60 protein-coding genes, 7 pseudogenes and 1 riboswitch are annotated in these 55,749 nt (G+C 34.6%); of the genes and pseudogenes, 46 read left to right on the top strand and 21 right to left on the bottom strand.

The genetic code is table 11. The features are described 5' to 3' along the window. A partial coding sequence (locus SB775_RS20015) for a transposase (RefSeq protein WP_410862949.1) occupies positions 1-973 on the top strand: 973 nt, incomplete at its 5' end. A 129-nt stretch (positions 974-1,102) separates the two neighbouring features. Here SB775_RS20015 and SB775_RS20010 read toward each other — a convergent pair. After that, positions 1,103-1,258 carry a hypothetical protein gene (locus SB775_RS20010; RefSeq protein ID WP_170974108.1) on the bottom strand — a complete coding sequence of 52 codons (156 nt, stop codon included), beginning with the start codon at positions 1,256-1,258 and terminating at the stop codon, positions 1,103-1,105. A gap of 259 nt (positions 1,259-1,517) precedes the next feature. On the opposite strand from SB775_RS20010, the gene SB775_RS20005 reads away from it, so the two are divergent. The 6 genes from SB775_RS20005 to SB775_RS19980 all read left to right on the top strand — a co-directional run bounded on the left by SB775_RS20005 (position 1,518) and on the right by SB775_RS19980 (position 5,987). After that, a complete protein-coding gene (locus SB775_RS20005; protein WP_410862947.1) occupies positions 1,518-2,057 on the top strand; it encodes a sigma-70 family RNA polymerase sigma factor in 540 nt (179 codons plus the stop codon). Then, complete coding sequence (locus tag SB775_RS20000) at positions 2,050-3,456, top strand: DUF4179 domain-containing protein (RefSeq protein ID WP_410862945.1); 1,407 nt, start codon at positions 2,050-2,052, stop codon at positions 3,454-3,456. The genes SB775_RS20005 and SB775_RS20000 overlap by 8 nt, the downstream gene beginning before the upstream one ends. A gap of 294 nt (positions 3,457-3,750) precedes the next feature. Beyond that, entirely contained in the window at positions 3,751-3,918 is a 168-nt protein-coding gene (locus SB775_RS19995; RefSeq protein ID WP_410862944.1) for a hypothetical protein, read from the top strand. A gap of 183 nt (positions 3,919-4,101) precedes the next feature. Beyond that, positions 4,102-4,509: a hypothetical protein gene (locus tag SB775_RS19990; RefSeq protein ID WP_410862942.1), complete on the top strand. Its 408-nt coding sequence runs from the start codon at positions 4,102-4,104 to the stop codon at positions 4,507-4,509. 205 nt (positions 4,510-4,714) lie between these two features. Beyond that, positions 4,715-5,095 (top strand): hypothetical protein, encoded by a 381-nt coding sequence (locus SB775_RS19985; RefSeq protein ID WP_410862940.1) that lies wholly within the window; start codon positions 4,715-4,717, stop codon positions 5,093-5,095. Positions 5,096-5,315: 220 nt separating this feature from the next. After that, entirely contained in the window at positions 5,316-5,987 is a 672-nt protein-coding gene (locus tag SB775_RS19980) for an LbetaH domain-containing protein (RefSeq protein WP_289319564.1), read from the top strand. Positions 5,988-6,275: 288 nt separating this feature from the next. Here SB775_RS19980 and SB775_RS19975 read toward each other — a convergent pair whose 3' ends face one another. Next, positions 6,276-7,511 carry an NAD(P)/FAD-dependent oxidoreductase gene (locus tag SB775_RS19975; RefSeq protein WP_410862939.1) on the bottom strand — a complete coding sequence of 412 codons (1,236 nt, stop codon included), beginning with the start codon at positions 7,509-7,511 and terminating at the stop codon, positions 6,276-6,278. A 405-nt stretch (positions 7,512-7,916) separates the two neighbouring features. Here SB775_RS19975 and SB775_RS19970 point away from each other — a divergent pair, with 405 nt between their 5' ends. The 9 genes and pseudogenes from SB775_RS19970 to SB775_RS19930 form a co-directional block, all read left to right on the top strand. Then, positions 7,917-8,132 carry a hypothetical protein gene (locus tag SB775_RS19970; RefSeq protein WP_410862937.1) on the top strand — a complete coding sequence of 72 codons (216 nt, stop codon included), beginning with the start codon at positions 7,917-7,919 and terminating at the stop codon, positions 8,130-8,132. Positions 8,133-8,381: 249 nt separating this feature from the next. Beyond that, on the top strand, positions 8,382-8,591 hold the full coding sequence (locus SB775_RS19965; protein WP_061465106.1) for a hypothetical protein: 210 nt from the start codon (positions 8,382-8,384) through the stop codon (positions 8,589-8,591). A 532-nt stretch (positions 8,592-9,123) separates the two neighbouring features. Next, positions 9,124-9,624: a DinB family protein gene (locus SB775_RS19960; protein WP_410862935.1), complete on the top strand. Its 501-nt coding sequence runs from the start codon at positions 9,124-9,126 to the stop codon at positions 9,622-9,624. A gap of 497 nt (positions 9,625-10,121) precedes the next feature. Beyond that, positions 10,122-10,862 carry a type I methionyl aminopeptidase gene (map, locus tag SB775_RS19955; protein ID WP_061465100.1) on the top strand — a complete coding sequence of 247 codons (741 nt, stop codon included), beginning with the start codon at positions 10,122-10,124 and terminating at the stop codon, positions 10,860-10,862. 192 nt (positions 10,863-11,054) lie between these two features. Further along, a complete protein-coding gene (locus SB775_RS19950) occupies positions 11,055-11,303 on the top strand; it encodes a hypothetical protein (RefSeq protein ID WP_410862933.1) in 249 nt (82 codons plus the stop codon). Between the two features lie 160 nt (positions 11,304-11,463). Then, a pseudogene (locus SB775_RS19945) lies at positions 11,464-12,030 on the top strand (phosphatase PAP2 family protein). Positions 12,031-12,916: 886 nt separating this feature from the next. Then, complete coding sequence (locus SB775_RS19940; RefSeq protein ID WP_410862931.1) at positions 12,917-13,384, top strand: hypothetical protein; 468 nt, start codon at positions 12,917-12,919, stop codon at positions 13,382-13,384. A gap of 171 nt (positions 13,385-13,555) precedes the next feature. Then, on the top strand, positions 13,556-13,660 hold the full coding sequence (locus SB775_RS19935; protein ID WP_410862929.1) for an LPXTG cell wall anchor domain-containing protein: 105 nt from the start codon (positions 13,556-13,558) through the stop codon (positions 13,658-13,660). A 190-nt stretch (positions 13,661-13,850) separates the two neighbouring features. Further along, a pseudogene (locus SB775_RS19930) lies at positions 13,851-13,992 on the top strand (IS110 family transposase); the annotation flags it as partial. 235 nt (positions 13,993-14,227) lie between these two features. On the opposite strand, the gene SB775_RS19925 reads toward SB775_RS19930, so the two are convergent. Next, positions 14,228-14,788: a GNAT family N-acetyltransferase gene (locus tag SB775_RS19925; protein ID WP_410862927.1), complete on the bottom strand. Its 561-nt coding sequence runs from the start codon at positions 14,786-14,788 to the stop codon at positions 14,228-14,230. A gap of 214 nt (positions 14,789-15,002) precedes the next feature. After that, the gene (locus SB775_RS19920) at positions 15,003-15,233 is read right to left on the bottom strand and encodes a hypothetical protein (RefSeq protein ID WP_289337017.1); all 231 of its coding nucleotides are present in this window, start codon (positions 15,231-15,233) and stop codon (positions 15,003-15,005) included. A 341-nt stretch (positions 15,234-15,574) separates the two neighbouring features. Here SB775_RS19920 and SB775_RS19915 point away from each other — a divergent pair. Then, a pseudogene (locus tag SB775_RS19915) lies at positions 15,575-16,672 on the top strand (ATP-binding protein); the annotation flags it as partial. Positions 16,673-17,115: 443 nt separating this feature from the next. Here SB775_RS19915 and SB775_RS19910 read toward each other — a convergent pair. From SB775_RS19910 to SB775_RS19895, 4 genes and pseudogenes are all read right to left on the bottom strand, one after another. Continuing rightward, positions 17,116-17,955: a MetQ/NlpA family ABC transporter substrate-binding protein gene (locus SB775_RS19910; protein WP_410862926.1), complete on the bottom strand. Its 840-nt coding sequence runs from the start codon at positions 17,953-17,955 to the stop codon at positions 17,116-17,118. A gap of 77 nt (positions 17,956-18,032) precedes the next feature. Next, positions 18,033-18,162: pseudogene (locus SB775_RS19905) on the bottom strand (ABC transporter permease); the annotation flags it as partial. A 92-nt stretch (positions 18,163-18,254) separates the two neighbouring features. Continuing rightward, positions 18,255-18,365, bottom strand: a riboswitch (SAM riboswitch). 380 nt (positions 18,366-18,745) lie between these two features. Next, entirely contained in the window at positions 18,746-19,126 is a 381-nt protein-coding gene (blaI, locus tag SB775_RS19900) for a penicillinase repressor BlaI (RefSeq protein WP_061465085.1), read from the bottom strand. After that, positions 19,107-20,918, bottom strand: coding sequence for a BlaR1 family beta-lactam sensor/signal transducer (locus SB775_RS19895; protein WP_410862960.1), 1,812 nt, complete (start codon positions 20,916-20,918; stop codon positions 19,107-19,109). The genes blaI and SB775_RS19895 overlap by 20 nt, the downstream gene beginning before the upstream one ends. A gap of 282 nt (positions 20,919-21,200) precedes the next feature. On the opposite strand from SB775_RS19895, the gene bla reads away from it, so the two are divergent. After that, positions 21,201-22,094: a class A beta-lactamase gene (gene bla, locus SB775_RS19890; RefSeq protein WP_486360702.1), complete on the top strand. Its 894-nt coding sequence runs from the start codon at positions 21,201-21,203 to the stop codon at positions 22,092-22,094. A gap of 201 nt (positions 22,095-22,295) precedes the next feature. Here bla and SB775_RS19885 read toward each other — a convergent pair. The 3 genes and pseudogenes from SB775_RS19885 to SB775_RS19875 form a co-directional block, all read right to left on the bottom strand. Then, positions 22,296-22,830, bottom strand: a pseudogene (locus SB775_RS19885) (LuxR C-terminal-related transcriptional regulator); the annotation flags it as partial. 334 nt (positions 22,831-23,164) lie between these two features. After that, positions 23,165-23,383, bottom strand: coding sequence for a helix-turn-helix domain-containing protein (locus SB775_RS19880; RefSeq protein WP_061465081.1), 219 nt, complete (start codon positions 23,381-23,383; stop codon positions 23,165-23,167). 10 nt (positions 23,384-23,393) lie between these two features. After that, a complete protein-coding gene (locus SB775_RS19875) occupies positions 23,394-23,882 on the bottom strand; it encodes a DUF2975 domain-containing protein (RefSeq protein WP_410862922.1) in 489 nt (162 codons plus the stop codon). 707 nt (positions 23,883-24,589) lie between these two features. On the opposite strand from SB775_RS19875, the gene SB775_RS19870 reads away from it, so the two are divergent. From SB775_RS19870 to SB775_RS19845, 6 genes are all read left to right on the top strand, one after another. After that, positions 24,590-24,823: a hypothetical protein gene (locus tag SB775_RS19870; protein WP_410862920.1), complete on the top strand. Its 234-nt coding sequence runs from the start codon at positions 24,590-24,592 to the stop codon at positions 24,821-24,823. A 235-nt stretch (positions 24,824-25,058) separates the two neighbouring features. Next, the gene (locus SB775_RS19865; protein ID WP_089364834.1) at positions 25,059-26,138 is read left to right on the top strand and encodes a DUF3626 domain-containing protein; all 1,080 of its coding nucleotides are present in this window, start codon (positions 25,059-25,061) and stop codon (positions 26,136-26,138) included. A 266-nt stretch (positions 26,139-26,404) separates the two neighbouring features. Continuing rightward, a complete protein-coding gene (locus SB775_RS19860) occupies positions 26,405-26,755 on the top strand; it encodes a DUF4181 domain-containing protein (RefSeq protein WP_410862959.1) in 351 nt (116 codons plus the stop codon). A gap of 129 nt (positions 26,756-26,884) precedes the next feature. Next, a complete protein-coding gene (locus SB775_RS19855) occupies positions 26,885-27,391 on the top strand; it encodes a hypothetical protein (RefSeq protein WP_317778196.1) in 507 nt (168 codons plus the stop codon). Between the two features lie 197 nt (positions 27,392-27,588). After that, positions 27,589-28,398: a class I SAM-dependent methyltransferase gene (locus SB775_RS19850; RefSeq protein WP_230163057.1), complete on the top strand. Its 810-nt coding sequence runs from the start codon at positions 27,589-27,591 to the stop codon at positions 28,396-28,398. Positions 28,399-28,673: 275 nt separating this feature from the next. Beyond that, entirely contained in the window at positions 28,674-29,333 is a 660-nt protein-coding gene (locus tag SB775_RS19845) for a hypothetical protein (RefSeq protein ID WP_410862917.1), read from the top strand. 240 nt (positions 29,334-29,573) lie between these two features. Here the strand turns inward: SB775_RS19845 and SB775_RS19840 are convergent, their stop codons facing one another. After that, positions 29,574-29,999 (bottom strand): SRPBCC family protein, encoded by a 426-nt coding sequence (locus SB775_RS19840; protein WP_410862915.1) that lies wholly within the window; start codon positions 29,997-29,999, stop codon positions 29,574-29,576. Positions 30,000-30,436: 437 nt separating this feature from the next. On the opposite strand from SB775_RS19840, the gene SB775_RS19835 reads away from it, so the two are divergent. Then, positions 30,437-30,730: a hypothetical protein gene (locus SB775_RS19835; protein ID WP_410862913.1), complete on the top strand. Its 294-nt coding sequence runs from the start codon at positions 30,437-30,439 to the stop codon at positions 30,728-30,730. Between the two features lie 509 nt (positions 30,731-31,239). On the opposite strand, the gene SB775_RS19830 is transcribed toward SB775_RS19835, so the two are convergent. Beyond that, positions 31,240-31,677, bottom strand: coding sequence for an ATP-dependent metallopeptidase FtsH/Yme1/Tma family protein (locus SB775_RS19830; RefSeq protein ID WP_410862912.1), 438 nt, complete (start codon positions 31,675-31,677; stop codon positions 31,240-31,242). A gap of 280 nt (positions 31,678-31,957) precedes the next feature. Here SB775_RS19830 and SB775_RS19825 point away from each other — a divergent pair, with 280 nt between their 5' ends. The 8 genes from SB775_RS19825 (at position 31,958) to SB775_RS19790 (ending at position 36,484) form a co-directional block, all read left to right on the top strand. Next, positions 31,958-32,230 carry a hypothetical protein gene (locus SB775_RS19825; protein ID WP_410862910.1) on the top strand — a complete coding sequence of 91 codons (273 nt, stop codon included), beginning with the start codon at positions 31,958-31,960 and terminating at the stop codon, positions 32,228-32,230. 128 nt (positions 32,231-32,358) lie between these two features. Beyond that, the gene (locus tag SB775_RS19820) at positions 32,359-32,622 is read left to right on the top strand and encodes a CPCC family cysteine-rich protein (protein ID WP_410862908.1); all 264 of its coding nucleotides are present in this window, start codon (positions 32,359-32,361) and stop codon (positions 32,620-32,622) included. Between the two features lie 118 nt (positions 32,623-32,740). Further along, positions 32,741-33,193, top strand: coding sequence for a DUF4279 domain-containing protein (locus SB775_RS19815; RefSeq protein ID WP_410862957.1), 453 nt, complete (start codon positions 32,741-32,743; stop codon positions 33,191-33,193). Between the two features lie 30 nt (positions 33,194-33,223). Continuing rightward, complete coding sequence (locus tag SB775_RS19810) at positions 33,224-33,559, top strand: hypothetical protein (RefSeq protein ID WP_410862907.1); 336 nt, start codon at positions 33,224-33,226, stop codon at positions 33,557-33,559. A 610-nt stretch (positions 33,560-34,169) separates the two neighbouring features. After that, positions 34,170-34,337, top strand: a complete 168-nt coding sequence (locus tag SB775_RS19805) for an anti-repressor SinI family protein (protein WP_410862905.1) — start codon at positions 34,170-34,172, stop codon at positions 34,335-34,337. A 194-nt stretch (positions 34,338-34,531) separates the two neighbouring features. Continuing rightward, positions 34,532-35,005 (top strand): hypothetical protein, encoded by a 474-nt coding sequence (locus SB775_RS19800; protein ID WP_410862904.1) that lies wholly within the window; start codon positions 34,532-34,534, stop codon positions 35,003-35,005. 193 nt (positions 35,006-35,198) lie between these two features. Further along, entirely contained in the window at positions 35,199-35,723 is a 525-nt protein-coding gene (locus tag SB775_RS19795; protein WP_095392373.1) for a sigma-70 family RNA polymerase sigma factor, read from the top strand. Continuing rightward, on the top strand, positions 35,720-36,484 hold the full coding sequence (locus SB775_RS19790; protein WP_410862902.1) for a LolA family protein: 765 nt from the start codon (positions 35,720-35,722) through the stop codon (positions 36,482-36,484). Before SB775_RS19795 ends, SB775_RS19790 begins: the two co-directional genes overlap by 4 nt. A gap of 30 nt (positions 36,485-36,514) precedes the next feature. Here the strand turns inward: SB775_RS19790 and SB775_RS19785 are convergent, their stop codons facing one another. Further along, positions 36,515-36,682, bottom strand: coding sequence for a peptidoglycan-binding domain-containing protein (locus SB775_RS19785; protein ID WP_410862955.1), 168 nt, complete (start codon positions 36,680-36,682; stop codon positions 36,515-36,517). Between the two features lie 217 nt (positions 36,683-36,899). Here SB775_RS19785 and SB775_RS19780 point away from each other — a divergent pair, with 217 nt between their 5' ends. After that, positions 36,900-37,205 carry a VanZ family protein gene (locus tag SB775_RS19780; protein WP_410862900.1) on the top strand — a complete coding sequence of 102 codons (306 nt, stop codon included), beginning with the start codon at positions 36,900-36,902 and terminating at the stop codon, positions 37,203-37,205. 300 nt (positions 37,206-37,505) lie between these two features. Here SB775_RS19780 and SB775_RS19775 read toward each other — a convergent pair whose 3' ends face one another. After that, positions 37,506-38,123 (bottom strand): cell wall hydrolase, encoded by a 618-nt coding sequence (locus SB775_RS19775; protein ID WP_089364839.1) that lies wholly within the window; start codon positions 38,121-38,123, stop codon positions 37,506-37,508. 409 nt (positions 38,124-38,532) lie between these two features. On the opposite strand from SB775_RS19775, the gene SB775_RS19770 reads away from it, so the two are divergent. Together SB775_RS19770 and SB775_RS19765 are read left to right on the top strand one after the other, a co-directional pair. After that, positions 38,533-38,727: a hypothetical protein gene (locus tag SB775_RS19770; protein WP_089364840.1), complete on the top strand. Its 195-nt coding sequence runs from the start codon at positions 38,533-38,535 to the stop codon at positions 38,725-38,727. 252 nt (positions 38,728-38,979) lie between these two features. Continuing rightward, the gene (locus tag SB775_RS19765) at positions 38,980-39,345 is read left to right on the top strand and encodes a cupin domain-containing protein (protein ID WP_410862953.1); all 366 of its coding nucleotides are present in this window, start codon (positions 38,980-38,982) and stop codon (positions 39,343-39,345) included. Between the two features lie 381 nt (positions 39,346-39,726). On the opposite strand, the gene SB775_RS19760 is transcribed toward SB775_RS19765, so the two are convergent. Beyond that, entirely contained in the window at positions 39,727-40,899 is a 1,173-nt protein-coding gene (locus tag SB775_RS19760) for an MFS transporter (RefSeq protein WP_410862951.1), read from the bottom strand. Positions 40,900-41,210: 311 nt separating this feature from the next. Here SB775_RS19760 and SB775_RS19755 point away from each other — a divergent pair, with 311 nt between their 5' ends. The 3 genes from SB775_RS19755 (at position 41,211) to SB775_RS19745 (ending at position 43,106) form a co-directional block, all read left to right on the top strand. Continuing rightward, on the top strand, positions 41,211-41,708 hold the full coding sequence (locus tag SB775_RS19755; protein WP_410862899.1) for an ester cyclase: 498 nt from the start codon (positions 41,211-41,213) through the stop codon (positions 41,706-41,708). Between the two features lie 44 nt (positions 41,709-41,752). Beyond that, entirely contained in the window at positions 41,753-42,334 is a 582-nt protein-coding gene (locus SB775_RS19750; RefSeq protein WP_089364843.1) for a TetR/AcrR family transcriptional regulator, read from the top strand. A gap of 577 nt (positions 42,335-42,911) precedes the next feature. Beyond that, positions 42,912-43,106: a CDGSH iron-sulfur domain-containing protein gene (locus tag SB775_RS19745; protein WP_081109037.1), complete on the top strand. Its 195-nt coding sequence runs from the start codon at positions 42,912-42,914 to the stop codon at positions 43,104-43,106. A gap of 341 nt (positions 43,107-43,447) precedes the next feature. Here SB775_RS19745 and SB775_RS19740 read toward each other — a convergent pair whose 3' ends face one another. The 3 genes from SB775_RS19740 to SB775_RS19730 form a co-directional block, all read right to left on the bottom strand. Beyond that, positions 43,448-44,878 carry an IS4 family transposase gene (locus tag SB775_RS19740; protein WP_410862950.1) on the bottom strand — a complete coding sequence of 477 codons (1,431 nt, stop codon included), beginning with the start codon at positions 44,876-44,878 and terminating at the stop codon, positions 43,448-43,450. Positions 44,879-45,359: 481 nt separating this feature from the next. Next, positions 45,360-46,331: an amidase domain-containing protein gene (locus SB775_RS19735; RefSeq protein WP_410862897.1), complete on the bottom strand. Its 972-nt coding sequence runs from the start codon at positions 46,329-46,331 to the stop codon at positions 45,360-45,362. A 143-nt stretch (positions 46,332-46,474) separates the two neighbouring features. Beyond that, positions 46,475-46,981, bottom strand: a complete 507-nt coding sequence (locus SB775_RS19730; RefSeq protein WP_201221175.1) for a hypothetical protein — start codon at positions 46,979-46,981, stop codon at positions 46,475-46,477. 598 nt (positions 46,982-47,579) lie between these two features. Between SB775_RS19730 and SB775_RS19725 the strand changes: the two genes are divergently transcribed. The 6 genes and pseudogenes from SB775_RS19725 (at position 47,580) to SB775_RS19700 (ending at position 52,118) form a co-directional block, all read left to right on the top strand. Then, the gene (locus SB775_RS19725; protein ID WP_410862895.1) at positions 47,580-47,777 is read left to right on the top strand and encodes an IDEAL domain-containing protein; all 198 of its coding nucleotides are present in this window, start codon (positions 47,580-47,582) and stop codon (positions 47,775-47,777) included. A gap of 356 nt (positions 47,778-48,133) precedes the next feature. After that, positions 48,134-48,568 (top strand): annotated as a pseudogene (locus SB775_RS19720) (recombinase family protein); the annotation flags it as partial. A 434-nt stretch (positions 48,569-49,002) separates the two neighbouring features. Continuing rightward, entirely contained in the window at positions 49,003-49,188 is a 186-nt protein-coding gene (locus SB775_RS19715; protein ID WP_410862893.1) for a hypothetical protein, read from the top strand. Then, the gene (locus tag SB775_RS19710) at positions 49,185-49,496 is read left to right on the top strand and encodes a hypothetical protein (RefSeq protein ID WP_410862891.1); all 312 of its coding nucleotides are present in this window, start codon (positions 49,185-49,187) and stop codon (positions 49,494-49,496) included. The genes SB775_RS19715 and SB775_RS19710 overlap by 4 nt, the downstream gene beginning before the upstream one ends. Positions 49,497-49,701: 205 nt before the next feature. Beyond that, positions 49,702-50,424: pseudogene (locus tag SB775_RS34705) on the top strand (YrvL family regulatory protein). A gap of 440 nt (positions 50,425-50,864) precedes the next feature. Next, positions 50,865-52,118 (top strand): MFS transporter, encoded by a 1,254-nt coding sequence (locus SB775_RS19700; protein ID WP_410862889.1) that lies wholly within the window; start codon positions 50,865-50,867, stop codon positions 52,116-52,118. Between the two features lie 597 nt (positions 52,119-52,715). Here the strand turns inward: SB775_RS19700 and SB775_RS19695 are convergent. Beyond that, positions 52,716-53,597 (bottom strand): ribokinase, encoded by an 882-nt coding sequence (locus tag SB775_RS19695; protein ID WP_410862887.1) that lies wholly within the window; start codon positions 53,595-53,597, stop codon positions 52,716-52,718. Positions 53,598-53,614: 17 nt separating this feature from the next. Next, a complete protein-coding gene (locus SB775_RS19690) occupies positions 53,615-54,568 on the bottom strand; it encodes a nucleoside hydrolase (protein WP_410862886.1) in 954 nt (317 codons plus the stop codon). Positions 54,569-54,634: 66 nt separating this feature from the next. Between SB775_RS19690 and SB775_RS19685 the strand changes: the two genes are divergently transcribed. Then, on the top strand, positions 54,635-55,309 hold the full coding sequence (locus SB775_RS19685) for a Crp/Fnr family transcriptional regulator (RefSeq protein ID WP_410862884.1): 675 nt from the start codon (positions 54,635-54,637) through the stop codon (positions 55,307-55,309). Positions 55,310-55,749 lie beyond the last annotated feature (440 nt).

Raw genomic sequence — 55,749 nt, 5'->3', positions numbered from 1 at the left:
AATATTGATGGACCAATCTAAAAAATTAAGAAAAGTAATCTATTCGATAGATGAAGAGATGAAAAATAAATTCCCGGCCAAAACCACTACTGATGTATTACAGGATGAAATTGCTTATAGCCAGAAGCTCATCGAGGTAGTGGAAACAGAAGAGCGTATCACCCAATATCCAAAGGTAAAAGAGCAGTTAAATCTATTAATAGAAACGGTAGCTGATGATATCGAACAGTTAAGGATCTCCAAAGACCAAGATGCCAAGATTGGCCACAAGAGCGCTGACTCTTCTTTCTTTGGATACAAAACACATATTGCGATGAGTGAGGAGCGAATCATTACAGCTGCGACTATCACTACAGGTGAAAAAACGGACGGTAAAGAATTAAAGGCATTAATTGAAAAGAGCACGGCAGCTGGTATGGTGATTGAGACCGTGATTGGGGATGCAGCTTACTCAGAGAAGGGAAATATTGAATACAGTGAAGAAAATAACATTAAACTAGTCGCAAAATTGAATCCTTCAGTTACACAGGGATTCCGGAAGAAGGAAAAGGAATTTCAATTTAACAAGGATGCAGGAATGTACGTTTGTAAGGCTGGGCATTTGGCTATCAGGAAAGCTCGCCAGGGCAAAAAAGATGTAGGGACGAATCAAACCGATACCTATTACTTTGACGTAGAAAAGTGTAAGATTTGTCCCTTTAAAGAAGGCTGTTATAAAGAAGGAGCGAAAAGCAAGACCTATTCTGTCAGTATTAAATCCAATGAACATATAGAACAGGCTACATTCCAGGAGAGTGAATATTTTAAAGAAAAATCAAAAGAACGTTATAAAATTGAAGCGAAAAACAGTGAATTGAAACACAGGCACGGGTATGATGTTGCAAAATCCTCGGGTCTACTTGGCATGGAATTACAAGGAGCAATGGCTATTTTCACCGTTAACTTGAAAAGAATATTGAAATTAATGGCCTAAAAAAGTGACAAACAGAAGCAAAAAAAGACGATTTCCATTCAAGTACCGAATGAGAATCGTCTTTTTTTAATTTGATTTACCGTACTAGTTAGAAAAACGTGAGTTTTTCAGCAGCCTCAAAGATCGGGGTTATTTTTTATTTACTTGACGTCCACTTTTTTTGGGGCTCTGTGAACTTGTGTTTCCAATTTGAAATTCATTACCTAGTTCAACATCATTTCTTTTATCCTGTTTCTCGATTTGCTTTCTAGTTTGATCCTTGTTTTGCATCCCTTGTTTAGACAATACTTATCCATCTCGCTTTCAATGTTATTGCTTTTAATATGCGCAAGTATAAGGAGAATACTTATTATTTTTTAAAAAATTCTTGTCTTTAGTAACTTATCATTTAGACCTTGTTGAAATATCAGGTGCGTCAGCTTAAGATTGACTGTCTTTTAGATTTTTATTTGCATGTTATGCTTTTTCTAAAAATACTTTAACTTTTTGAAACTTTTTCTGAAGATATATTCCACTAATAGTTGAAAGGAGTTGAGAGAGAGAGATGGAGTTTGAGAATGATAAGATGGTTAAAAAAGCAATTAGGGGCAATAAAAAAGCTTTTGAACATCTCATAAAGCAGCACTATGAACGAATCTACCGGACTGCTTATCTTTATGTACATAACGAAGAGGATGCATTGGATGTCGTTCAAGAGACGACATATCAAGCTTATAAGAGTATTCACTCGTTAAAGCATCCAGATTACTTTATGACTTGGCTTACCAGGATCATTATCCGATGTGCTGGTCATATTCTCAAAAAAAGAAATAATATTGTGCCACTAACAGACGAAGTATTGTCTAATTTATCGGTAACCTATCATTCAGGTCATGACGAAGCAATAGATCTATTAAATGCGATCGGACAGTTAAAAGGGAATTATAGATCCGCCATTATTTTGTTTTACTACTATGATTATTCTATAAAAACTATTAGTGAAATCATGGAGATCCCCGAAGGGACTGTAAAAACTTATTTAAGTAGGGGGAAAGTCGAGTTAAAAAAGTCCTATAAAGATGAGGAGGGCAAATGCAATGGATAACAAAGAAGTAAAAAGTGCTATTGAAAAAATAGTTGTACCAAAAGAAAAAGTGTTTGACGCTATTGATAAAGGCTTAAAAATGTCAGGGCAAGGAAAGAAAAAGAAAGTTCTTGCAGGTTCAGCTGCTGCAGCTGCTCTTCTTGGAATCACCATTGCTTCTGGATTTGTTAATCCTACAATGAATAAAGTATTGGCTAATACCCCTTTAATAGGCGGGATTTTTCATGAATTCAATGATTCAATGGGTGTTGAACTTGCGAATCAAGATGCAGTTACAGAATTAAATCAATCCTTAACTAAAAATGGAGTGACTGTAAAACTCACCAATGCTTATTTTGATGGCAATGTGGTATCAATTACAGGATTTGTAGATGAAGATGTTGAAAAAGGGCATAACGAAAAAGGGGAAGTAAGCTTTGATATGAATTTTGAACACAACAAAGGGGATAATGACCCTTGGTTGAATGGAAAGTCGACAGATATTAGGAAGGTCAAGGGGGGATACAATTTCCAATGGAAAATGGAATATCCATATAAATCATTTAAGGAGAATTCTACTCTCCCCATAACTATTCATAATATTAACGGGATAAAAGGTGAATGGAATTTTGATATCCCAATTCAGCAAGAAAAAAACAGCACACTTGTTATTGATCAGGAGCAAGGATACACGGATGATGAGGTCAAAATCCGTATTAAAGAGATCCTCACCGCAAGGGTGTCATCTTCGCTTATTTATGAGACGGTGGAAAAATACAAAGATGATGAAATTTATATACTAAAAGCAATTGATAATAAAGGAAAAGTATATAGGTTTGGAAACGGAACATCTCTAGAGGGGACAGCACAAGAGGATGGATATCATAGTACTATTCGAACAAAAATGACCAAGATAAAGTCAAATATTAACTCACTTACTTTTTATCCGCAGCTTACTGTGGCGGACCCAAAAGTACAACAGCTATTGGACAAAAAATCGTTTACATTAAAAAGTAAACGATTCAATTTAGGCCTTCAGGTAAATGATATAACTAAAAAGGGCAGTAAACTTGTAATCGATTATCAATTTACAGGGCTCTCCAAGGAATTGAGTAAGCATCAGCTTGAATTGTTTGAAAATAACTTGCAATATGTATTCCTGCTAGTAGATAAAGAATATATTGGTAAAATCAATCCTGAAAATCCAGTACCACCTAAAAATCATAGTGTTCATCTGAATAAAGTGAAAACTATCGATAAAAAAGCAGCGCACTTCCAATCTACATTCGATTTAAATGGGGAAGAAAAACTTATGAACTTTAAGTTGGAAAATACAATTTTACAATTTAATTTTTCAAGCTTTTTCCCCGCTAAGGAATTACAACCATTTACTGTTGTACTTCCAGTGGGGAATGAATAAACAATTAAAGTAGCTCATTTTAGGAACCATATAGTTGACGAGTGGGATTCTACTAGTGCATTGAATAATTAGTAATATCGGGGCGGTGACTTATGTAAGTCACCGTCTTTTTTTTTATTAGTTAGAAGTTTGTGAAATGGTGTACTTAAACTACCGGGTGCGTTAGCTGAAGATCAGAGCTGTCTTTAAGGTAGCTCTTTCTTATAGAATTATCGGGGCAGGATAGTTGAAGAATGAACATGGTTTTTTATGGTAAAATTAACTTAATTATTTTCATTAAGGAGTCTACCTGCTATGAAATTAGATGATAAAAAGAAAAAGGTACAAATGAAATACAGAGAGGAAATAGGGGAAAAGAAAGAAGTCGGAAATCACAGTAAAAAAATGCTTGTTATTGTTACTACAATTATTATTATTCTAGTGGCATACTGGGCAAACTCCATTTTTTTAAAAGCCTTTTAACTGTTTTTAGGTTCTTTTAGAAGTCCGCCAAATGGTGGCCTTCTGATTGTAAAAAAAGAACCCTTAATTAACTATCGGGGCAGTTTAGTTCAAGAAGCGTAATTTATTCGTACTGTGAATTAATTGCAATACATTTTGCTACCACTCTTTATGAAAGTAATATTTAATGCTGAGGTGGTGTTTATGAAAAAAATATATTTGATCCCTATTTCTATACTTCTTGCAGCTCCATTATCATCGTTTCTTAGTGCTTCAATTGATAGTTTAATATCTTTAAATGAAGATCTTCCAAAAGATGAAAATTTCCCTTTTTTAAATGGAGTAATTATTGGCACAATATATGAATTAGCAATATATTGCATTATTGGTATTCCTGTAACTCTAATTATTGATACCATAACTTATTTTTTGGGTTTACATACAAACTTAAAAGTATATCTTTTACAATTTTCTTTGTATACCATTTCTGCAATCACTCTTGCCTACATATTAGACTCTGATAATTTTTGGGCTTATTTAACGGTAGGAATAGCAGTACATACCTATTTTCATATATTGTTTTTTTTGAAAAAAACTAATAGCAAACCTTAAACAGAATCTATGACGAAATATTGGTAAACTCTTCTTATAGAACTAACAGGTGCGTTAGCTGGAGAGCAGAGCTGTCTTTAAGGCAGCTTTTCTTATGGAACTATTGGGGCTGGATAGTTCAACAAGGAATGAGTTACCAATACATAAGTTCTGATATTTTGAGATAATCAAAAGATATCTAGACTTGTAAGGTAAGGGGGAAAAGATGAAGAAATATATTTCGTTAAACTTAATTTTGTTTATTGTATTTTTGGTAGGAACCATACTTACGATATTTATAATATATAAGGATATTGATACTTCGCTTTCTTTTAAATTTATCATAGGATATTTAATTTATCTTCTTCTATATGGTGTGTTCTCCATCTTTTTAGTTATTGCGAATACAAGAAAGTTAAATTGGATTCAAATAAGAAAAAGGCTTTTTACGTTTATTACTTGGTTTATTTCTTTAAGTGCTTTGAACTACCTTCTTTCTTATTTTTTTAAACGTTCGGAAATGGAGGTTTGGGATCTAGGTATTCCTTTGGGTGTATCATTTGGATTGGCTTTTTTTGATTTAATGTCTTGGAAAAAGAAAGACTAAAGCATTGATGTTTTTGCTAAAGAATTCTTTATTGAATAAGGGCTAATGCCTTTTTGTCTTTTACAAACGTGTGCGTTAGCTGAAAATCAGAGCTGTTTTTAAGGAAGCTTTTTCTTTATGCAATTAAAGGGATAATAACCTGATATTATTAGCCCATTCCTTACCCAATCTTCCTGCATAAACTAATTAAACGCCATTAGATTGTGAAGGAGGTGATAACTTGGGAGAAAAAGAAGGATCAAACGCCTCTAATAACCATTCTCACTGTTTTGAACCATTCATAAGCCCGAACCCTGTTACTTCATTTAATCCTGTTCAACGTTTTCCTGAAATTGATAAAACAGCTTTTGTAAGTCAGTTTTCCAGTGTCATAGGGGATGTTACAATTAGAAACAATGTTTTTGTAGCTCCTAATGTAAGCATACGTGCGGATGAAGGAACCCCTTTTTATATAGGTTCTAATACAAATATCCAGGACGGGGTGATTTTACATGGTTTATTAAATAAAAGGATCACATCTGGAAAAAAGAGGTATTCTATCTTCATTGGAAATGAAGTGACCATTGCTCATGGTGCCCTTATACATGGTCCATGTTATATAGCAGACGAAGTATTTGTTGGTTTTAATTCGATTGTTTATACTGCAATTGTAGGGAGAGGCTCATTTATTGCTTATAATGCAGTAGTAACAAATGGCGTTCGAATTCCACCTGGCAGGTTCGTACCACCTGGTGCTAATATTGATTCACAAGAAAAAGCGGATGCACTTTCGCCCGTACCAAAGGATGATAAGGAGTTTGCATATGAAGTTCAACGAGTCAATCAGGAATTCCCCGCATCTTATCATCTGTTATTTGGGAAAAACCGTTGCTCATGCGGATTTGCCTATTGATAATTTACACTTACTTTAAGTGCTATTTTAGACGTATATTATTTTTATTACTTTTTATTTGTTTTGTCGTTTTTTGTCCTCGAAAAAGACGTATAGATGTGTCCGCCCAAAGTTTCGGTATTTTGTAAACAAAGCAAAATCTCAACAAAAAAGGCATTTCCTGGCGTTAGGAAATGCCCTTTTTTATTTCTCTAATTGTCCTAAAGCATCTGCTGAAAAAAGAATCAACTGTAGCTTTAAAGTAAAGATTGATCAAACGATCCTCTTGAATCCCGTAATTTCTAAAAATCATTGCCGGATCGACTGCATAATTCGTGCGAGTTCTTTTTCTAAAACAGCGGGCTCGTTTGCGTAATTGTAAATCCCTAAAAACTTCTCTATTGCCTCTGGATGGGAACTGATTAGTTTGTTGACAGCATCCTGTTGTTCAGATATTTGTTCATTCTTCGAAATTTGGCATCCCATGTGAAACCGAACCATAAACTCATCTTCTATTTCCTTTTGATATTCTTCAGACATTTGATTTGATTGATCGGATTGTCCCTTATATTTTGATAGAATAGTGGATAATATACGTGCTCCACATATAGCATCATGGATACCCTGCGCCATGCCAGGATCTTTAAAACAAACTGCATCTCCAACCAATGCCCATCCTTTTCCCATTCCTTCATACCAGTAATTGTCATATCCGAGGATGCCTTTGACCGGTTCCACTAGTTCGGCATTTTTCAAGCGCGCCCCAATTGTTGTATTCGGAAAGTTATCTGTTAAGAGATTCCGTAGACAGCTTTCCGGATTTAATTTCAACCGTTCTATCAATTCCTTATTTTCTAATGGGAAAATGCCGGTAATAACATATAAGTCATCATTCGTCGGAAAGAGAATGGCTGTGTTTTCTTTTCTTTTGTATACTTCAAATTTAGGGACATTATCGTGGCGAAATCCAGAGAAATACCCGAAGTAAATGCCGACTGTTGCCGGAATGCTTATTTTGAGTTCACTGTTTACCAGCTTGCGAATAATAGAGGATCGGCCGTCTGCCCCGACTACAAGGCGAGCTAAAAATTCTTGTTTCTTGTTGTTGCCGTCTAAACCTTTCACGCCTATTACTGTTTCGTCATCACGGATGACATCCGTCACACGGAACCCTTCTAAAACGGTTACATTCATTTGAGATTTGGCTTGTTCCAGTAGGATATGATCGAGATAAGTTCTTCTAATGCAATAACAACTGTCCTCTCCAGAAACCTCAGGGATGGGACCTTCTATCACGGTATCCTCAAATTGAAATTTAATATCCCGTACCGGTGGTGCTTTTGTTTCCAATAACTTGTCTAGGACCCCTATTTCTCGAAGAAGAGCGACAGTATTATTGAAAAATGTATGGGTTGATAATGTGTCCCTTGGAAAAGTCGATCGGTCCACCAACAACACATGGAAACCTTGCTTAGCAAGGTAAATTGCCAAGGTAGAGCCGGCACATCTAGCACCGGTAATGATGACATCATACGTCTTATTCATCGTATCACTCCATTTTCAAGTACAATTATTAACTTGCTTATTCATTAGCAGAGTTCTGAAGTTAAAGTAATTGATAAGAATATACTACATACATAAAGTATGGAAGTTAAAATGAAATAAGTACAGAAAATTCCCAGTTGATATACAATTAAAAAGAATTTGTGGTGAAAATCGGAATGCTAATTCAGGTTAGTTTCTCGAATTTTAATGGAGGTTTACTGAAGATCAGAGCTGTCTTAAGGCAGCTTTTACTTTAAGGAGCTATCAGGGAAGACTTGTTGAACAATCTATATAGACACTAACTAAACATGTAATGGAAAAAGGAATTTTTGACGGTTATGTGAACAGGTAGGATTAGCAACTAGAAATAAAGAATACCTATTTATCAAAAAGGGGGCTTCTTTAATGGAGAAAGAAATACTGCCTGTAAAATGTTTGTGCTGCAAAAAAGAATTAGACGCAATAGACTTGGTCATCATCAATGAATCACTTCAGCTGACGCATATTCAATGCCCTGATAAAGGAGAAGAAGCAATTATTGATGTAGGATATTTTAATGCTGTATCCCGAAAATACCTGACCTGTACTCCTGAAAAAACCCCTATAGGTAGGGGCATGTAAAGTCCATCGCTGTGCATTTTCGGCAAAAACCTTCTACAACTAAGGTATGTTAGCTTAAGATCTCTTTAAGGCAGCTTTTACTTTATGGAACTAAAGGGGAAGTTTAGTTTATTAAGATACCTTCCATCTGTTTAATTGAGTGCCAGCATGTTATAATGGTTAACTTAGGATAATTACTACTTTTACTTATAATTGAACGGATGCCAAGAAAAGCCTCCGCAAAGCGATAAAATATGGAGGTGTAAGAGAATGAATAAACAATGGACGATTGGTAAAATTAAAGAATTTGTTGAGAAAAATTCGGAAAGTAAGTTGCTATCGACGGAATATCACGGTTTTTCCCAAAAGTTACTATTTAAATGTACATGTGGTAGCAACTTTGAAAAAACATTTACGAAATTTAAAAATAATAAACAACGTAAATGTGACGTGTGCCAACCGCCTAAAGCGACACGATAACGTATAGCGAATAAACGAAGTGCCGATTTCTATTAAAAAGAAATTGGCACTATTTTTATTTTATAGGGGGAATAAAAGTGATTTTCACTAAGGGCAGGTTTAAACAAATATTCCTTCATAAACTAACGGGTGCATTCGTTGAATATTGAGCGATCTTTAAGGTAACTTTTTCTTTATGCAACTGTCGGGGCAGGATATTTGGATTGCCTGCCAAAGAATAGGAGCGGTTTGTATTTATGGCAATAACAAAGAAAAGATTCTTCATTAGTTATGTAGTGGGTTTCATACTCATGTATATTGCAAGCTCTGGTCTGCAATATTTCAGGGGGCAAACGATAAATTGGTTAGGGAATTTAGCATACGCATTCTGTTTCGTAGCATTTCATTCCCTTTTTAGTTGGTTATTTAGAGATTTTGATAAGAAAAAAGTCGATCACTAATACATAGTTTGTGTTAACAAGTAATAATATTTAAAGGAATAATTCATTCTGATAAAGAATATAAAAAAACGTGATGATAAGGAGGCGATTGTATGGCAAATCATGTAGAAAATCTATATAACTATCATGTATGGGCAAATCAACGGATTATTGATCATCTTAAGACACTTTCCCCTGAGAAATATCAAAAGGAAATGAAAAGTGTCTTTTCTTCTATTTCAAAGGTTTTATCTCATCTCTATTTGGTGGAATATGGATGGCTTAATACCCTCGAGGGTCAGAGTATGAATGAAGCAATGCAATCTTCATTTCAAATTCAAGAAAAGATTGAGAAACTGCCAATTGAAGACTTAGAAACGGAATTTCACTCTTTAACATCTCGGTTTAAATCCTTTTTGAACAGACAGGAAGATATGGAACAGAGAATAATGTTGGATAATCCATGGGCAGGATTAAGAGAAACAAGTATATCTGAAATGGTCTTACACGTTGTGAATCATGGAACCTATCATAGAGGGAATATTTCAGCTATGTTACATCAGTTGGGTGATTCTTCAGTTATGACTGATTATGCTTTTTATTGGTATTCTTGAAATATTATTCATTATAAATAGGCAAGAGAAGAGTAATTCATTTTTTCTTCAAAAATGTGACGTTAGTTGAGGATCGAGAGATGTTTACACAGATCTTTCTTTGAGCTAACGAATAACTTTAATCAAACAATTGTTGCTCCAAAGTAATCTCACTCTTCTGCGATATTTAACATTACCAGCAAGAATAAGTTAATTGCCTCCACAATACTGGCTAACGGGTGCGTCCGCTTAAGATCGGAGCTGTTTTTAAGGCAGCTTTTCCCTATGCAACTATCGGAGGTGATTAGTTGCATAGGGGAAAGTGGAAGGTTAATCCAATTAATAGTATAGTCATATGTACTAGATCCTTTTTGTAGTCTATTCCTTGATCGAAGAATAATTCAGGTGAGGGGGATTGTACCAAATATTTTACATTGCTTTTATTTTTCGAGAAAATAAAGGTACAATTAATACTTATATAGCTTATTAATGATAAAAGATAATGAGGTAGGATAAAAATGATTGCAAAAACAGAAGAAGATTTTAATGGTTTGAAGGAAATTGGCAAAATTATTGCTTCCATTAGAGATGAATTGGTACAAAGGACAATTCCTGGCATAACGACCAAAGAACTTGATGATATAGCCGGAGAACTTTTAGAAAAAGCAGGTGCAGTGTCAGCTCCAAAAGGTGTATATGATTTTCCTGGCTATACCTGCATTAGTCTTAATGAAGAAGTGGCACATGGTATTCCGGGTCATCGGGTTATTCATGAAGGGGATCTAGTAAATATAGATGTATCTGCTTCAAAGAACGGTTATTTTGCAGATACAGGAATCTCATTTGTGGTAGGGGAAGGAGAAGAAGTATTAACGAAAATATGCGACGTTGCTAAAAAGGCATTTGAAGCAGGTCTTAAGAAAGCAAAACCCGGTTCCAAAAAAAGCAGAATCGGCAAAGCAGTATTCGAAACAGCGAGACAACATGGATTCACTGTTATCAAAAACCTTACAGGACATGGTGTTGGACGTAGAATACACGAAGCACCTGACCATATTTGCAATTATTATGATCCATGGGATAATGAAATATTAAAGGAAGGGATGGTTATCGCATTCGAACCATTTATCTCAACCTTTGAAGAAGAAGTGCTCCAAAAAGAAGACGGTTGGACCTATGCTACAGAAAAAAGCTATGTAGCTCAATTGGAACATACGATTATCCTTACTAAAGATGGTCCGATTATTGTCACACTTTAATTCAAGCAAGGATTCGATTGGTGTATCCCACATCAACCTACTTAAATAAGGGAGTTGCTTTGGCAGCTCTTTTTCTAATGGAAGCAGGATAGTTGAACAATGACTTGAAGAGAGTAAATCCTTTATAGCTGATTAAGTGATTCTATTATAATGGAGATAATGAAGCTTGAAATCATAAGGTGGGTAAAAAAATTGAAGTGGGAAAATGTTGCATACGGTTTTACAATATTCATTGCATTACTCTTTCTTGAGCCGTATCTTGATAAAATGGGCATCTCCTATTGGCTTAAATTTTTGTATATTATAGTTGTAGTTTTGTGCATTAATTTTACTTTATCTAAAATCAAATTCCTCCAGAAAACGGTAACAAAAAAAGTAGGCTGGTCGACTTTGATTACAGTAATGATTTTCGTAGCTGTTTTGGTTAATTTAATCAACTAAGGATGCTTTACTTCGTTAAGAAAGGTTGCTGCGGCAGCCTTTTTTTTATTGCACCAAAAGGGCAGGTTTAAATTGAAACAATAGGCAATAATTGTTAAAGTTAAATTAGAGAGAATAGGAGAACAGCTAACTAGGCAGGTACATTAAAGGAGATTATGAAATGAGTTTTATGGAAGCAGATTATGAATGGTTTAAATTCATCAATAGTAAAGTCCAACAATATCCATTATTAGATAACATAATGATTTTCTTTGCGGAATATGTTCAATATGCTTTTGTTTTATTAATTTTGATGTTATGGCTACTAAATAGAAGTAATTTCCGTGTGATAGCTTTTCAGGCTATGTTTTCATTTACTTTGGCATATTCAATAAACAGAATTATTGAGTTATTCACTTATAGAGAGTGACCGTTTATATCGCATGAAATTATTCAACTCGTTGAGCATTCTGCTAATTCCTCTTTTCCAAGTGACCATGCTACATCTGCAATAGCAATTGCTGTTACTCTTTGGCTATCATCCCATCATTTTAAATATACATGGTTTATTCTTGCGATAGTAGTAGCTTTCTCAAGAATATGGGTAGGGGTTCACTATCCTTTAGATGTAGTTGCGGGAATTTTAAATGGAGTGATAATAGCATTATTTACACATTTCCTTTTGTTCAAGGTAAAACCCATATCATTACTAATAGAAAGGCCATTTTTCAAGGACAAGGTAGGATGAAAGATTGTTAGTTGCAGATTATATATCATGCTAAACTAACAGGAACATTACTTCCATAAGGGAGTTGCTTTGGCAGCTCTTTTTCTTATTGTAGCTAAAGGTGCAGTTCGATCATTAAGCGCAGCGTAGTAGAATTGTGGATATTGACTATTTTTATAAAAAAAGATAAAATTTGGTTAACGATAATTGGGCGGTGTGTATTTGTTGAGTAATATAGGCATTCCAGGATTAATTCTATCTTCTCTTTTAGTCATATTAGTTTTGTTTCTACTAAGAAAGCTAGTGCAACCGAAGAAAGAACTTCAACAAAAAATAAATAAACTAGAAGAAGAGGTTCGAATATTAAAAAATGACAAATAATGCTTTAACGTTCTAACGGGTGCGTTAGCTGAGATCAGAGCTGTCTTTAAGGTAGCTCTTTCTTTATGCAAATTTAGGCTTTCTCTCGTTTAATTCGTTATAAAAAATGGATAAGAGGTGAGAAACTTTGTTTTTTAAGAATAACTTGACATTTATATTCTTAATGCTTTCAATATTCAGCTTTACTTTAGGAAACGTTTTATATTTACTTTGGGAATACTCTACAATTTACGGGTCGCTTCTAGGATTTATTTTCTTGCTTTTGGCCGCAGTTTTTGCATTCAAAAGATATAAAGAAAGTACAAACAAGTAGGTTTATAATGCACTGTACGAAGAAAGTCCAATAATAGAAGGTGCTTACAACGGGTGCTTTACTTCAATAAGGGGGTTGCTTTGGGAGCACTTTCTCTTACGGAATTAACGGGGCAGTTAGTTCATTAAGAATCCACACCTATTTTGGTAATTATTTTTATAATGAAGTGGCTGATTTCAGTAGGAAGATTGCTGTTCAAGGTGGAGGATAGATATGAAAACTAAAAAGACAGTAGTGATTATTGCTTTCGGTATAATATGTATAGCTATCTTCATAAATCTATTAAAGAAGGATTTATGGGATGTAAACGAAGAGTTATTAAAAGAAGAAGTGTTATCAATTGGACATTCCGTTGAAACAATAAATTTATTAGATGTAACACCATTTGACTGGGATGTCGTATATTCCTTTGGACCATATACCCCGAAAGATGATATATATGAAATGGTAGGTTATAAATGGGATACTATTAGTGAAACTGTAAATGAAGGAATGAATCAAGTTGTATTTTTGAACGATGGAAAAGTGGTCTGCTATTTATATGGTTATCCTGAGAATAATGGATATGGTATATCTTTTGAATCTGAGAATTATAAAGATGCTGGTTATATGATTAATAATAAAGATGATGTAAATTTTCAAGTAGAAAGAAGCGACAGTGTCGTATATTTGAGAAACTAAGGAAGGATAACTACCTGGTGCTTTTTCAATAATGAAGGCTGCTACGGCAACCTTTTTCTTACGGGACTAACTGGTCAGTTTAGTTTAATAAGACTTTTAGAATCAAACTATCAGTTGAAAAACCTTTTTAGAAAAAATCTCGTATATTTATTAGAATAGGAGGAACAGGTTATGTTAGGGGATATTATATATCAAGTTATTGTTTTCGGAGGTATAGCATTAATTTTAGGTGTTTTAGGTTATTTATTTTTTAAGAGAACCAAGAAAGCTGATTAAATTTCTAATTCATGTAACGGGTGCTTTACTTCATTACCAGGAGCTGATCAGCAGCTCCTTTTCTTATAGAACTAAAGGGGCAGCATTCCTGTAATAACTGAAAATGAGGTTTGAATGAAAAAAGACCTCTTGATATGATGAATGTGTCCTAAGCTGGCAAGGACAAGAACATCTATTTGGAGGCCTTACAATGAATTATAACCAAAATCATAAAATCTCTCAAATTACTTCTGAAACCTTAATTGTCGGAGTAGAACATTTCGCCAAGCACAAACATGTCGCTAGAGCACGATTTTAGAGGATTGGAACTGGGTAAAACGTGTTTCTTTGAAAAATCTAGGTGACAATATATTCCAGTGAATTTTAGATGAGATCAAAGGAAGAATCAACGAGGTTGTTAAAGCATAAGCGTCAAATATTCCCCGCCTACATAGCACAACTTAATGTTCCTAGAACAAAAGTATACATTTATGAATTAATGTTCAAATGTGTATAGCCTTATTCATCAGATTCGTACATTAGTTCACAAATTGAATAATATTGTATTTAGAGGTTAACCGATAACGTCTACGCTTCAAGTAAATATGAAAAGTCTGCATATGATAGATCCTTTTGTAAGAGAAATAAAGTGTATTGGTCTTTCGGGATTTCATATAAATCATATACAGCACCATTTTCGTTTAATTGCGCATACATCGATTTTCTTGTTTTATTTGCTTTTATAACATAAGGAAGTTTTTCGGCAGCTTTTATGGAACGGATATTTTCTTCTCGAATCCGCATAAAAACCGTCTCAATACCTAGCTCATTAAAGAGCTCTTTAAAAAAAGCATCTTTAGCAGGTCTATTATATCCTTTTCCGTGATACGGTTTTCCAATCCAAGTACCTAAGAATCCGCAATTATCTTCTATATCGAATAAAGTAATCATACCGATTGGAATTCCCCACTCATCAAGAATAGTTCGAGAAATTAATTCGCCACGCTCTTCGGCCTCAATCGTTTGTTTTGTCATAAATAAGAATTCCTCATATGAACGAACTTTTTGGCGTACAAATGGGAAGACATCTGGATGTGCCATTAGTTCGTACAATACGTGGCTTTCATGAAGATCTCGTTTCTTAAGCATAAAATCCCTCCAATCATAAGCAAACTCAGGTGTGTTTTAGGATTTTTTTTAATAATAAGAGATAGGCAATAAGTGAAAATGCATAGCGGTTTTCACTGAATTAGAATGCTAAAGGGGGCTTTTATAGATTTTAAGATACATTGATTTTTGATAATAAGGTAAAATAAAAATATGTAAGCGACCTTGTCATTCCTATTAGGATACACAAGGTCGCTTAAACTATTTCTTCTTGATTTACCATTACTTTGTAATCTAATCCTTTCATTTTTTTATTTTTTAATACCAGTTTTAGTATTTTTCTAAGAGAAGATCCGTATTTTAAAAAAGGGACAAAGGCTAAGAATTCTTTAGAAAAAACAGAGCTTTCTTGATACTCAATGTGCATTATATTTCTCTTTATTTCATTGGCATCACCTTCTTTTAATTTAGTAAGATTAGCATACAAGAAAAATTTCATGTTGTAAATATAAAAGTCGAAATTTTCTGAAAAATATCGAAAAAAGTAGTTTTATATACTTTTTTTTAGAGAATCGGATCTATTCAGCAATTCCAAATAGTTGAGTCTAGACGGAAAAGATGGGAACTCATACCTGTCCATATGGTTAACAGGATTTATATAGAACCACTTTTTATGCTTCATGGAAAATATGAATAAATTATAAATAAGGATTCTTGCATCAAGCCCCTTTCCAATATATAATATTTAGAATATTTAGAAAATTTGAAGTGAAGGAGTGAAATTATATATCTATTCAACAATTACAAGAAAGTTATATGTCTATTCTACAATTACGAGAAAATGAGATGAAATACCGTACTCTATTTGAACATGCAACTGTTGCAATTTACCTATTAGAATTGAACGAGGATCGATTTCCAATTCGATTTCTCGACGTAAACCAAGTTGCATGTAAAAGATTAGGTTATAGTAAGGAAAAAATTCTTTCCATATCTGTTATGGATTTTCTTCCTGAAAACATTAAAACTATAAACATTATAAAAGATTTCGAAAAGGGAAAACATTACTTCACTTTGCGAGACGAATATGTTTTTAAAATAGAAGAGAAAATAGATACTGAGTTAATCATCGATATCTTTAGATTAGGTGAAAAAGAAGTTGCAATGGTTATTACTCGAGATATCACTGAACGTTTAAAAACGGAAGAGTTACTGCGAAAATCAGGGAAGCTGGATGTGGTAGGAAAATTAGCTACAGCAATAGCTCATGAAAATCCACTTACAACTATTAAAGGATTTATACAACTAATACAATCAATGAAAAATAAAGAAAATCAGTGGTACATAGATGTAATATCATCAGAAATTGAACAAATAGAAGTAATCACAAATAGATTTATGATAGTAGCTAAACCACAAGCAGTAAAGGTTCAACTCAATAATTTGAGCATGTTAGCAGAACAAGTTATAACGCTACTGCAACCTCAAGCAATGATGAAAAATATACAGATCAGAACAGAGCTTAAATCAGAAATTCCCTACATACCTTGTGAAGGAAACCAAATAAAACAAGTGTTTATCAATATCTTAGAAAATGCAATTGAAGCGATGTCAACGGGAGGAGAAATTTTGGTTCAAATCGATACACTTGATAGTCATCAAGTAAGTATTTGTTTTATCGATCAAGGATGTGGGATTCCAAGAGAACGTATCCCATATCTTGGAGAACCTTTTTATAGTATCAAAGAAAAAGGGGTTGGCTTAGGGTTAATGATCTGCTATGAAATTGTGAAAGCACATCAAGGAAAGATAGTTATTGAAAGTGAAATGAATAAAGGAACAACAGTTAATGTTATTCTTCCCATCTATTATCTTTCTTATCAAAGGATTCTTTTAATTTCTTTCATGGGAAAGGCTTTTCGGTGATTACATACGTAGGTGTCGACTAGATATGACTACTTACAAATATTGATTGGTATATCTTATCCAATATTTTATGTAATCTTTATATCACTTTTGGATTGCATATTATCACGATTTTCTTAGTTTCTTTTGACATGGAGAGGATTGACCGTGACGACGGCAATATCCACACAGAATAACTAGATGTTGATCCGTAATTCTCTCAATTAGTAGATTTTGTTTGTTTTGCATTTTAAAATTCATAGTAGGGCTTCCTCCTTAAGACTTTGAGTTTAGTTAAGTATTTATGTTTAAGAAATTTACGCTTTAAGTTTTTGTATCTTCTATTAAGCAGCTTTTTGTAAACGGATTTTTTGCTTTTCTAGTGTATAGACATAGAAGAACCCCGAGTAATGGACCTTTTTCGAAGTGTCCATTATTCGGGGTATAGTTCATGAAAGGGTGTTTTATTTAGATACTGGTATGACTGCACCTTTATATTTTTTAGTAATGAAGTCTTGTATTTCTTTAGAGCGAAGTACTTCTACTAACGCTTTTACTGTCTCTTTATTTTCATCGCCCTTACGTACAGTGATAATGTTTGCATATGGATTATCTTCACCCGATTCAACAGCGATTGGGTCTTTAAGCGGATCTAGCCCTGCATCTAACGCATAGTTCGCATTAATAACAACCGCATCACCTTCGTTGTTATTATAAATTTGAGGTAATAGGCCACCTTCTATATCTGCATTAAAAGTTAAGTTTTTAGGATTTTCTACAATATCATTAATCGTAGCTTCTGTTTTATTGATGCCTTCTTTTAGCTTAATAACGCCTTCTTTTTCAAAAATAGATAGAATACGTCCTTGTTCAGCTACAGCATTACGCATAATAACTGTACCGTTTTTTGGAAGATCTTTTAAGCTATCATACTTTTTAGAGTAAATGCCGATTGGCTCAATATGAATAGCACCCGCATTTACAAAGTCATAGTCTGGATTCTCTTTTAACACTGATTTAAGATATGGAACGTGTTGGAAATAATTTGCATCAATCTCTTTATCAGCTAACGCTGTGTTCGGAATAATATAATCTTGGAATGTTTTAATTTCTAAATCAATTCCCTTTTCCTTTAATAATGGCTTTGCCTGTTCTAAAATTTCAGCATGTGGAATGTTTGATGCACCCACAAGGATTTTCTTTTCTTTGTCTGAAGAATCTGATCCGCTGTTAGTCGTACCGCAAGCTGCTAAACTTAATACTAATGCTGAGGAAACTGCTAAAGTTGATATCCACTTTTTCATAATTCATTTCTCCCTTATCGTTTATCTATTTTTGTTGTACATATATCACCTATAAATTGAATAAAAAACAATGACTAAACATCATTATTATTGAGCTGAAACCCTTCAAGATATAACAAATTACCTAAACCACCTGCACCAACCCCCGCAACCAACTAGAAGGATTGTTGTAACTGTAATACCTGAAATTAATGCTGGCAGCAGCTCTTAGTATGTTAGTCTGTAGGGGAAAGGAAAGTTTTTTCTCCTCAAAAAAACCTTTCTACACATGAGTAGAAAGGTTGGTTAAACAATCCTTTCTCTCATCTTCCAAAGCACATTGCTTTGCAGGAATTGGCACCATATCAGTTAAATAACTGACGGTTGCCGGGCTTCACAGGGCACAGTCCCTCCACCTCTCTTGATAAGAGTCAAACATTATATTCAATTAAACGAAATATTTTAAATTCAGTAAATATAGTATGAGAGTGATCTTATCATGACCGTATGGCAGTGTCAATCAAAAAATTGTTCAATTAATTTGAATTTGCGGATGATTGCGTTAAATGTTTTATTCCTGTAGCCTTTGCGATTGCTTGTTCCAGGCCCTGCAGAAGCCTTCACTATCAAGAAGCGTGATAAAAAACATCTATTGAATTAAATTCATGCATAACTATTATTAAGACGAAAGTTCTGATTTTTTTCGTATCAAACCACACAGATCATTACATGGGAAATATGTCCGCCGTTATTTCGATTTTGACCGAAAAAAGCGATTTGGAAAAATCCCAAATCGCTTTTTTAAATATTATTACTTTTTAGGTTTCTTATTTAAAATAAAGCGCAGTTCATTGATATCATCATCAGATAGGGCATCTTCGTGAATGAATTGGACCAGCATGGATTTCATGGCCCCTCCATAGATACGTTTGATAAATGATTCGGTCTCGGCACGCTGGCACTCCTCCTGTGTATAGAGCGGGTAAAAGGTGTAAACTCTTTGATCTTTATTGACACCTACTACATCTTTTTGAACCAATCGATCGAGAAGGGTACGTATGGTTTTCGGCTTCCAATCGGTACTCTCCTGTAAGGAAACTATGATGTCATTTGCTGTTTGAGGGGCTTTATCCCAAAGCACGTTCATGATTTCCCATTCTGACTCTGATATGCTAGGAATGTTTTTCTCCATTTTTCTCCCCTCCATTTTCTTTATAGATTCCTAAATCTTTTAAAATTGATAAAGTAATTTCTCCCGCCTTGCTTCCAGATGAATCATCTTCATTTTGTATATTGGTAGCAAAGAAATAAGTATTGTTCTTCGTCTCTACGTAACCGATAAACCAACCATTGATGTTTTTTCCATTCACTGTTCCTGTACCTGTTTTTCCTGATAGGCGAGCTTCCTCATTCTTTTCTATGAGCAGTGCTTCCTTAACGGCTTGGATATGCCTTTCCTTATATCCAAATTGATTGTTATAAAAGGCTTGCAGCAGCTGGACTTGCTCGACTGGAGAAATTTTTAATGAGGATTCGTTCCAGAATTCACCCAATTCCCCAGATACATCGGAATTCCCATAGTTTATCGCTTGTAGATTGGATTGAATTGTTTCAAATCCTGTCCTGCGATCTAATTCCTGGAAATACCAGTTTACAGATTTTTGTAAAGCAGATGAGACATCCTGATCCATATTCCAAGCTTCATAGGGCTGCTCAGTCCCATCCCATGAAAGTTTGGATTCTTCGGGTGATATCACATTTGATTCTAGAGCAAATAAGGCACTATAGATTTTGTATGTGGAATCAGGTGATATCCGCAAAGTGCTTTTTTCTTCATTATAAATGCGATATTGCTGTGCGTTTTGATCATATAAAACAAAGCTTCCTTCATACCCTTTAAAGAATTGATGTAAATCCTCATAAACTGCTCCGTCATTTTTAAAATAGTATCGGTCGTTTTCCGTCGCAAATGCGAAAACGATAGGTAATTGGATTGTCAAAATGATAGTGGCCAACACATAAATAAAGACGCTTTTCCTTATTGATTTTTTTGCGGAATGCTTATAGGCAGAAATTTGTTCAATTCGTTTTTTGATTTGAAGCTTCGAACCGTTTAGTTGTGTCACTAACTGTAGATTACTTGACCGTTTTGAAAGATCCAAAAAATTAATGATAGTATTTCCATATTCACTAAAAGAGTTATCATCCAGTAACTGTAAAACAGATGTATCACATGCGATTTCCCGATCCAATCTCATTTCTCTAAAAGCAAGCCAAACAAGGGGATTAAACCAATAAATGATTTGATAGAATAATATCAAGTAATTTGTCAGCAAATCCTTGTTTTTATAGTGATTCAGTTCATGAAGAAAGATATACTCGTAATTTTTCAAGCTAAGCCAGTTTTCATGCTGAGCAGGTATGACGATATATGTTTGAAAAAGTCCGAATATCATTGGAGATTGGACTCTTTTCGAAATAACGATCTCCATTGATTTTTTTATCCGTAGTCTTTTCTTGCATTCTTCGAAAAGCACGAGAACTTCTTGATTGGAAAACGGAGAAGAATAATTCTTTATCCTTCTAATTGTGAGCCATCCACGAACCATAGTAAAGGTAAATAAAAGCATCCCTGATATCCATAAACCCATCACCCCCATATTAAGTAAGGACAGGTTCGGCCGATTGACCGATACAGAAAAGTCTTGTATGAGGTGTAGGCCCTGCATCATATCAGTTCCAGTTTTTTCCGTATTAGAGCTGGCTGCATGAATCTGATTTATATCCCCACTGCTAAAGACAGAATTAAAATTATATAAATCAGTAGGTATGAATGGAAGTGCTAAAGCCATAAAAAGAAACATCCACAAATGATAGTGCCATTTTGCTGTTAATTGTCTTCCAAACCATTTTCGTATAAGTAGGATAACAGTAACGGAAAATGAAGACACCAATAAACCTAATATAAAATGAGTTAAAAACATGTCCTTCAATACCTACTCTCTTGATTTTTAAATTTTAAAAAACAGGTATATAGCATATTTCTAGTAGCTTGATGGTTAAAAAATTAAGAATTGACTTTTCTTGATTACATATGTAATACTATACTACAGATGTAATCAGACTACAAACGTAATCTGTTAAAACTCCTTGCATGAGGTTGTTTTTTCAATTCGTACATAAGAGTCTAATCAAATAATTAGGAGGTTTATATCATGAACAAAAGATGGTTTTATCAAATACTGGCACCAATAGGATTGGTGCTTATGGTTGCAGGCTGCTCAGATGAGAAAAAACAGGTTGTACAACAAGCAGAAACAGAACATACCGGGGGAACTAACCAAACGTCAGAAAATATTACGGCAAAAGAAACCGTAATGGAGAAATTTAAACAACTTGAGAAGGAATATGATGCAAGGCTTGGGGTCTATGCCATTGATACAGGAACGAAAGAAACCGTGGAATTTCGTGAGAACGAACGATTTGCGTATGCATCTACATTCAAAGCCCTAGCCGCAGCTGTATTGTTAAAGCAAAATCCGATATCAGTGCTTGAGAAAATAAGGACATTCACCAATGAAGATATTATTACCTATTCTCCGATTACAGAAGACTTTGTGAACAAAGGAATGAGTCTTGGAAAGATAGCTGAAGCAGCGATGCAGTATAGTGATAATACAGCAGGAAATCTTCTGTTCGAAGAATTAGGCGGACCAGATGGATTTGAAAAGGCGTTACGGGAAAGTGGCGATACTATCACAATGGCTGACCGTATTGAACCAGATTTGAACGAAGCTATTCCTGGGGAATCACGGGATACAAGTACCCCTAAAGCACTTGCAACTACCCTTGAGGTGTTTGGAATCAGTGAGTACCTTCCTGCCGATAAGCAAGAAATTTTCACAAATTGGCTAAAAGGGAATACTACAGGTGATTCCCTCATTCGAGCTGGTGTACCAGAAAGTTGGGTGGTTGGAGATAAGAGCGGAGCCGGTGGCTATGGAACTCGAAATGATATAGCGATTGTGTGGCCGCCAAATCGAGAACCGATTATTATAGCGATCATGTCAAGTCGCAATGATGAGAATGCAAGCTTTAATGATAAACTCATCGCAAAGGCTGCAAAAGTGATTGCTCAGGCGTACTCTAACAACAAATAGATTAAAATAGTAGAGAAGGAGTACGACTCTTTGGGTGACGAACGTTTTTTACTTCAAGAAAGTTTGTGAAATAATATCCTTCAATTAAAGGGTGCAAGAGTTAAAGAGCCGGCTGCTATCCCAGCCGGGTTTTTTTGTTGAAAAACAGTTTAAATTTCTATATGTTAACTTGTTATGGTTGCATGATAAACGATTTGAATATTACGGGGAAGAAGCATTTGAAAAAAACAAGAGAAAAATCGGAAAGTTCTCCAGCGCCTGCACGATATTCTCCGTTCGCGCCATTTCTATTGCTTCTTCGCGGTTTTTGACGTCAAGCTTCGAGCAGTAATTGCGGATCGTTCCCTCCGATAAAAATAGCTTGGCGGCAATCAACTTGTAGCGCAGCCCGTTTGACAGATGCTCCAGAATCTCCATCTCGCGTTTCGTAAGCCCCATGTACTTGCTCTGTCTGCAACAGAATATTACATATGACGAAAGTTCCTTGCCCAGACCCGGAATGAATGGACAGCGTGCCGTGATATGGTTCAAGCCGTTCCTTCATCCCATTGAGCCCAATCCGAATTGGATTTCTTCCATTCCGATGCCGTTATCTTCGATCTGTAACCGGAGCTGATGACTATCGAAATGCAGTTGAACGGATATCAAGATCGCCTTGCCGTGCCGAACCGCGTTGGTTAGACACTCGAAGGCAGCGATACTGACAAAAGTTTATTTTTTGCATAACGAGAGTCTCACCTGATTACGTCTTCAACTATGTATAAAAAATCGCTGAACTTAATGAGTTAGCTTCCAAAATATTTCACGCTTAAGAGGAAAATAAATACATGATACACTTTGGAATATAAGCCTTTTTGTTTTTTATCTTATCTAAATTAACGGGTTCCCTTTTGAGGTGCAAACTATGAAAATCACATCACATTTTTTGTCATTAATATCAATGCAATTCTCAATGGATTTCTTTAATTAAATATCAATAATAAACGCAGAGAAGGGATAGCTTAATAGCTATCCCTTCATCTTAATTTCACTATCTAATCCCGTTGGTTGAAGAAAGTTGTTGTCTGTTTTTATTGAGTGTCTTCGTCGCCCTTGTACTCCAAAATATCACCTGGCTGACAATCCAAAGTCTTACATATGGCTTCTAATGTTGAAAAACGAACCGCTTTTGCTTTTCCATTTTTCAGAATGGAAAGATTCGCCATAGTAATTCCAACCCTCTCCGAAAGTACTGTTACGCTCATTTTCCTTTTTGCCAACATCACATCAATATTGATGATAATCGCCATGATATTCACCTCAGATCGTTAAATCATTGTCTGATTTTATATTAATAGCTTCTTGTAAAAGTCTTTGGAGAACAGCAGCAAAAACGGCGATCACCATTGAGGCGAAAATAATGACCAATCCGATTGGTATGAAACTTGGAGGGTCAACTCTTTTCGCCATGAGATAGTAGAGTGGCATACCTAATAGGTACAAGGTGCTGATCATGATGGCACAGTGTTTTATATTCTTTAAAGACTTTACCGATAATTCCGAGAACGCTTGGTTCTTATCAATATAGCTTAAAAGTTTAAAAGCTTGAAAAAGAGCGAAATAAAAAGGGATCGCTGCCACGTACATATCGATTAAAACGAGAGATTTCATATAAGCAATATCTGGATACAATTCCCCAGCAAAATTCCCGATCTTAGGCACCAAAAATATGCACAATGCAAGAACTGCAATTCCAACCAGGAAAATAATTACCTTTAAGAAAGTGGTTGAACCTCGTTTAACATTCATTTAAAATACCTCACTTATTTAATGACAACATGATTTTATCATATTATTTATCGTTTTACAATAAAATCATATTGTTTCTTATTGTATTATTATTGTTACATGAAGTCCTTCAATATACTTGTTTCTTCGATCATATCCATGAAGGGCATTCAAATATTCTGAGTAAGACTCCGTATCATTCTTTGTTGGTGGTTGAGGAGAGAAAGAGAAGCAAGTCTTGCATTCTTTTGAGCGAAATCATCAAGATCTATATAAGCTGGAGCAAGAGAATAAACAGAATTTGTGGAAGAGTCATCTCTTGCTCTAATATAGACGGCCAGCATTAATATAATAAATGAAGTGGTAATTGAGTAGGTTTGTGAAACATTGTACTTAAACTAACGGGTGCGTGTGCGGCCGAGCCTAGGTCGTATCATATAGCGGGTGGGATTCCGTCGAGTAAGAACTAGCCATTCGCTCGTAGCGAGTTAATAAAGTTCACCTAACAATATTGTAAGATGTGCTAACAATATTGTTAGGTGAACTTCATATGTTTTAAGCCGTACCATTTAGAATAAAGTCTAATCGTTTATAAAAATGATAAACCAAATCAATACTTGATTTTGGTTTTCCTTAATGAACTATCGGGACAGATTAGTTGACGAAGACCCGTTTGCTTTATGGTATAGTTTATTAAAATTCAGTTTGTAGTTTATGGGGGAAATTTAGTGTCAAATAAGTGGAAATATGTAATGGGATTGTTTTTTAAAAAAAGAGAAAGTACTAAACGTACTAAACCATTTATACTGATTGGATATTTAATGAGGATATTAATGGGCTTAACTTTAATATTAGTTATAATTAATGATTTTAATTTTAATTACATTAAATATATAATTCTTTTATTAGGAATTGATTCAATAATAGATGGATTTGAAAGGTTTTTTAAAAAAGGAAAATAAGAGGCAGATGTTATTAGATTTTGGTATTGCTTTTATATGGTTCGTAGTATTTTTTATAAGTGGTTCGTAATGTTTTTTTATGGAACTAACGAGTGTTTTACTTCAATAAGGAAGGTTGCAGAGGCAGCCTTTTTTTATGGCACTAACGGGGCAGATTAGTTGAATAAGAAGGGAAAAACAAACTTTTCATTGAATTAATTAGGATAATTTAATAAAAGGAGAGACTCATCTTTTCATGAAATTATCAATGTCACAACTATTTGCTTTAGAGCATTTTACAAAGTATGCAAGGAACCATAAACATCAAGCTAAAGCAACCATTAATCACATATTAAAAATGTCAAATATCTCGGATAAGATATTTGAAAATGCTGTTGTTAATTTAAAGACTCACGCAAAGATTGGCCTACATTTTCATCCAGATAGACCAGATTCGACTATGAAAAGCGTTGCTGAAGCACTGCTTGAGCAGGGAATATATAAGAGCCAGTTTGAAACATTTATATCTAATGGCAGCGTATCCGCATACTCTGGTGGTGAACGCGACATTTGGGAGAAGAGAATTTTTGGAGGAGCATATCAACTGGAGGGCACAACCAATAACCAACGGCCTAAATATGGGGCACTTAATTTGATGTTACATCCAGATGGGCCTGCACCACGTTTTGGATCATGCTATTTTATTCTTTCCCCTGAGGTCTCATATCGTTCCACCTACACGTATTTGGATTCACATCAAGACCCAAAAGAAAAGGGTACTTATGAAGAGTTTGACATCATTTTGGCTGCACTCTTGGAAGAGGCGTTCTTAAGAGATTTTGCAATCGGTGAAAGAAATCTGACGCCAGCAAGATTAATCAATCATTTACTGGTTAACCTAGAAAACCCGTTTATGGACCAAGCAAACAAAGAGCCAAACCGCAATCTAAACCACTATCTTGAAGCCCAAGTTCATGGGGATATTTCACTTAAAGAAGACGTGGAAGTGCTTGTTGCAGATCCTTCATTCAAGGACACTTATGTAGGGAGAACAATGGAACAAATATGCCTTAAGTATTCTATTGATCTATATTGGCACATGGGTTTTGTACTTATGGTAGACGAGGTTCCTGCGGATTTTAGGGGTCCATCAATGACTTCCTTGGCAAAACGCATTGCACAAAATAATTTTATCGATGCGAACATAATTGGATCTGCTGTAATGGACTTGAAACGCAATCCAGTATCTTGGAGTGATCGCGGAACTTATAAGGAGATACTTCAGGAATTAAAACTATTGTGGCACGTTTTAGTGAGATATGGAAAGACAATCTAAAATTGAACTAAAGGGTTTATGAGTTGAACAAGGAGTTGTTGAGGCAACTCCTTATTTTACCTATAGTAGAAAAATGAGATTGTGAAGATTTGTACTTAAGCTAACGGGTGCGTTAGCTGAAGATCGGGGCTGTCATTAAGGCAACTTTTTCTTTATGCAACTATAGGAGGAGTTTAGTTTGAATAAGATACAAATAACATTATGGTAAAATATAGATAAAAAGGTTTTGAAAAGGGGATATTTAATTGGAATTCTTAGTGTTCATTATGTTCTTTATCATTATTATTATTATTATTACACTCTTTATAAATAAATTTCTAACGAAATGGCTTGGTGTAGAAAAGAAAGAAAAGATATCAGAAACTTCTGGTAAGAATATTGACCGATGGGGAAGAGGTCTAATCCTATTAACTTTTTTATGTACTCTTCCCTATGCAATAGAAGAGGACAAAAATGTTATGTGGTATATGTGCTTTTTTATTGTATCATTTGGTTTTCAGTCGTTTATGGAGTGGAAGTACCTGAAAACCTCAAAACAATATGTCATTACACTTACTTACCTATTGATAGCTTTAGTTATCATGTATAATGTTGATTATTTTATTTACCGAATCTAGCTATTGTGAAAAAGGGGTTGCTGCGGCAATCCCTTTTCTTATAGATCTAAAGGGGCAGGTTAGTTCATTAAAGATGGATAATTTTTCAATTTACATATAATGTAGAAGGAAGAAATGGAGGGATGAAATTTGAGATTTTTCAAGATGTTTTCTTTTTGCATTTTAATGATAGTATTCTTAAATGCTTGTAGTTTAGATACTACAAAAACGAAAAGTGAAATTTTAGAAATACCTAATAAAGATGAATATACAACCTTATTAGTGCAAAGTGTTGATGAGAACGGGGTATCTTCCGAGTCAACTTCAAAGGTCATTACAGATATTAATGAAATACAGGCTTTTATAGAAAAAGTAAACAAAATGGAAGTTGTGCAACCTCCTAATAAGGAGTTATTGGAGAAGAGTAAAGAATTAAATAAAAAAGGGAATTACTTTTTTATATTATCCGATAAAGAAACCATGGATAACAAAGTGTACACGATGAATTTTTTTAATGATGGAAGGATTATGTTTCAAGAACCGAACGGAAAGAAGCAAGAAGCAAATGGAGCAGGACAGAAAATGATGTATTTATCAAAAGAAAAACATTCTGATGTTCTTCTTGAAATGAAAGAATTATTAAACATCAAGTTTTAATTAATCCTTAATGAACTAAAGGGGCAGGTTAGTTCAACAAAAAAGGGAAGTTTCCTTGAATGGAACCGTTATTCTATTTACTTAGATTTTAATGATGAACCTTATTAATTCCTTTTTGGAATAAAGAACAATAAAATTTTAAATGGTAAAATGAATTTATTGAAAATTGCAATAAGTACAGGGAAGGGGAATCACGTTTGGATACAAAAATGGCTCGAAATCGTGCTGAATTATCTGGAAAGTTAACAAATGTATTAGACTCCAGAACGTTAACAAACTCACACAAAAGGCTTGCAGAAATTATTACGGAAGGCATGGCAATTCTTGATATTGGATGTGGTACAGGGGCAATTACTAGAGGCATAGCAGAAGCTGTGGGTCCAAATGGACGTGTAGTAGGAATTGACAGTAATCCAACCTTAATTCAAAAAGCACGTCAATCATATGGCGAAATACCAGGATTATCATTTGAAACAGGTGACATTTATAATCTTCCTTATGAACAACAGTTTGACATTGTTACCTGTTCACGGGTATTAATATGGTTATCCGACCCATTAAAAGGATTGAAAATGATGACATCTGCTGCAAAAATTGGAGGTCGCATTTTAATTGCGGATTATAACCATGAAAAGATATCGTGGAATCCCCTGCCACCTTCAAGTATGCTCAACTTTTACGCTGCCTATTTGAAATGGCGTACGGAAGCAGGTATGGATAATACAATTGCCGATAACCTTCCTGGGCTTTTTCGAAAAGTTGGTATAGAAGATATTACTATAACCCCCCTTCATGAGGTAACAAATAGAAGGGACCCTGATTTTCAAACTCGCATTGGGATATGGGCTGATACTGCATCAAGCAGAGGAGTTCAAATGGCGAGAGACGGTTTTATTTGTGAACAGGATTATGTGAGTGCTGAAAACGATTATCGTGAATGGATGATGCGTGAGGCTGAATCTTTAACGATGTATATGTTAGCAGTTGAAGGTGTAAGGGTCTGTTAAAGCCCCACTCAAAATTTAGCCACTAATAATGCTTATACTATGTTGTTAATGAACTAACGGGTGCGTTAGTTTAGTAAGACAAATTAAAAATCGATTTCTTAATGTACAAGAAATCGATTTTTTGATTTTAAATTATTGGTGGTACCCCTAAACGTTGTATATCCGCATTTTCCTAACACTACCCCTTTTATACTAATGAAGGGTTTTTTTTACAAAAGTGTTAATTACTTTGATATAATTTCTCCGTATCTTACCTGAATTGGGAGGTTTCAATTATGGGACTTTTAATTGTTTATGCAACAGGGTTATTAATAGGTGTTGCTCTTGTTGCTCTTAGTTATTTTGCTAAAGAGTCGGATTATATAAAAAGAAATATTTTCGTGGTTGTGATTGGTGTATTAACCATCATTGGAGGTTTAGTTATTGGCGGATTTGAAGGGATGCCAATTAGTACAATAGGTATTGGTATTTTAACCGTTTCAATTTTACTATTAATTGCCGGAAATAGATCAATGGTAAGAAATGTGGTTTTCGCATTAGTAGTATTGGTGCCATTAGCTGTCTTTATATATGCTGGTGTAGATAAATTTTATGGGAATAATTTTATTGTGGTTGCTAAAAATGAAAATATGGATACTTATTTAAAACAGTATTATGAAGAGTTACAAGTGAAGACAGACACGCAAGGATTTAAAAGGTTTGAACCAAATAATGGTGAAAAGTTGATAGTTCTTTCTTTAGGTAAAGAAAAGCAAGGCAATAATATAGAGGTTGCAGGGGTAGAAAAACAAGGTGATAGAACATTGATTAATGTAAAAACCTTTGATAATCAATCAACAGAAAAGAATCCAACTATTATTATCTTTTTAGACAAACTTGGTAAAAACGTTGTTGTTAAGGATGCAGATGGAACTGTTTATGAGGAAGTTAAATAAAAGGGACCTAATAGGTCCTCAGGCTGTTAGGGTTTCTCGACAGCCTGAATCCCCCCATTATTAAACTGGGGGGATTTTTACGTCAGAAAATCATCTTAAATTGGTCCCGCGGGGTTTCCGTTAAGGGCCGTTAATCACTAAAGGTAGCATCAGGAAAATGCGTATTTACAACGATTATATCCACAGATACCCCACTAATGATTTTAATGACTTATAAAATTAATAACTGGAGCAACTTTTTTAATCGTTTGTTTGCTCAACATATTTTTTGAAATTATTTAAAATCGCCTGCCATCCTTGTTTTTGAAACTCAATCGGATGTGTAGTTTCAGCATCAAAAGTTTCAATTACTTCGATTTCGTTTTCTTGTTCTTTAAAAGTGATTTTTACTTTTCTTCCATCACCCATGGTATAAGCAATAATCTCATGTAATTTTACTTCATCATAGATTCCACCAAAATCGAAACCAGTACTGCTATCTTTGGCTTCCATTCTTGAAACGAATTTCCCACCTGGTCTTAGATCATTTTCGGCAAATGGTGTGTGCCAATCATCTGAAGGATTGTTCCATTTTGTTATATGATCCGGCTCTGTCCAATACTTCCACACCTTTTCTATGGGTGCTTGAATTGTTGTTTCTACTGTAACTTTTTTAAATGTTTGCATTTTATTTCTCTCCTTTATAAATACAAAAAATTTTAGAGATCTGTCCACATTAGATGCCTGGATTTATTATAAGTATTTTCGAGGGGTTTTAGTATAGAAATGTAGTAAATTAGGAGGGATTTGCGTTAAAACGAAATAACTTTATCTTCTAACATTGTGAAGAACACTTAAACAAACGGGTGCTTTAGTTCATTAACAGGGGTTGCTGCGGCAGCCTTTTTCTTATGGCACTAACGGGGCAGGATAGTTCAAGAGTGCATATGGAGTTGTTCAACAATTGGGCCATTTAATGGAATAACACAAATTGGATATTTATGTTAATATAGGTGTGAGTTTTGTGAAGAAATGTACTTAAACCTAACCAGCTAATAGAAGTTCTCAGTTATTCAATTAAAAGGCGCGCTTTAAGGATTTATAAAGTTTAGGGGGGATCTGTTTTGTTAAATGAACATACTAAAGGATTAAGTATTATTTCATCTTTATTAGCAATAGCAGGATTAGTTCTGATGTTTTCAAGTATTTCTTTTGGAACTACTCTAGGGGATTCTTGGGTTCTTAACCACGGAAATGGTGTCGCTGATACTGGCCAATACAACATGATTGTTAAGACTTATATAAATAACTTTGTAATTACTGGAAGCATACTGTTTAGTGCAGGTCTACTAACAGCTATATTTACTTACTTTACATCCGTACTATTCGGAAAAAAGGAGAACAACAATATCGTCTAATTGTTCTTCAACAATCGGGCGCGATTCTTGAATAAGGTTCGCTTTTCTTATAGAACTAACGGGTGCGTTAGCTGAAGATCGGAGCTGCCTTTAAGGCAGCTTTTTATTATGGAACTATCGGGGCAGGTTAGTTGCACAAGGATTATTTATTATTGTTGAAGAATATAAACTCATAAATAGTACAGGTTGAGGAGAGATATAGTGATAAAGGCAAATTAGAGTTAATAAAAGTTGTGAGTTTAGCTGTAATTGCAATTAGTTCAGCAATAATAGCCTGGAGAATGGGTAAAGTTGTTAATTACTTGTATGACTTAGTAATGTTATCAGGAAATGGCTAATTCCTTTCTTTCCTGCTAGGCCTTTTCTTAATTAACTAACGGGTGCGTTACTTTAATAAGCCATCCTTTTCTTTTATTAGGCTAGATAAAGGTTGACTCACAAAAACAATGTAAAAAAACTCGCAAAGTCCATATGGAAAGCGAGTTTACTTTTTTTATGTATATGTATTTTCATCCCTTCCATTTTTTTCTTACAGCTACAAACAGAAAAATAAAGAAAAACAGGATGAAAATGATTACAAATGGAATAATGGAAGTGAAAAATGTCACCCAGCCACTTGTCTTTTCTGGAGGTTCAACAGTGATGATGCCTTTACCTAATTTAGTTACGGCATCATTAATTCGACTCTGTGAATATTCACTGAATGGCACGTGCGTCACAAAGTTCTTGTTTTCATCATCCCCCTTAAGCTTCCAAATGATTTTAAATTCACTGCTTTCGGGCTGCATCGTTAGTGATGTAATGTCCCCACTCTCCAAATGATTATAGAACTCATCTTGGGTCATTTTCTCTGTTGATTCATTGTTATTATTAAAGATGATTATAATTCCAATGATGACCAAAAAGATCAGTAAATAGAATATGGTATTACGGAAGTTCCGATTCATTCCTTCCCTCCTCAACTGGTAAACAAACTATAGTAAATAGTATCATAGTAAATTAATCATTTATATTCCCTAGAATAATTAATATTCCAAATCCAATCACTACAATAATTCAAAAACACCCGAGAACTTTAACATAGTCTTTTCTTATTAAACTAAAGGGTGCGTTAGTTTAACAAAGGGTGGCTGCGGCAACCTTTTTCTTGTGGAACTAACGGGGCAGGTTAGTTCATTACAGTTTATAATATGAGTAGACTTTGATTTAGATTGAGGAGATAAAATAATGCGTTCTTTTTTGAGAAAAGAATTTTGGGATGATAGAAATAAACCTATTCTGTTTATACAGTTGGCATTGACAATCTTTGCAATAATATTATATTTCCAAACTTATGACAGTATAGATTACTTTTACTCTGGAATTTTAAGACTAATTGCAGGAATAATCACCCTTCTAATAGGAATTGAAAACTACATTGTTAAAAAAAGAGAATATATATTTTGGTTCATCCTAACGATATTGTTTTGTGGAATGGGGATAGACATATTAATGAACTAACGGGTGCTTTACTTCAATAAGAGAGTTGCTTTGGCAGCTCTTTTTTATTATGGAACTACCGGGGCAGGTTAGTTGAAGAATTATGTTTAACTATAAAAAAGAAAAACAAACAACAAAGAGGTGATTGTATGAAATATACTTGTCCTTGCTGTGGATATAAAACATTAGATGAAGAACCTCCAGGAACTTATGATATTTGTGAAACCTGTTTTTGGGAAGATGATGGTTACCAATATGAACATCCAGATGAGGATGGAGCAAATTATGTTTCCTTTAGAGAAGCACAACAAAATTTCAAAAAATTTGGGGCTAAAGGTGAAAGAAGTTTGCAGTATGTCAGAAAGCCAAATAAGTCCGATATAAAGGACCCAAATTGGAAACCGTTAGAGTGAGGGTACATATAGTAATTGATTATTTTGTTCTTCAACTACCGGGTGCTTTAGCTGAAGATCGGAGTTGTCATTAAGATAGCTTTTTCTTTATGCAACTATCGGGAGGGGAAATTTGAAATTGGACAAAACTCAAGTAAAGGTTTACTTCAGCTTGTATGGAGATGAATTTCCAATAAGTTATGTGACCGAAACGTTGAAAATTGAACCAACAAAAACCTATAAAAAGGGTGAAGTCATCATAAGACCTCATAATCCAAATGTTATTTCAACGAAAACTCTTTATCGAAAAGAAACAGCCTGGGAATTAAGTACGGGCTATCAAGAATCCTATGATGTGAAGGAACAAATGGACCAGATTTTAGGACCGTTAAAAAATAAAGCAGCTATAATAAATCAGTTAAAAACAAAGTATAAACTGGAATGTAAAATCATCATTGTTATTATTATGGAAAATGGAGATACACCGGGTTTGTATTTTGATAACGAACAGATTGAATTTGCAAATAGTATTAAAGCTGAAATTGATTTTGATTTGTATGCAAACCCTTATGAAAATGATTTTGACGACTAAAAAAGCACAAGGCAGGGAAGGGTGAAGTAAATGTGTGGAATCAGTTTCATTTTAGCTAACACCTATAAAGAAGCGTTTAAGGAAGAAACATATGTAGAGTTTGAAGAGGGAATACACTCATATCTTTTAAGCAGGGAAAAGGACTCTAATAATGAGTTTGGTCTACTTCTAAATCTTAATATTTATGGTGAAACAATATTGTATAGAGAAGAGATTAATGAATTAATAGGTATATGTGATGGCGTAATTAATAAATACAAAGGAAAGGACAAAGAACAAAAAGTTAGACGTTTTGCTAAAGAATTAAATTTTTTTTGCATAGAAGCGTTACAACGTAAAAAACATATATTTGCCATAGGTGATTAGTTTTAAATAGTTTTAAACTTGGTGCGTTAGCTCAAGATCAGAGCTATCTTTAAGGCAGTTCTTTCTTTATGCAACTAAAGGAGCAGGTTAGTTCAACAAGGAGTTATAATATATTAGATTCAGAAGCTTGTAAAAGTGATGGTTAAAAATGCATATAAAGTAACTAGATCTAGCTAAAATAAGAGAGGAAAGTTGATTTGAACATAGATATAGGGTTTCTCTTCCTTGTTCTTTTATCTCTAACAGGATTAATATTGTCCATTAGATATACTAAAGAGCAAGATAAAGATCAGAGTGATGTAGTAAGTGGAGCAGGAATCTTCGGTAATTTTGTTTATCTTTTGATAACTTTACTACCATTTAAGGTAAGAAAGGCGATATATATTATAGTGTGCCTTCTTATGGTCCTTTTGTTTTCTATTGGTTTATGGGAAGTATCCAAGGTTTAGTCATGCAACTAACGGGAGTTCAATAAGAGAGGTTGCTCAAGCAACCTTTTTGTTATGCAGCTAAAGGGGCAGGTTAGTTTAATAAGTGGAGTGTATTTGTAAGACGATGATTTTTGTAGAATTGCGCAGAAAATTGTCAGATAATTATAAATAAAACCTCGTTGGAAAAATGTATAATTAGTTATATCATTCTCAAGTTTATTAGGAGGTATAAAATTATCAATTTAATTAATGAGGTTGGATCAAATATTGGTTTAGATATTGAGTGGATAAATTTAATTCTTTTAGCTAAAGAGTCTGGTATATCTATTGATGAAATTAATTCTTAAATCAATCTTCGGGACCTCGATAAGGTCCTATTTTTATTTACACCTTTTATACTGTTGCACAGTTTATGATTCTTAGCATTATCATACATACGCATTAAATTGAAAAACTACCCTTAATGAACTAAAGGGGCAGTTTAGTTTAATAAGGATTATAATCTGGTTGTAGGAATAGAACCTATAAGGTGGTTAATAAATTGGAAACAAATGCTTTATTTTACAAGATTCAAAAGAGAACTATTTCGACTGAGGATTATGTAAATTGGTCGCACAACTTGTTAAAAACCGATGTGTCATCACCATCCGTAAATATTATTTCTTCATTTCCATTTGACGAAAATATTTTCGAAGTGGAAGTTTATTTTAAAAGAGCTTTGAATGAATTGGTAATAGAGAAACCAACCCTTGAGATATGTGCTAGAGCCTATATAGGTCATTTAGCAAATGAAATTATTAAAGAAAATAACCATTCATTGACCTTTGATTTTGCTTATATGATTTATCGGATTGTTGCTTCGGATTTAGATTATCCAAATGATTTGATGGAGTGGTATGAGATAAGTGAAATGATTGATGAACTACGAAATGGTGATATACCTTTAGAGTTTAATGAGAACGATGTAATATCAAGGATTAAAAATGAGGCAGGTAAATATTTTATTAGGGATTAGTATTTCTTCTTCAACTAACGGGTGCGTTAGCGCCATAAGAAGGCTGCCAATTGGCGGCCTTTTGAACGTATAATTCTTACAATTATAATACATTCAAGTTAAAGTGAAAAAGTGAGAAATATTTAAATAAAAAAAGTAAAGCCAAAAACTCTAGGTTTTCGTCTAATATTTGTAATAAGAGAAAAAGAAGGTGATGAAAATTGAAAGGTTAGTTAGAAAAGCACAAAAGGGTGACAAAAACGCTTTTGAAACATTATTTCAAAACTATAAAGAGGAAATTTATCGAACTGCTTTTATTTACATGAGAACTCAAGAAGATTCATTAGATATTGTACAAGAAGTAGCTTATAAAGCTTTTAAATCGATCAAATTCTTAAAAGAACCAAAGTACTTTAAAACATGGTTAATAAAGATTGTTATTACTTGCTCTATTGATATGTTAAGACAACATAAAAAAGTTTTTTCCATAAAACCCGAACACATGGAACTAATAACTATTGGTAAAGAAGAAGATATCGCATTATCTTTGTATTTACAAACTTTGATTGAAGAGATTAGTGAAATTGAAAAAAGCGTTATTCTTTTAAAATATTTCCATGATTACACTTTGAATGAGATCGCAATAACATTGCATATGCCTTTAGGCACAATAAAAACCACTTTGTATAGAGCATTAGAAAAGTTAAGGAAAAAATTAAATAAGGAGGATATCCTATGAAAAATAAAATAAAACAAGAACTTGAAAATATTGAAATACCCAAAGAGTTCGAACTGATGAGTCAAAAAGGAATTAACAAAGCCTACAGTGAAATGAATGACAATAGAAAAAAAACAAAATGGTTAATTGGGTTTATCGCAAGTGCTGCAATTCTATTGCTTAGTATTGGTTCATTGTCAACACCCGTTGTAAAGGCATCCATTCAAAACGCTCTAAATGTAATACTGGCTGATAAATTTGAAAAGATGGGAAGTGGAAGCGAAATACCACCCGAAGAAGTACTAGTAAGTGTTGAAGAAAACAGCAAAGGCGAATTAATAACAACATATATATCTGGTAGTAAAGAAAGAACTGAAAATGAAAACGGGGATTTTTCAGTATCAGATGGTAAAACTATCGCTTCTTACACAAAAAATGATAACAAATTTAAAATTGAAACCAACGATAATCCTGGACCACCTATCGAATCTAAAATTTTTTCGGAATTTGAAAAACAAAAAATTCAGTCTCTAGGAACGAAAACATTACTAGATAGAGATGCAGAAGTCTACAAAATAACTATAACAGGAGAAGAAACACTTGAGCTTTGGTTTGATAAAGCCACTGATGTCTTAGTACGAGAGATACAGATTATTGATGGTAAAACTTACGAAGAAGGGAAACTAATTTCACTAAAAACAATAGATAAGAAATCTAATTTGGAACTGTTTAAAATCGAAGCGCCTAAAGAGGCAAATATAATTGATCATACAAAAAAGTAAGCTAGGAAAAGTCCTAGCTTACTTTTTAATTTAATATGCTGCAAATGAAAGATAATGATAAGTCTTTTTACCAACTTGTCCATCAACCGTTAATCCTCTTCTCTTTTGAAAAGCTTTAACGGCTGCTTCACTTCCATCACCATATATACCATCAACTGTACCTGTATAGTACCCTAAACATTTTAATGTAACCTGAATGCCTTTTACATAATTAGGGTTGTTACCTCCATAACTTTTCTTTACTAAGAAGGAATTGCTAAAATCGATTGTTGTGTCATTTAGAACAACACCTAAAGTGACTCCACCACGGGCCGCATTTGAACATATCCCTTAGTGCCATTTGATTTAATCCAGGTATAACCAGCAGATTCAGTCCAAGGTTCATATGTTTTCGCCGTAGCAGCTTGACAACTAAATGACCTTGCATATTCTTTACCAACACTCAAAATTTGTCCATCATAATTTGAAGATGGAATATCTTCTACTCCCTCTGCATTTGCAGCAGGGGCCGAATATTATGGTTACAATGCTTATCTCTATTGGGATTGAACTAATTCAATTTATTGAAAATTCTACAGGGTCAGCGTTTGATTTATATTCTCGTTTAACAAACATTGATGATGTCATTCTAAATACCCTTGGAGGTGTGATAGGGGTATATATCTATCTTTTGTTTAATCATTTTATAAGTAAGGGAAAATCTGAAAGATTGCAAATTTGAAATAACGGGTGCTTTACTTCATTACCAGGAGCTGATTAGCAGCTCCTTTTCTTATGGCACTAACGGGGCAGCATTCCTGTATTAACTGAAATACTAAAAAGTATGTGAAGAGTTCTACTTAAACTAACGGGTGCGTTAGCTGAAGATCGGAGCTGTCTTTAAGGCAGTTTTTTCTTATGGGGGTGCCGCCAAAAAGGCCGGGCAAATACTGCCCGACCTTTCAACTATACCCCACGATATAGTTAATGGGATATTTATAATACGAAACTATAAAAATATCATTCCTCAATATGTATAGTTTTACTTTGCAAATAAGTGGTTGCCTATTCTAATGACTGTTTCCCTTGTGAAAATCCATTCATCTGTTGCCGAGAACGGATTATAATAATAAACAGAACCATGAGTAGGATCCCAACCTTGTAATGCATCAATAACAGCTCGATATGAATAGCTATTTGGGGTCAAATAATATTGCCCATCATGTACAGCTGTAAAAGCATTTGTCTGGAAAATAACATCGTAAGTATTTTTAGGAAAACCTGGCGTTGACATTCGGTTCAAAATTACTGCAGCGACAGCTACTTTTCCTTCATAAGTTTCTCCTCGAGCTTCTCCATAAACAACCCTGGCCATCATTTCAATACTATTTAATTTTTGTTGTGTTTGGAATCCAAAAACCCCATCTGGTAATATTCCAGAATCTAGTTGAAGTTGTTTAACTGCATGATCAGTGATTGCACCATAATACCCTGTTGGTTGACTATTAAAGTAACCCATTTTCTTTAAATTTTCTTGTAAGTCATAAACTGCTTGTCCTTGACTTCCATTGTGTAAAATTTCTTGAGCAAAGATTGAATTTGGTATAAAAAACATGAAACAAATAAAAACAACAAACGACATTTTTTTTACATTTAACATCAAATAATACCACATCCTTCGATTCATTTCCCTACTATTCTACTTTATCATACAAGAGAAATAGATTTATCTTACATTATTCCTATTTTAAACCAAAAATTAAAGAAATTTTCAGACGAATTTGTCTGTTTATTGGGATACCGCCTATCGCCATCAAGTTAAGAAAAAGGATTATACCCATAATGAAAAAATAAGCTATTCTTTGGTGTAAATGCTGCTGAAGATAGCTTTTTTCATTTTAGGGTATAAAGAAATTTTAACTAATGGGCATGCGGCAAGACCCCTTATGGCACTATCGGGGCAGGTTAGTTGAAGAACAGTAACAGAAAAGGTAGGGTAATTTGTAGGAGGTGCTAGTATTCGAGTTTTCTTTTGTTTTTTTTATTTGTTTCTTTTAAGTGGTCTAGTAATGGGTTCAATGGAAAGTGTATTTTTTACTGATATTTTTGGTAAGGCAGGTAAAGGTATTCCAACACTTTTTGCAATACCTTTACTTTATTTGATACGGGATCATTTTAAAGAGATAAAAGATCTGGATTTTGGAATGATGTTGTTTTTAAGTATTGCTTCTTTTACAGGACTTGCAGTCATCTTTGTTGTTTAGAGATGTTAAAAGGTGATTTTAAAGTTTTCTTCTTGAACTAAAGGGTGCTTTACTTCCATAAAGGAGTTGCTTTTGCAGCTCTTTTTTTATGGAGCAAAGGGGCAGGATAGTTCAAGAGTGCTGTTTGATCTTTGTTCAGCAATAGGGCCATTGTGGAAGATCAGCAGAAACTTTTGAGATCTTAATCAAAATAGTAATTAATCTATCGAAGTTGTAAAATAAGGGTAAGAATAGTTCTGGGGGGGGATTTATATCAATTATAATGCTATTAATCTAAGCGAGAAACTGTCCAAATTCAGTGAACACTGGTCGCCCAAAGTCATTGGTGAAATGAATGACTATCAGTTTAAGTTAGTTAAGATTCTGGGGGATTTTGTATGGCACGATCATAAAGACACCGATGAGGTATTCATCGTGATAGACGGCGAGATGTCCATCGCATTCCGCGATGGAGAGGTTAAACTTTCCAAAGGAGAAATGTATGTGATACCAAAAGGTGTGGAGCATAAGCCTTATGCTGAAAAGGAATGCCATATAATGCTGGTAGAGCCTAAAGGTGTAGTCAACACTGGTGAAACTAATTCCAAACTAACTACTGAAAATAATATATGGATTTAAACCAAGGATCAACATATAAAAGGAAGTTACATAGTTACATATTTTACAATCGGGCGCGATTCTTTAATAAGAATCGCTTTTATTATAGAACTAACGGGGTGCTTTACTTCATTATCAGGAGCTGATCAGCAGCTCCTTTTCTTATGCAACTATCGGGGCAGGATAGTTGAAGAGTGCTGTTATTCAACAATTGGGCCATTTAATTGAATACGTGTATATTTGAAATAAAGCTGCACTGCTTTGAAAAAACTCTGTATATAAGCGTGTGTTTGTTGAACAAGAAGTAAAAGGGTGATACAACATGACTAATATGTATCACCCCTTTTTGTAACTTTGTATGATTTTAGGTCTTGAAAAATTTCAAACCAACATAAAAATCGATTATTTCTCTCTAATCTGCTCCGTTAGACGGTAGGTTATTACCCAATACAAAAGGGCCAAAGCGCTGACAGAGGCACCAAATAGACATACTCCGATCCATCCATAGTTTGCGTATATATTGGTTGAAACAATTGAACCCATGGCACTGCCGATGGAATAAAAAATCATGTAAGCAGCAGTAAGTCGGCTTCTCGCCTCAGGACGCACTGTGAAAATCATACTCTGATTGGTGACATGTACTGCTTGCACAGCCAGGTCAAGAAAGATAACGCCAATGACTAATGCGATCAGTGAGTGTTCGGTGAAGCTGATTAGGAACCATGATGCTAGCAATAAAACTAGGGCTATGCAGGTTGTTCGCTGCCCTAAACCTCGATCAGCCAGACCCCCAGCATGAGCAGCAGCTAATGCTCCGGCAACTCCAGCAAGACCAAACGCTCCAATAGCGGTATGTGAAAGAGAGTATGGTGGAGCACTGAGAGGAAGCACCAACGAAGTCCACAATGTACTAAACGCTGTAAAAATCAGCAGAGCCAGTACTCCGCGGATGCGTAGGATTCGTTCTTGCATGAACAATGTGAGCACCGAACGAAGCAGCTGCGGATAGGATAGTGACTCTCTTTCGCTTTCATCATGCGGGAGGACTCGGAACAACACGCCAGTCATGATGAGCATCATGGCGGCAGAAACTAGATAGACCGAACGCCAACCGGCGAGATCGGTTAGTACACCAGCGAATGTTCGTGCGAGCAGAATGCCGATCACGACTCCACTTTGCACCAAGCCGACTATACGTCCACGCTCGGCTGGGGGAGCCAAAGTCGATGCGAACGCTACGAGCACCTGAGTCACCACAGCAAGCAGTCCGACCGCAGCTAATCCCGTGAAAAGCACTGTGATGATGGGGGCAATGCCAACCACAATCAGAGACAACACGGATAAAAGCATCTGACCGATGATTAGCCGACGTCGATTCAGTAGATCACCGAGCGGTACCAGCAGTAGCAGTCCTAGCGCGTAACAAAGCTGAGTAATGGTAATGACAATGCCGATGGATGAATGGGCGATACCGAACTCGGTCGCCAGTGAGTCTAGCAACGGTTGTGCATAGTATATGTTGGCGACAGCCATCCCACAGGCTGTTGCAAACAATAGTGCCATATAGCGAGTCATGGTTGATCCGGATACTATTTGTAACTGATCTGTTTTCGTATCATGATCTTCAACTTTAATTGTTGTTTTTTCTTTAACCTTCACCTTTACCATTACTTACATCCCCTTTTTTTGTACTTAACAGTATAATATATCGTTCGGTACAAAATGATTCCTAATAAAGGATAACCAACAAAACGTTTTGATGTCAAGTAAGTTATGCAGTTATTTGAATGCTGTTCTTGAAAGTATCATCACAATTTGACAATAGAACTTTAATTAAATAAAATCATAATATACCGATTGGTAATTAAAAGGAGGATTAATTATCCATGAATCAAATACCGGGGAATAACGAATTAACTGAATTATCTGGGGGCGATTCACCATCTCCAAAATTCCTACAGACAAACGAACAGATTATAAAAAGCTTCTTTGAAGTTGTCAGATCAGGTTGCAATCCCGAACAAGCTAAGTTTTTTATGGCGAAAGAGGTAAGAGCACATCAAGTGAATTCAGAAAGCATGGTGACAATTAAAAGGTCACCTGAGAATTATGCTGAGCATATAAGAGAAATGATAGATTCATGGGGGGAATTTAAAATTGAAATTCAAGAATTAATTTCTCAAAATCAAAAAGTTCATGTCAGATGGAAGCAGACAGGAATGCATATTGGAGAGTATGAGGGTTATCTGCCTACAAATAAAGAGGTTATTGAAATAGGTAGTGCCGTATACCGATTAGAGGAACGAAAAATAGTGGAATACTGGATTCAAGTGGACAGATTCGGAATCATTGAGCAAATAAAAAAGAATCAAGAACAAGATTAATTATCTAATGAAGAAATTTTGTTTTTTGAAATGAGGGATTTATTATGGTTCGACAACGTGAATTTGATGAGGAAAAAGCGTTGGATGATGCTATGTTGCTTTTTTGGGAGAAGGGGTACAAGGCTACTTCGCTAAGCGATTTGACTGCCAAAATGGGGATACAACGACCAAGCTTATACTCAGCTTTTGGAGACAAAGAGAAATTGTTTGAGGCTGCATTACGCAAATATACAAAGCTACATGCTTCCCATATTCGAACAAAACTTCAAAACAATCTATCTGTAAAGGAAGCATTTCACACATTTTTTGAAGATTTGGTGGAAGAGGAATATAAAGAAAGTCCGAACAAGGGGTGTTTTTGCATTAATACAATGGTGGAACTTGCCCCTCACGATGAAAAATTTGAAATCCTTACAAGGGAGCATCAGATGTATCTTTCGATCATATTTCAAGAAACGATTGTCCGAGGTATTCGCTCAGGTGAGCTCGAAAGCAGCCTTAATGCTAAAGTTTTAGCACAGACACTAGTCGTTTCATTAATCGGACTTACCGTGTTAATGAAATCTCGTCCAGAGCGTTCATTTGTAGATAATTCTGTAGCGATGATATTATCATTATTAAAATAAATTCATCAAAATTCCAGTTTTATCAATCATGTCAGTCTCTGTGAATAAATGGGGTTTGTATAATGCCCAATCTATAAAATCGATTGCAGCTGTAATGCTAATTTTTATTAACTAAGTTACGGCAAGTTTTTTAATAAAAGAATGATTCATTAATTATATTAAAAGCGTATTTTGATCAATCTTTTTTCAAAACACGCTTTTTCTTTTTGGTGCGTTTATCAAGGTTATTAGTATCAATTTGATCAAACTTTATTTAAAGTAACAATACCATTGAGTTTTCACATTAGTTAACAGCGATACTAACTAATATTAGAAAAGTATTCTTCATTAAGAAGGATTGCTTTTTCTTATGCAGCTAAAGGATCAGGTTAGTAGAATAAGGTTTTTGGAACTTTTTAAAGTAATATCCTCTAAAAATAAGGGGGAGCGCGATAAAATGTGGTGTGTTTTTATTGGTATAACACTTCTTCTTTTGGTAATTGCAGGATGTCAATCAAATAATATTGAGGAAGTAGAACTTATTTATCGTTTAAATTTATTCCCCCATGGCAAAAATGTTTTAAAAAAGAGGTGATTTATTATAGCTACTATTAAAGTTAATGATAATGGTTCATTACGTGTATCAGGGAATGTAGAGCTAGTCGATGGTGAAGGGAATAAAATTGAAACAAAAGAAGCCTTTTCCCTATGCAGATGTGGACTTTCCGATAATAAACCTTTTTGTGACGGATCCCACAAAAGTAATTTCGAAAGCGTAGTTAGGGCAGAATAAAGCTAGTGGGACAGAAGCTTTAGGGCACCCTTTTGGGAAATCGAACCCAAAAAGCTGCCCGATTCATTTTTCTTTTACGAAAGAGTATGTATTCCTTGAGATTGAACTGCACCCCAATTGTTAGACACAACTAACAATGGAGGTGCAGTTCATGATGGAAATCGGCTTTTTTAATAGGTGACATTTCCTTAGCGTTGTAAATCCGCATTTTCCTGACGCTACCCCATACCCATCAAGCTAACAACGTAAATGACTAGATATGAAATGATCCTTGTTTCAAAACTAGCGAGTGATGGAATAGTAGGCATACCGAAGAAGCCTATTAAAACGCGATTTTTTCGCTAGGCAGCTTGTCTATGCTTCACCGTCGTTTCATACACGACCCCTAGAATATCAAATACAGTCATCTTCTTATACCTATGACATTTACGACTGTTCTTTTTTAGCAGCTGATAAAGGCGATGCAGAATGTTCAAAAGTTCTTCTGTGCCAACTGCTATCGCTTGAAACAGTAACGGAAAGTAATCTTTAATCATATAAATCGCTTTGTATTCACTCAACTCCTGCTTTTTCTTTTCAAGCAGAAGCTGTCGCATTTGAAACATCGTAGAAGAACAGAGGAGAATGCCAATGAGTTGTCCATATAAATGGCACTCTAGGCGTTCTTTTTTGATCGTTTTGCATTCATCAATTTCAAAGAATGACTTCCATGTTTTAAATAAAATCTCAATCTGCCAACGCAGGGAATAGAGGGAATGGACATAATCAGTGGGGACTTCTTCTGGCGATGTGTTCGTGATATAGACGTTCATTCCCATCAAGCGCTTACTTTTCTCCTTCATGACAATGCCTTTCTTCTTTTCACGTATCGCTTGGTTTTTCAGGCGTGTTTGCGTTTGGTCGTCGGTTAAACGATGAATCATGACACGTGCTGGAAGCTTCTGATTTTGGCCCATGTATGCCTCGTGGATTTCTATCGTTTCACCAGGGGGTAGACCAGACATCATTTGTGTCATATCAAGCTGGATGTATTCGGTGTGCTTTTTTAACGTGCCATTGTTGAAGAATTCGGGCTCAGGGTTCTTGATATAAATGCGTGTATTCAGCTTCAATCGCGAGATAAAGTAAGCCTCTTTATCATGAATGGCTTGTAAGTCTCCTAAATCGAAGTAACCAAGATCACGCAAACACAAATCGCCTGCCTCTACGGTTTCAAGGCAGATGGTACCGTATGTTTTATCATTATTCTTTCCTGGTCCAAGTTGCACGTTAAGAAATTGACCACTAAGTAAATCATATTCCAATTGGATTTTCACGCCTGCCGTATGACTACTCCCACCAGAACCTCGATAGTCAGTGGCGAAATGATCAGGCAGTTGAAAAACTGTCGCATCTAAAATACGGATACGATTGAAAGTAGAGATCATGTGTGCAGAAAGCGATTGATTTGAACAGAATTTTTGTGTGAGAAGAGAAGTAAAGACTTCTCGAAGAAATGCGACAGCTGCTGGATTAAAGCGTTGATTCAGCCCTTCTGGGCTTATTAATACACCCGTCGAAGCCTCTAAACGACTACATAATTGCGTAAGTGATGTACTAGCGACTTCTTGGCTGAGCCAAACGCAAAGGGCGATAAGTCCATTTGCTTGATACTTACTAGATCGTTGTACAAAGCCCACCTGTTTGGCAGTTTCTTGTAGGACAATTGGAGATAGAAAACGTTGTAATTCTTGTGCAAAAAGTGTCAGTTCACTGGAGATGATAGGATTCATAAAAAAAACACCATCCTTTCTCGTAAACCCCAATAGGGGCATGGAAGCTGTGCGTCTACTTGCCATTGTGTCGTTACGAATCTATTTGTATTTGAAGTACCATTATTAATAGACTTTTTGACTACTTTTGTATTCGTATCAACTATATCATCATTCATTTTACATTATCTGTAGTCGCTAGTTCTTCGGATACACTCTCGGTCCCTACCATTTCACGTTCTACCAGTAGACAGACCGCCTCACTGATAGATAAACCTAGTTCTTCGCAGTAACCCTTGAAAAAAGAAGACCCCTCCATTTAGTGAAAGGAGGGGTCTTCTTTGTCAAAAACTAAACATATTAATTAGTAAAGACCCCTAATTAGTACCTTATTGGATCTTTGATTGCAAAAACGATGATGATTCCAAGAAATAAAATTATAAATATTCTCTGTTTTATTAACCATGTTCGTAAACGTTGTATTTGGGCCTTTTTTGAACTATTACATCTTTACTATTCTAAAAGTTTTATAACCTGTAATAGCATTAAAGCTTCTTTCTACATAATCATTTGTATGACCAGAAAGTTTAAGATTGCTAGATGACTTTGAATAAACCCACATACCATGAGTATATCTATCTGCATCAGCTTTCTTAAATTGTATTACATCGCCAGCCTTAGCATTATCAATGATTTTCTGTTTACTTGTACTGCTATACCCCTTTTGTGTTCTTGTTAGGTGGGAATACATATCTGGAACTACTGACCATGATTTACTTCTTCCCTTTCCACCTTTTGGTAAGCTCTTAATATACCAATACTTATTATCGGATGTTAATTTTGCGGTGCTTTGATTAACAACCTGTCTTCTTCCACCAGCAGATAATATTTGAGAGACAAAGTTAGTACAATCATTTGAATATTCAGGGTAGTTTGGGTTATAGTCATGGGCATATTTTTTAGCATAATTTCTACCAGCAGCAACATCTACTGTCCCAGTTTTATATGCTACAATTGTGCTTTCTCTTGTCAATTCATCTGCTGCTTCTTGTTCTTCAATTTCCTTTGCCATTTCACCAAGTGTTATGTCACTAATTGAATCTAATTCGGCACTAATTTCTTCTTCAGATTCATTTAAAGACAATACGCTATCTTTTTCTACTTCAGTTTCTACTATTGATGTTCTATACAAATATTCTGCTAAATAAGCTGTAATCAATCCGTAATCATCTCTAGCTGCTAATTGTTCGTCAGTATCATTATCTAATTGTTCAATAACGTATGTAGTAAATTCCTCTGAACCAATATTAAATGAGTACCCGTTTGCTTTCAAATACTCAACTAAAATATTTTCTACTTCTCCAAATGTATAATCATCCCTTTGCTTCTCAGCCGCCGAACCTTGATTAGCATTCAGAAAAAGTCCAAAAACTAATAATGTAAAAACAAAACACGAAATTAATTCTTTTTTCATATAACTCCTCCTAATTTTTAGTGCAAATTTAATTATACACATAAAAAGTAAAAAATGTAATATAATTCAATTTTATACAAATTAATTCATTAAAAAAATATACCCTTATCAGAAGATAAGGGTATTACTAGTATTGATTTTGTTCACTTTGTACTATTTATCCAATTATCAACTTCTTTTTGTATCTCTTTTTCCAATTCGTGAACAGTATCTTCTTTTTGGTTAATTGCTTTTTTGGCATATTTTTTAGGAAACATTTCTTCAATTGATTTTGTATATTCAGCGCCATCTTCTGGAATCCTATACTCTTTTACTACATATGCATTTTTCTCTTTAGCTAATTTAATCAAAACAGGATAAGAAAACCCAGCTTTAATTTCGTCACCAGTCCCTTTATCATATCCCTCATAAACAGTGTGAAGATAAACGCTAGTTATACCATCTTTTTCCTCAGTCCCATAAATCTTGTGAGCTTCGAATTGTTTATCAGTCGAACTGACAGAATCTTTACCTTCTTCTATTATTGTATCTGTAATGATTTTATCCATATCCTCTGTCACTGTAACCTCACTATTAGAACATCCAATAATAACTACAGATAGAGCTAGAAACATGGCTAGGACCTTATTCTTTCCTAATGAGAATTTCAAAAAAAAACCTCCTGAACAGTCTAATGTATTTATCCTTTTATTAACAGTTAAATTATAACATTTTTTTGTCGTATTTTATAATTTAAAATGGTGGATTGGTTTTGCCTTAACTTAACTTTTGTAATTACTTTATTCCCAACATCTTTTTCATGAAATTCCCCTTATATAACTTTTTATAACTACGTTCCCTTAATTTACCATAAGCTATTAAAGTAAACTATCTTTTTTTATAAAAATAAAATATGAACATGATATTTTCACAAACCCAGTGATATCAATGGGTTTATGGTAACTCTAAAAATGCGCATGACAAAAAAAACCACATGCCCATCAAGGCAAGATATCATAATACCCCAGAACGAAAATTTTGTGCATCTTACTCGTTATTATCGTTTTGGGGTAACTCGTTATTGTTAGCTTGATGGCGATGTGACGCTACCCCTATTCATTCTTGTTACACCTGTTTTTTCACTTATGTTTTTCACTTATTCATTTTCATTGAGCAAACGGATTATTTCATTGGAACTACTTGGCTAATTATTTGAATAGTCTGGAAACTTTCGGTATAATAGAAAAAAGGTCAAGGAGTTGGTTTCCTATGGAGAAGAATTTGGCTAATACACCACCACAACCTGAAATAAACGTCAAGGATTCTGAATTTGCTGAAATGGTGATAAACAAAGCCCTTCTTAATTTCCGAAAAGAGCAAATCCGAAAAGAGATTGACCAGTCATTACAGGATAGAAACAAAGAAGAATTCCTACGATTAACAGAGGAATTGAACAACATTCCTTAAAATGTTGTTTATAAAATGAACTTAACATATTTGTAACTTTAAGAAGTGCGCTAAAACGCCAATCCCATATCTAAGGGATTGGCGTTTATTTAATTTTTATCGATTAAGCACGATTTTATAAATAAGTTATTATTTGTTCCAAAACCCGTCCTTTTCTGAACACACCACTGTTCGATTTGAAAAGGACGTTTTTATTGCCTTTATCGTAACAAAACTCTGTTCATTATTCTACGTTCAATAACCTATCTATTTTTATCTTATGTTACAAAAAATATAAAGGAATAATAAGAAAGAGTGATTTGAGTGTAATTGGATATGCACGTGTGTCGACGGGATGACAAAATTTAGATTTACAGATGGACGCTCATACGCAATATGGCTGTTCCAAAATTTTTCACGATAAAATGAGTGGGGCAAAAAGACAGCGTCCTGGTTAGAGGAAACACTTCAGTACACGTGAAGGCGATACGATTGTTGTTTGGCGATTAGATCGATTAGGACGCAATATGCAAGATTTAATTCAAATTGAACGTGGTGTGGGCTTTCACAGTCTACAAGAAAATTTAACAATGGACAAAAGTAATGCCACAGGCCAATTGATGTTTCATTTGTTTGCGGCATTTGCGGAATTTGAACGTAATTTAATTGAGGAACGTTCGGCTGCCGGACGAGCTGCAGGTAGAGCACGTGGTCGACTTGGAGGACGTCCTGGAAAATTTGGACCGAAAGATATTGAAATGATGAAATCACTAATTGAAAATGGTACACCGATTAAAGACGTCGCAGAAAAATGAGGTGTATCTCGAACAACGATTTATCGGTATTTAGAAAAGCAGGAATAATGAAGAAACCCAGCTAATCTTCTCTTATGAAGGTAGCTGGGTTTTAAAGTTGCAAAATAAGTGCAAATTATCGCCTAAAGTGACATCCTTTCAATCTACTTATCTAATTCATTTATTATACAACTTAAATTTTACACACAAAATCCACTTAAAATAGCATTTTTAATAATCTACTATGAGTGTACTCAAAATTTACATTTTGAATGTGTGTTATTGTAACATTGTGTTAATAACTGTACTCTCCTTTATTTATTAAGGTTCCAGATAACTTTGAAAAACTAATAAACATTAAAGGCCCGTCAATAGACCTGTTTTTTGTACAAAAGAAGGATGGTCACCAAGTTTCGACGAATATATCAATATACTTTGTGGAGGTGTTGGATATGGGGATTTGTTGTGGAGAGTGTCACGTTGAATTAAAGAGTGATGATTATGTCACATTGGATGAATTTAGCACGCTAAGGCACACATATTGCGGTTATGCTCTTATTGCCGAGCTGATCAAAGACATTGGTACTTATCAAAATATCAAAACGAAGTATTGGTTTTCCCGTGAGCTTACTAAATGAAAATCGGTGAAATCTTGGAGTTAATTAAAACTGATAAACCAGCGAATATTGCCAAAAGGGCTGATGTTCATCTTTCAGAAAAATTACTAAGAAAAGCATTGAATAAAGCCGGTTATGAGTATAGAAATTCAGGCGAAAAAGGCTGGTATTTCGTTGGTGAAGGTGACGAGGAAACGGTACAAGAGCAGCTTATTTATGACTTTGCAACAGCAGGAAAAGCAAAGGCGAACGTTTCAACTAATGTAAATAAAGAACCTATTAACAATACCAACTTAACAATACCAACCAACGTTCTAACGTTGGCATAAAACGTGGTAAAGAACAGGTTAAACAAGCAAACGAACAATCAGCACCAACCATGGAACGAACCAACGTTATAAGAAAACGTTCTTCATTCGATATGGATGTTGAACTTATGAAGGAACTAAAAATACAAGCAATCATTCATGATAGGACGGTTTATGAACTAGTTGAAAGTGCCGTAAGGCACTATTTAGCTGAATTAAAGGGAGAATGACGGAAAGGAGTGCTTATATAGCATTTTGGAGTCCTATCAGCAAACACAAAAAGCCCCCCAAAAAATGGGGCTTTTTGTGTTTTTTTTTAAAAGCTCTGTTAAATAATGTTGCTGAGTTTCTTGATGAACTAACGGGGCAGATTAGTGCCATAAAGGATGGAATATTTTCCTATAATTGTGAAGGGTTTTTGGTAAGATGTCTTTATGGAGAAGTGATTAGCCATTTTAAATTTACGAAAAAGGATATGTTACAAACAATGAATAAAGATAATAATAGTGATTCATTCCGAGACATGAATTTATTTAATAAGATATTTGTCATTACAGCTTTAACATTCCTTGCTATCCTGTCCATTTCATTTGTTTTAGGGATTTTTTTCTTAGGCATTGCAGGTTTTTTCAGTTTATTCGGAGTGCAGTATGAATCTCTTTATTCACTCTTAATTTTTGTTTTGTTTTTCTTTCTTCTCGGTTTTATATTTGATTTATTCTCCATCGCCTTCATCAAGTTATCATCACAATATGTGTTAGGTAAATATCAATTATTTATCACACGCATCGTCATTGATTGCACATTTACTTGATTGTCATTACACACAGTAGATGAATTCATGAATAGTATTACCATTCCAGTGACAATAGAAATCGGTGCCGTTCTATTATTCTTCTTTATTGAAGTTGCCTTTGATGATAAAGATAAAGAAAAAAATAAAAAGTAAATCAATAACCTAATAAAAGCAATGCTTCCATCAAGTAGATGGGAATAAACCATAATAGGTGAATAAATAAAATAAATCATTCAAATTCAAGTGAAAAAATCCCCTTCTTCAACTAACGGGTGCTTTACTTCAATAAGAGAGGTTGCTGAGGCAGCCTTTTTCTTATGGCACTAACGGGGCAGGTTAGTTCCATAAGGAACCTAATCTGAGTAATTTTATTGTATCTTCTAAACAGAATTTTTCTGTGCTATTATTATTTATACAAATATTACCATCATAAATAAACAAACACCCCCTCTTCCTAATTAGATTTTTTATTATTCGATATCACAATGAATACAAAGTTGAGTGAAATATATCTAAAAAGATCTCAAAGGAGTGAAACCAATGTAAACAAATATTTTTCTCTTAGAAAAATTAAATAAGAGGGGTTGTTTGCATTGAAGAATAAATCATTTAATGTATTGATAACAGGACAATCTTTAGCAAATGCTGGAGATGTTTTTTATATTGTTGCGATTATAACAAGCGTTTACAATGTAACAAATTCTTTATTTTATGTTTCATTGGTTCCTGTAATAAATATGCTTGGAGGGTTTTTAGGAGGATTATTAGCACCACTACTCATAGATCGATACAAGTTAAAAAAGATTTTATTTAATTCTCAATTAGTTAAAACTTGTATCTTACTTGTGCTAACCCTGTACGTATCATTATTATTATCTAAAGATTCGATTGAAACGGTTTATATAATTATTTTCTTTATCACTTTTTTAGATAGTTTCGCTAATCCAGCAAGTAGTGCATTAATACCTCAACTTGTTTCGGAAGAAAACTTATTAAAAGCAAATAGCCTTATGTCTTCTATACATCAATTCATTCAGATGGGTGGATGGGCTGCAGGTGGTATATTAGCAGCATTTTTGCATTCTAATGGGCTATTAATGTTGACGTTTAGTTTGTATGTATTATCAACATTCTTGCTGGCATTCGTTAAAGTCAAAGAAAAGAAACAATCTGAAGAACTTGAAGAATTATCAGTAAAGGAAATTAAAATGACTTCAATGTTTGAAGGTTGGAGATTAATTGCAGAAGATAAGAGGCTGCGTGTCCTTCATTTAACCTTATTTTTTGGTTCTATAGCTAGTCCAGTTTGGGTATCATCCATTCTATACCCTTTTATAGACAAAAGGCTAAGTGTAGGAACTGAGTGGTGGGGTTATATAAACACCTCTTTATTATTAGGCTTATTTCTAGCAGGAATACTTGCATATAGACAATCTGAATTCATTAACAAAAATATTCAGAATGTGCTATTGCTTGGAGGCTTTATGGTCTTTCTAATGACTCTTTTATTTGGAGTTAATGTAAATCCCATACTTTCTCTTTTGCTTATTGGTTTATATGGTTTATTCGAAGAACTAAGGATGATTTCTATTCATACAATCATCCAAAGTTTAGTTAGGGAAAAGCTTTTGGCTAAGGTTTATGCAGTTCAGAGTTCTTTAATAATGGCAACATTCGGGTTATCAACTCTTATGATGGGAATACTGGGCCAGCGATACAGCATTGTAGTTGTATTTATTGTTGCCTCGATTTCCTTATGTTTTTCATTTATTAATCTTATTACCTCTAGAAAGTATTTAACAATATCTATAGATGGAGCTAGCAAAAACTTTGAAAACCAATTGTAAACTTTTTAAACAATAAGCCAACGGTTCCGTTGGCTTATTTAATGTAGAATGTCTTTTGTTTCGTTATGACACAAACTGTGCAATTAGTCTTAATGAACTAACGGGTGCGTTAGCTTAGGAATGGAACTGTCTTTAAAGGCAGTTTTTTCTTTATGCAACTAAACGGGGCAGATTAGCTTTTGAATTGACTAAGGTTTTATAATATATTGTTTAGAGGAGATGGATAATATGATTAAAGGCTTATATGAGGTTCATCTGCCAGTTCATGATTTACAACGTTCGATGGAGTTTTATGAAAATCTTGGATTGGACTTACGAATAGGGGTAGTACCAGCGAAGCTGTCACCACCCGCAATAAGGAAATGTCAAGATTACAATAAGTATTTAATTTTAATACTTCAAAAACACATGCCCCCATCCTGTTTTAGATGGGGGTAAAATAAAGTTGTTATATTTTTTATAAAGGATGCTTTAACAAAAAAGTCGTTTAAAAATCTAAGTTTTATTCAAACAATTGCGCCCGATGTTGAATAATACTCCTCTAAAGTTAATAGGGTCAGTTAAAATCGATTTAGTAACGCTTAACGGTAAAGTTCATTATCTATTACCCAGTACTTCTGCTAAAACTGGGATAGAAGAAGAGGAGCCTTTTCTAGATACTGCAAGCGAAGCAGCTTTTGATGCAACTGTAAGTGCAAATTTAATATCAGATTTCTGGGAAATCATGCTAAGGAAATAACCCAAGAAAGTGTCGCCTGCTGCCGTTGTGTCTTTCACTTTGACTTTATAGGCCTCTTGCTTATATTCTTGTACATTGTCTCTATATACGACACCATTTGTGCCTAAAGTTAACACAACCTTTAAATTGCTATAGTTTGATAGTAAGTAATCGAGTACTCTGTTAGGTGATTTTTCCCCACTAATTTCTCGTCCCTCGATTTCATTTAGTATTAGAAAATCAATTTTTGAAAAGTCTAAGTTCTTAATAGACTCACTTATTGGAGAGGGATTAAGCGCAATGGTTAACCCCTTTTTATGAGCAGCATTAACCAGGTAATCTAAACAGTTTATTTCGTTTTGCAGAACTAGGATATCATCAGAATTGAAGTCCCCTAATACTTTATCAATATGTTCAACAGTTATTTCCTTATTCGCCCCACCATAGAGTAAAATGCAATTTTCACCTGTCGAAGCCACTTGAATAATGGCATGCCCTGTTATCGAACCGTCTTCATATATTCCCTCAACACTAATTCCTTCTAATGCTAATTCTTGTTTTAGAAACAGACCATCTTTGCCAATTTTACCTGCATGAAAAACCTGTGCACCAGATTTTGCAAGAGCTATAGATTGATTTAATCCTTTTCCACCTGGATACTCAGCATAACTGAACGAAGATAACGTTTCACCTCCTGTAACAAAGCGAGGAACTGTATAAACTATATCAATGTTTAACGATCCAAAATTTAAAAATTTCATCAAAACACCCCGTAATGTTAAATTACCAATAATTCTAATAACCGTTTCTTGAACAACTGATTGTCAATGGTCTTACAGACCGCTGCATTAGGAGAATTGCCACCAAAGCCATCTGAGATAGCTAATTTACTCCCATCATTTATGATAACTTGGCCATAAGTTGCTTCTTCTGTGGTACACACATAGCAGTAACATAACTTGTCTTCAAGAACGATATCATCCCATAATACAACACCCATTGCCACTGCATCAGGCAAATCAACAAAGTGCCCTCCACTTGCTTGTAGGTTGTATTCTAGAAGGGAACGGTTACATTGAACGGCAAACACTGCTTCTTCCTTTTGGCTCGCCATTAAAAATTCCATATCTTCTCTATTCCAAGCTGCTTCGCCTAAGCAAATATCAAAGCCGATAATACTAATAGGAATTCCTGATTGCATCATAATGCTATATGCTTCTGCATCTACATATACATTAAATTCGGCTACAGGTGTAGTGTTTCCAGGGCCAAACCCAGCAGTACCCATCGAATAAATACGCTTAACTTTTTTCATGGTTTCAGGCTCTTTTAATATGGCAAGTGCTATATTTGTAACCGGACCTATAGTAACAATTTCTATTTCTTCTGAATTTTTTTCTACCAAGTCTAAGATCATGTCAACTGCGTGTCCAGGTTCAGGATTAATGGTAGGATGAATTAAGTTATCATCTCCCATACCATCTTCACCATGTACATTAACTGCTGTTACAAGATCTCTCATTAGTGGTTTAGCTGCTCCTACATAAATAGGTGGCTTTTGGGCATTCGTTACTTCTACAGTCATTAAGGCATTGTTAGTTGAGAGTTCCAGAGGTACGTTTCCACAAACAGTCGTAATAGCCAGAACATCAACTTCCGTTGATTTTAGTGCCATCATTAACGCAACTGCATCATCACTTCCTGTATCTGTATCAATAATTATTTTTCTCATTTTCATTCCTCCAATAAATAGATTTGAAGTCAGTATATACTGTAGATTATTATTAAAATAGGTCATTTGACCAAAGCCCAAGATCAAAAAGAAATGGTTGGTGAGGAAATGAACCTTGAAATGATTATTAACAAGGCCCCAGATGAAATAAAAAAAGAGTTTATTTATCGTAAATATCTAAAAGGCAGCTTTATTATTCATCCTTTTGAAGATAACGATTACCTATATATATTAATTAAAGGTAGTGCTGAAGTCTTTAGACAAAGCTCTAATGGTTCAATGATTTCTCTATATAAATATCATTCATATAGTTGTTTTGGAGAAGTTGAGATTTTTAATAAAGACATAAAAACTCTAAGTGTCACTGCGAAAACAAATTGTGAAACGATAGCTATTCATAAGACATTGGTTTACAAATGGATGCAGCAAGATTTTAATTTCACTTCTTATTTGATAGAACACTTAGCAGCAAAATTAATTACAAGTTCGGATACTGTAGCTAAACTATCACTTTTAACAGTTAAGGACCGTATTTTGTACAGTATTCATGCTCATTACAAAATTGGTGATTTAAAAACATTGACCAAACACGCACTCTCAAGCGAGGTATGTGCTCCAATAAGAAGTCTAAATCGTTCCATTTCTCAATGTATAAACGAGAACTACATTGACTTTAAAGAGAAGAGATTCAAGGTGGTTTCAATAGTAAAGCTTGAAAATTATCTTGAAAAAATCTTTTAAAAGGTCCTATAAATTTCTTCAATAAACATACTAAGATTAGAAGCACAGACCTTCGCCAGGGACTGTGCTACTATTTTTTATATAGTAGAAGAGAAGTTAAGATCGAGGGTGGTTTGGAACTTTAAGTTCGTACAAAAAACAGGCCGACTTGACAGCCCTTATGTTTTTCGAAGGGGAACTGATAAAGAAATTGAAGCAAAAAAATCTTTAATAAGTGCGTTCATTAGACATGTGAACCAGATTCGTAAGAATATAAGGCACTTTGGAGCACAAAATAAAGTCTTACGAGAAGATTTTAATAGAAGTCCCTTAATGAACTAACGGGTGCGTTACCTGAAGATTGGAGCTGTCTTTAAGGCAGCTTTTTCGTGCGCCCGGCATGGGTGCAATCTATAGGGTGGAAGTCCCGAATCATGAAGGCAGTAGTAGTGGTTAGCTTA

It is taken from the genome of Peribacillus sp. SIMBA_075 (genome assembly GCF_046534585.1).
Note: the sequence above shows the minus strand (reverse complement) of the source record. Positions and strands in the feature narration are given on the sequence as shown.

Excerpts from the sequence above, each read along its gene's own strand:
- SB775_RS20005 (WP_410862947.1), top strand. The coding sequence starts at position 1,518 with ATGGAGTTTGAGAATGATAAGATGGTTAAAAAAGCAATTAGGGGCAAT.
- SB775_RS20000 (WP_410862945.1), top strand. The coding sequence starts at position 2,050 with ATGGATAACAAAGAAGTAAAAAGTGCTATTGAAAAAATAGTTGTACCA.
- SB775_RS19995 (WP_410862944.1), top strand. The coding sequence starts at position 3,751 with ATGAAATTAGATGATAAAAAGAAAAAGGTACAAATGAAATACAGAGAG.
- SB775_RS19990 (WP_410862942.1), top strand. The coding sequence starts at position 4,102 with ATGAAAAAAATATATTTGATCCCTATTTCTATACTTCTTGCAGCTCCA.
- SB775_RS19985 (WP_410862940.1), top strand. The coding sequence starts at position 4,715 with ATGAAGAAATATATTTCGTTAAACTTAATTTTGTTTATTGTATTTTTG.
- SB775_RS19975 (WP_410862939.1), bottom strand. The coding sequence starts at position 7,511 with ATGAATAAGACGTATGATGTCATCATTACCGGTGCTAGATGTGCCGGC.
- SB775_RS19970 (WP_410862937.1), top strand. The coding sequence starts at position 7,917 with ATGGAGAAAGAAATACTGCCTGTAAAATGTTTGTGCTGCAAAAAAGAA.
- SB775_RS19965 (WP_061465106.1), top strand. The coding sequence starts at position 8,382 with ATGAATAAACAATGGACGATTGGTAAAATTAAAGAATTTGTTGAGAAA.
- SB775_RS19960 (WP_410862935.1), top strand. The coding sequence starts at position 9,124 with ATGGCAAATCATGTAGAAAATCTATATAACTATCATGTATGGGCAAAT.
- map (WP_061465100.1), top strand. The coding sequence starts at position 10,122 with ATGATTGCAAAAACAGAAGAAGATTTTAATGGTTTGAAGGAAATTGGC.
- SB775_RS19940 (WP_410862931.1), top strand. The coding sequence starts at position 12,917 with ATGAAAACTAAAAAGACAGTAGTGATTATTGCTTTCGGTATAATATGT.
- SB775_RS19935 (WP_410862929.1), top strand. The coding sequence starts at position 13,556 with ATGTTAGGGGATATTATATATCAAGTTATTGTTTTCGGAGGTATAGCA.
- SB775_RS19925 (WP_410862927.1), bottom strand. The coding sequence starts at position 14,788 with ATGCTTAAGAAACGAGATCTTCATGAAAGCCACGTATTGTACGAACTA.
- SB775_RS19910 (WP_410862926.1), bottom strand. The coding sequence starts at position 17,955 with ATGAAAAAGTGGATATCAACTTTAGCAGTTTCCTCAGCATTAGTATTA.
- blaI (WP_061465085.1), bottom strand. The coding sequence starts at position 19,126 with ATGGAGAAAAACATTCCTAGCATATCAGAGTCAGAATGGGAAATCATG.
- SB775_RS19895 (WP_410862960.1), bottom strand. The coding sequence starts at position 20,918 with ATGTTTTTAACTCATTTTATATTAGGTTTATTGGTGTCTTCATTTTCC.
- bla (WP_486360702.1), top strand. The coding sequence starts at position 21,201 with ATGGTTGCAGGCTGCTCAGATGAGAAAAAACAGGTTGTACAACAAGCA.
- SB775_RS19880 (WP_061465081.1), bottom strand. The coding sequence starts at position 23,383 with ATGGCGATTATCATCAATATTGATGTGATGTTGGCAAAAAGGAAAATG.
- SB775_RS19875 (WP_410862922.1), bottom strand. The coding sequence starts at position 23,882 with ATGAATGTTAAACGAGGTTCAACCACTTTCTTAAAGGTAATTATTTTC.
- SB775_RS19865 (WP_089364834.1), top strand. The coding sequence starts at position 25,059 with ATGAAATTATCAATGTCACAACTATTTGCTTTAGAGCATTTTACAAAG.
- SB775_RS19860 (WP_410862959.1), top strand. The coding sequence starts at position 26,405 with ATGTTCTTTATCATTATTATTATTATTATTACACTCTTTATAAATAAA.
- SB775_RS19845 (WP_410862917.1), top strand. The coding sequence starts at position 28,674 with ATGGGACTTTTAATTGTTTATGCAACAGGGTTATTAATAGGTGTTGCT.
- SB775_RS19840 (WP_410862915.1), bottom strand. The coding sequence starts at position 29,999 with ATGCAAACATTTAAAAAAGTTACAGTAGAAACAACAATTCAAGCACCC.
- SB775_RS19830 (WP_410862912.1), bottom strand. The coding sequence starts at position 31,677 with ATGAATCGGAACTTCCGTAATACCATATTCTATTTACTGATCTTTTTG.
- SB775_RS19825 (WP_410862910.1), top strand. The coding sequence starts at position 31,958 with ATGCGTTCTTTTTTGAGAAAAGAATTTTGGGATGATAGAAATAAACCT.
- SB775_RS19820 (WP_410862908.1), top strand. The coding sequence starts at position 32,359 with ATGAAATATACTTGTCCTTGCTGTGGATATAAAACATTAGATGAAGAA.
- SB775_RS19810 (WP_410862907.1), top strand. The coding sequence starts at position 33,224 with ATGTGTGGAATCAGTTTCATTTTAGCTAACACCTATAAAGAAGCGTTT.
- SB775_RS19795 (WP_095392373.1), top strand. The coding sequence starts at position 35,199 with ATGAAAATTGAAAGGTTAGTTAGAAAAGCACAAAAGGGTGACAAAAAC.
- SB775_RS19790 (WP_410862902.1), top strand. The coding sequence starts at position 35,720 with ATGAAAAATAAAATAAAACAAGAACTTGAAAATATTGAAATACCCAAA.
- SB775_RS19780 (WP_410862900.1), top strand. The coding sequence starts at position 36,900 with ATGACCTTGCATATTCTTTACCAACACTCAAAATTTGTCCATCATAAT.
- SB775_RS19775 (WP_089364839.1), bottom strand. The coding sequence starts at position 38,123 with ATGTTAAATGTAAAAAAAATGTCGTTTGTTGTTTTTATTTGTTTCATG.
- SB775_RS19770 (WP_089364840.1), top strand. The coding sequence starts at position 38,533 with ATGGGTTCAATGGAAAGTGTATTTTTTACTGATATTTTTGGTAAGGCA.
- SB775_RS19760 (WP_410862951.1), bottom strand. The coding sequence starts at position 40,899 with ATGACTCGCTATATGGCACTATTGTTTGCAACAGCCTGTGGGATGGCT.
- SB775_RS19755 (WP_410862899.1), top strand. The coding sequence starts at position 41,211 with ATGAATCAAATACCGGGGAATAACGAATTAACTGAATTATCTGGGGGC.
- SB775_RS19750 (WP_089364843.1), top strand. The coding sequence starts at position 41,753 with ATGGTTCGACAACGTGAATTTGATGAGGAAAAAGCGTTGGATGATGCT.
- SB775_RS19740 (WP_410862950.1), bottom strand. The coding sequence starts at position 44,878 with ATGAATCCTATCATCTCCAGTGAACTGACACTTTTTGCACAAGAATTA.
- SB775_RS19735 (WP_410862897.1), bottom strand. The coding sequence starts at position 46,331 with ATGAAAAAAGAATTAATTTCGTGTTTTGTTTTTACATTATTAGTTTTT.
- SB775_RS19725 (WP_410862895.1), top strand. The coding sequence starts at position 47,580 with ATGGAGAAGAATTTGGCTAATACACCACCACAACCTGAAATAAACGTC.
- SB775_RS19715 (WP_410862893.1), top strand. The coding sequence starts at position 49,003 with ATGGGGATTTGTTGTGGAGAGTGTCACGTTGAATTAAAGAGTGATGAT.
- SB775_RS19710 (WP_410862891.1), top strand. The coding sequence starts at position 49,185 with ATGAAAATCGGTGAAATCTTGGAGTTAATTAAAACTGATAAACCAGCG.
- SB775_RS19695 (WP_410862887.1), bottom strand. The coding sequence starts at position 53,597 with ATGAAATTTTTAAATTTTGGATCGTTAAACATTGATATAGTTTATACA.
- SB775_RS19690 (WP_410862886.1), bottom strand. The coding sequence starts at position 54,568 with ATGAGAAAAATAATTATTGATACAGATACAGGAAGTGATGATGCAGTT.